The organism is Methanocalculus alkaliphilus, from assembly GCF_024170505.1.
Classification (GTDB): Archaea; Halobacteriota; Methanomicrobia; order Methanomicrobiales; family Methanocorpusculaceae; genus Methanocalculus; species Methanocalculus alkaliphilus.
Genome location: NZ_JALJYG010000015.1, coordinates 1 through 47,779, shown reverse-complemented (window position 1 = coordinate 47,779; position 47,779 = coordinate 1). Strand labels below are relative to the sequence as shown.

At 55.9% G+C, this 47,779-nt stretch carries 42 protein-coding genes and 1 tRNA gene; 30 read left to right on the top strand and 13 right to left on the bottom strand.

Annotated elements, in window-relative coordinates; translation table 11 throughout:
* Positions 1–538 precede the first annotated feature (538 nt).
* The 14 genes from fdhF (at position 539) to J2T58_RS09570 (ending at position 15,469) form a co-directional block, all read left to right on the top strand.
* Positions 539–2,611, top strand: coding sequence for a formate dehydrogenase subunit alpha (gene fdhF, locus J2T58_RS09635; RefSeq protein WP_253489348.1), 2,073 nt, complete (start codon positions 539–541; stop codon positions 2,609–2,611).
* Positions 2,612–2,616: 5 nt separating this feature from the next.
* Entirely contained in the window at positions 2,617–3,771 is a 1,155-nt protein-coding gene (locus J2T58_RS09630; protein ID WP_253489346.1) for a Coenzyme F420 hydrogenase/dehydrogenase, beta subunit C-terminal domain, read from the top strand.
* 441 nt (positions 3,772–4,212) lie between these two features.
* On the top strand, positions 4,213–5,337 hold the full coding sequence (locus J2T58_RS09625) for a hypothetical protein (protein WP_253489344.1): 1,125 nt from the start codon (positions 4,213–4,215) through the stop codon (positions 5,335–5,337).
* Positions 5,338–5,373: 36 nt separating this feature from the next.
* Positions 5,374–5,646 (top strand): DUF4405 domain-containing protein, encoded by a 273-nt coding sequence (locus J2T58_RS09620; RefSeq protein WP_253489343.1) that lies wholly within the window; start codon positions 5,374–5,376, stop codon positions 5,644–5,646.
* Positions 5,639–5,926 (top strand): hypothetical protein, encoded by a 288-nt coding sequence (locus J2T58_RS09615; RefSeq protein WP_253489341.1) that lies wholly within the window; start codon positions 5,639–5,641, stop codon positions 5,924–5,926. Before J2T58_RS09620 ends, J2T58_RS09615 begins: the two co-directional genes overlap by 8 nt.
* A gap of 161 nt (positions 5,927–6,087) precedes the next feature.
* Complete coding sequence (locus J2T58_RS09610) at positions 6,088–6,753, top strand: SdpI family protein (protein WP_253489339.1); 666 nt, start codon at positions 6,088–6,090, stop codon at positions 6,751–6,753.
* Positions 6,746–7,990, top strand: a complete 1,245-nt coding sequence (locus tag J2T58_RS09605) for a RecQ family ATP-dependent DNA helicase (protein WP_253489336.1) — start codon at positions 6,746–6,748, stop codon at positions 7,988–7,990. The genes J2T58_RS09610 and J2T58_RS09605 overlap by 8 nt, the downstream gene beginning before the upstream one ends.
* 112 nt (positions 7,991–8,102) lie before the next feature.
* Complete coding sequence (locus J2T58_RS09600; RefSeq protein WP_253489334.1) at positions 8,103–9,461, top strand: TrpB-like pyridoxal phosphate-dependent enzyme; 1,359 nt, start codon at positions 8,103–8,105, stop codon at positions 9,459–9,461.
* Entirely contained in the window at positions 9,461–10,567 is a 1,107-nt protein-coding gene (locus tag J2T58_RS09595) for an ATP-NAD kinase family protein (protein WP_253489333.1), read from the top strand. The genes J2T58_RS09600 and J2T58_RS09595 overlap by 1 nt, the downstream gene beginning before the upstream one ends.
* Positions 10,568–10,638: 71 nt before the next feature.
* Positions 10,639–12,171, top strand: coding sequence for a class I adenylate-forming enzyme family protein (locus J2T58_RS09590; protein WP_253489332.1), 1,533 nt, complete (start codon positions 10,639–10,641; stop codon positions 12,169–12,171).
* Complete coding sequence (locus J2T58_RS09585) at positions 12,168–12,692, top strand: hypothetical protein (protein WP_253489331.1); 525 nt, start codon at positions 12,168–12,170, stop codon at positions 12,690–12,692. Before J2T58_RS09590 ends, J2T58_RS09585 begins: the two co-directional genes overlap by 4 nt.
* 3 nt (positions 12,693–12,695) lie before the next feature.
* A complete protein-coding gene (locus tag J2T58_RS09580; RefSeq protein ID WP_253489330.1) occupies positions 12,696–14,096 on the top strand; it encodes an ABC transporter ATP-binding protein in 1,401 nt (466 codons plus the stop codon).
* Between the two features lie 2 nt (positions 14,097–14,098).
* On the top strand, positions 14,099–14,881 hold the full coding sequence (locus J2T58_RS09575; protein WP_253489329.1) for an energy-coupling factor transporter transmembrane component T family protein: 783 nt from the start codon (positions 14,099–14,101) through the stop codon (positions 14,879–14,881).
* A 6-nt stretch (positions 14,882–14,887) separates the two neighbouring features.
* Positions 14,888–15,469, top strand: coding sequence for an RAD55 family ATPase (locus tag J2T58_RS09570; RefSeq protein WP_253489327.1), 582 nt, complete (start codon positions 14,888–14,890; stop codon positions 15,467–15,469).
* Between the two features lie 282 nt (positions 15,470–15,751).
* On the opposite strand, the gene J2T58_RS09565 is transcribed toward J2T58_RS09570, so the two are convergent.
* The 5 genes from J2T58_RS09565 to J2T58_RS09545 all read right to left on the bottom strand — a co-directional run bounded on the left by J2T58_RS09565 (position 15,752) and on the right by J2T58_RS09545 (position 21,585).
* Positions 15,752–16,636 carry a methionine synthase gene (locus J2T58_RS09565; RefSeq protein WP_253489325.1) on the bottom strand — a complete coding sequence of 295 codons (885 nt, stop codon included), beginning with the start codon at positions 16,634–16,636 and terminating at the stop codon, positions 15,752–15,754.
* A gap of 30 nt (positions 16,637–16,666) precedes the next feature.
* Positions 16,667–17,959, bottom strand: coding sequence for an aspartate--tRNA(Asn) ligase (aspS, locus tag J2T58_RS09560; protein WP_253489322.1), 1,293 nt, complete (start codon positions 17,957–17,959; stop codon positions 16,667–16,669).
* Positions 17,960–18,029: 70 nt separating this feature from the next.
* The gene (locus tag J2T58_RS09555) at positions 18,030–18,683 is read right to left on the bottom strand and encodes a response regulator (protein ID WP_253489319.1); all 654 of its coding nucleotides are present in this window, start codon (positions 18,681–18,683) and stop codon (positions 18,030–18,032) included.
* Between the two features lie 42 nt (positions 18,684–18,725).
* Complete coding sequence (locus tag J2T58_RS09550; protein WP_253489316.1) at positions 18,726–20,414, bottom strand: adenosylcobalamin-dependent ribonucleoside-diphosphate reductase; 1,689 nt, start codon at positions 20,412–20,414, stop codon at positions 18,726–18,728.
* Positions 20,415–20,418: 4 nt separating this feature from the next.
* Complete coding sequence (locus tag J2T58_RS09545) at positions 20,419–21,585, bottom strand: hypothetical protein (RefSeq protein WP_253489313.1); 1,167 nt, start codon at positions 21,583–21,585, stop codon at positions 20,419–20,421.
* Positions 21,586–21,644: 59 nt separating this feature from the next.
* Between J2T58_RS09545 and J2T58_RS09540 the strand changes: the two genes are divergently transcribed.
* Genes J2T58_RS09540 through J2T58_RS09530 form a run of 3 tightly spaced genes read left to right on the top strand, consistent with a single transcriptional unit; the run spans position 21,645 to position 23,716 of the window.
* Complete coding sequence (locus J2T58_RS09540) at positions 21,645–22,511, top strand: MBL fold metallo-hydrolase (RefSeq protein ID WP_253489309.1); 867 nt, start codon at positions 21,645–21,647, stop codon at positions 22,509–22,511.
* Between the two features lie 25 nt (positions 22,512–22,536).
* Positions 22,537–23,082, top strand: coding sequence for a pyruvoyl-dependent arginine decarboxylase (locus J2T58_RS09535; RefSeq protein WP_253489350.1), 546 nt, complete (start codon positions 22,537–22,539; stop codon positions 23,080–23,082).
* Between the two features lie 31 nt (positions 23,083–23,113).
* A complete protein-coding gene (locus tag J2T58_RS09530) occupies positions 23,114–23,716 on the top strand; it encodes a DUF2179 domain-containing protein (RefSeq protein ID WP_253489306.1) in 603 nt (200 codons plus the stop codon).
* A gap of 4 nt (positions 23,717–23,720) precedes the next feature.
* On the opposite strand, the gene J2T58_RS09525 is transcribed toward J2T58_RS09530, so the two are convergent.
* A complete protein-coding gene (locus tag J2T58_RS09525) occupies positions 23,721–24,896 on the bottom strand; it encodes a HEAT repeat domain-containing protein (protein ID WP_253489304.1) in 1,176 nt (391 codons plus the stop codon).
* 74 nt (positions 24,897–24,970) lie between these two features.
* Positions 24,971–25,876: a 2-phospho-L-lactate transferase gene (cofD, locus tag J2T58_RS09520; protein ID WP_253489302.1), complete on the bottom strand. Its 906-nt coding sequence runs from the start codon at positions 25,874–25,876 to the stop codon at positions 24,971–24,973.
* A gap of 104 nt (positions 25,877–25,980) precedes the next feature.
* Between cofD and J2T58_RS09515 the strand changes: the two genes are divergently transcribed.
* From J2T58_RS09515 to J2T58_RS09490, 6 genes are read left to right on the top strand one after another with little or no spacing between them, the layout of a single operon-like run.
* On the top strand, positions 25,981–28,311 hold the full coding sequence (locus J2T58_RS09515; RefSeq protein ID WP_253489300.1) for a PAS domain S-box protein: 2,331 nt from the start codon (positions 25,981–25,983) through the stop codon (positions 28,309–28,311).
* Between the two features lie 8 nt (positions 28,312–28,319).
* Positions 28,320–29,570, top strand: a complete 1,251-nt coding sequence (locus tag J2T58_RS09510) for an HD domain-containing protein (RefSeq protein ID WP_253489298.1) — start codon at positions 28,320–28,322, stop codon at positions 29,568–29,570.
* A complete protein-coding gene (locus J2T58_RS09505) occupies positions 29,571–30,122 on the top strand; it encodes a UbiX family flavin prenyltransferase (protein ID WP_253489296.1) in 552 nt (183 codons plus the stop codon).
* Positions 30,115–31,359: a UbiD family decarboxylase gene (locus J2T58_RS09500; protein WP_253489295.1), complete on the top strand. Its 1,245-nt coding sequence runs from the start codon at positions 30,115–30,117 to the stop codon at positions 31,357–31,359. Before J2T58_RS09505 ends, J2T58_RS09500 begins: the two co-directional genes overlap by 8 nt.
* On the top strand, positions 31,359–32,540 hold the full coding sequence (locus J2T58_RS09495; RefSeq protein ID WP_253489292.1) for an aconitase X: 1,182 nt from the start codon (positions 31,359–31,361) through the stop codon (positions 32,538–32,540). Before J2T58_RS09500 ends, J2T58_RS09495 begins: the two co-directional genes overlap by 1 nt.
* 43 nt (positions 32,541–32,583) lie before the next feature.
* On the top strand, positions 32,584–33,384 hold the full coding sequence (locus tag J2T58_RS09490) for a class I SAM-dependent methyltransferase (protein WP_253489289.1): 801 nt from the start codon (positions 32,584–32,586) through the stop codon (positions 33,382–33,384).
* 36 nt (positions 33,385–33,420) lie between these two features.
* On the opposite strand, the gene J2T58_RS09485 is transcribed toward J2T58_RS09490, so the two are convergent.
* The 6 genes from J2T58_RS09485 to J2T58_RS09460 all read right to left on the bottom strand — a co-directional run bounded on the left by J2T58_RS09485 (position 33,421) and on the right by J2T58_RS09460 (position 38,677).
* Positions 33,421–33,981, bottom strand: coding sequence for a DUF6691 family protein (locus J2T58_RS09485; protein ID WP_253489286.1), 561 nt, complete (start codon positions 33,979–33,981; stop codon positions 33,421–33,423).
* A 12-nt stretch (positions 33,982–33,993) separates the two neighbouring features.
* Positions 33,994–34,518 carry a YeeE/YedE thiosulfate transporter family protein gene (locus J2T58_RS09480; protein WP_253489282.1) on the bottom strand — a complete coding sequence of 175 codons (525 nt, stop codon included), beginning with the start codon at positions 34,516–34,518 and terminating at the stop codon, positions 33,994–33,996.
* A 13-nt stretch (positions 34,519–34,531) separates the two neighbouring features.
* Complete coding sequence (locus tag J2T58_RS09475; RefSeq protein WP_253489278.1) at positions 34,532–35,899, bottom strand: MBL fold metallo-hydrolase; 1,368 nt, start codon at positions 35,897–35,899, stop codon at positions 34,532–34,534.
* Between the two features lie 14 nt (positions 35,900–35,913).
* Complete coding sequence (locus J2T58_RS09470) at positions 35,914–37,692, bottom strand: SLC13 family permease (RefSeq protein WP_253489275.1); 1,779 nt, start codon at positions 37,690–37,692, stop codon at positions 35,914–35,916.
* Between the two features lie 64 nt (positions 37,693–37,756).
* Entirely contained in the window at positions 37,757–38,248 is a 492-nt protein-coding gene (locus J2T58_RS09465; RefSeq protein WP_253489272.1) for a metal-dependent transcriptional regulator, read from the bottom strand.
* Between the two features lie 276 nt (positions 38,249–38,524).
* Positions 38,525–38,677 (bottom strand): hypothetical protein, encoded by a 153-nt coding sequence (locus J2T58_RS09460; RefSeq protein ID WP_253489269.1) that lies wholly within the window; start codon positions 38,675–38,677, stop codon positions 38,525–38,527.
* Positions 38,678–38,825: 148 nt separating this feature from the next.
* Here J2T58_RS09460 and J2T58_RS09455 point away from each other — a divergent pair, with 148 nt between their 5' ends.
* The 7 genes from J2T58_RS09455 (at position 38,826) to J2T58_RS09425 (ending at position 47,362) form a co-directional block, all read left to right on the top strand.
* Positions 38,826–40,190, top strand: coding sequence for a HEAT repeat domain-containing protein (locus tag J2T58_RS09455; RefSeq protein WP_253489266.1), 1,365 nt, complete (start codon positions 38,826–38,828; stop codon positions 40,188–40,190).
* A 34-nt stretch (positions 40,191–40,224) separates the two neighbouring features.
* Positions 40,225–40,938 (top strand): DUF432 domain-containing protein, encoded by a 714-nt coding sequence (locus tag J2T58_RS09450; protein ID WP_253489263.1) that lies wholly within the window; start codon positions 40,225–40,227, stop codon positions 40,936–40,938.
* Entirely contained in the window at positions 40,939–41,892 is a 954-nt protein-coding gene (locus J2T58_RS09445) for a mechanosensitive ion channel family protein (protein ID WP_253489260.1), read from the top strand.
* Positions 41,882–42,385, top strand: coding sequence for a HEAT repeat domain-containing protein (locus J2T58_RS09440; RefSeq protein ID WP_253489256.1), 504 nt, complete (start codon positions 41,882–41,884; stop codon positions 42,383–42,385). The genes J2T58_RS09445 and J2T58_RS09440 overlap by 11 nt, the downstream gene beginning before the upstream one ends.
* Positions 42,386–42,390: 5 nt before the next feature.
* A complete protein-coding gene (locus J2T58_RS09435; protein ID WP_253489253.1) occupies positions 42,391–46,284 on the top strand; it encodes a DNA-directed DNA polymerase II large subunit in 3,894 nt (1,297 codons plus the stop codon).
* Between the two features lie 48 nt (positions 46,285–46,332).
* A tRNA-Leu gene (locus J2T58_RS09430) sits at positions 46,333–46,415 on the top strand.
* 200 nt (positions 46,416–46,615) lie between these two features.
* On the top strand, positions 46,616–47,362 hold the full coding sequence (locus J2T58_RS09425) for a hypothetical protein (protein WP_253489250.1): 747 nt from the start codon (positions 46,616–46,618) through the stop codon (positions 47,360–47,362).
* Positions 47,363–47,779 lie beyond the last annotated feature (417 nt).

Sequence of the window (47,779 nt, the reverse complement as noted above, 5' to 3'; positions counted from 1 at the left end):
ATGGGAGATCCAGTCTAATGCTATCGCCGACTACCTAAAGGATCCAAAGTATGCGCTCTAAATTTTTTTCGGAGGGTTATGCGTAAGTCCTATCAAATATAATTTTAATTTCACTCTCAAATTCTACCCTTCTCCTCCTCCGCCCCTTTTCTCCTCCTGGAAGATACCGGACCTCTCCTGATCAGCCCGGTATTCCGGAAATGCAGGACCTCTGATATTTGTATATTAATTGTAATATGGCGCGCATTGTACCGCTCCTTTATATCCTTGTGAACATGCACCTAATATACCTTATCAAAACCTATAAAACAGCTTGGAATACTCATGTCTCAAAGGAATACCCTTCTCTTCGGTCTGATGATCGCTTCTGGTCCTTGAGCGGCTATATGTTCGTTATATATAAAACAAAAAACATCAATGTGATAATCGGGTTAATGTAACGGGTTATTACCGAAAAGAGCTCCATTAATCAACTAAAATTCAAATCAACATATTTAAGCCATGAATATTGCACCACTTATTTGTCCGAGGTTTAACCATGGCAATGAAATATGTACAAACCACCTGCCCGTACTGCGGGACAGGCTGCAGCATGAACCTGGTCGTCAACGACGGCAAGGTCGTGGGCGTCGCCCCGTACCAGCGCTCCCCCGTCAACGAGGGGAAGCTCTGTCCAAAGGGCGTCTATGCGCACGAGTTCATCAACAGTGAAGACCGGCTGACCACCCCGCTCATCAAGAAGGACGGGAAGTTCGTCGAAGCCAGCTGGGACGAGGCATACGAGCTCATCGCCAGCAAGCTGAAATCGTACCAGCCGAGCGAGGTTGGCGTCCTTGCCTCTGCCCGTGTCAGCAACGAGGACAACTACGCGATCATGAAGTTCGCCCGTGGTGCCCTGAAGACGACGCACATCGACCACTGTGCCCGTCTCTGCCACTCCTCCTCCGTTGCCGGCCTTGCAACAACGTTTGGCTCCGGTGCAATGACCAACTCGATCGCCGACATCGCCGAATCGAAGTGCATCTTCATCATCGGGAGCAACACCTATGAGCAGCACCCGCTCATCGGCCGGAGTGTCGCCCGTGCCCGGAAGAACGGCGGTAAGGTGATCTACGCCGACCCCCGTCTCACCCCGACCGGCAAGCAGGCTGACATGTATATGCAGTTTCGGAGCGGGACCGATGTCGCCATCTTCAACGCGATGATGCAGGAGATCATCAAAAACGGCTGGGAGAACAAGGAGTTCATCGAGAAGCGGTGTGTCGAGTATGATGCCCTGAAAGGCGAAGTCATGAAGCCCGAATACTCGCTTGAGAACGTCGAGACCATCTCCGGCATCCCCGCCGCCCAGCTGAAGCAGGCCGCCGAATGGTATGCCACAAGCGGCGCCTCCTCGGTTATCTTCTCAATGGGTATCACACAGCACACCACCGGTGTTGACAACGTCAAATCCATTGCAAACCTTGCCATGCTGACCGGCAACATCGGCCGTCCCGGCACCGGTGTGAACCCGCTCCGTGGCCAGAACAATGTCCAGGGCGCCTGTGACATGGGCTGTCTCCCTGTCGTCTTCACCGGCTACCAGAAGGTCATCGATGAAGCTGCCCACAAGAAGTTCTCCGATGCCTGGGGCTTTTCGGACGGTATCTGCAAACCCGAGAACGGCTATGAGGTCACCATCATGCTCAAGACGCTCAATGAGAAGCCTGGTGAACTCAAGGGCATGTACATCATGGGCGAGAACCCGATGCTCTCTGATGCCAACCTCTCCCATGTGAAGGATGCGCTTGAGAAGCTTGAGTTCCTCGTCGTCCAGGATATCTTCATGACCGAGACCGCCGAGATGGCCGATGTCGTCCTCCCCGCCACCTGCTTTGCCGAGAAGGATGGTGTCCAGGTCTCGACCGAGCGTCGTGTCCAGCGTCTCAGAAAGGCACAGGAAGCCCCCGGCCAGGCAAAACTCGACTGGCAGATCATCGCCGAGGTTGCCGCAAAGATGGGCTATGCCGAGCAGTTCGCCTGGCAGTCTGCTGAAGATATCTTCAACGAGATCACCAGCCTGACCCCGTCCTATGCCGGTATGTCCTATGAGCGTCTCAACAAACCCGAAGCGCTTCAGTGGCCCTGCCCTGCAGCCGACCACCCGGGTACCCCGATCCTGCATACCACGGCATTTGCCCCGGTCATGCCCGACGGCAAGGGTCTGATGACGGCGATCACGTTCAAGCCGCCGGCAGAGGTTCCTGACGCCGAGTATCCGTTCATCCTGACGACCGGCCGAAGCTTATTCCACTGGCACACCGGTGGTATGACCCGGCGTTCCGCATCACTTGACAGCGAACAGCCCACCGGGTGGATCGAGATCAATGTCGATGATGCCAAAGCACTCGGTATCGCCGACAACGAGATGATCATCGCAAAGACCCGGCGTGGCCAGATCAATGTGCCTGCCCGTGTGACAAAGGATATCATGAAAGGCGTGATGTTCATGCCGTTCCACTTTGCCGAATGTGCAGCCAACGTCCTGACAAACGACGCCCTCGATCCAATATCGAAGATTCCGGAGTTCAAGGCCTGTGCTGTTGCCGTTGAGAAGATCAAGGAGGCCTGATTACGATGGTTGCAAAAGGCGATATGATATATGCATGGGCATCTGACGCAGCATGCCTTGAGAAAGGCGAGTGCGGAGGGGCAGTTACTGCTCTCCTGAAATATGCCCTTGACAGCAGGATGGTTGATGGTGTCCTTGCAGTAAAGAAGGGAGCCGATATTTATGACGCCAGTGTCGAGATCGTCACCGATCCGGCTGATGTTGAGAAAGGAGCAGGCTCACTCCACTGTGGAACCCTCCTCCTCTCAAAGATCCTCACAAAATATGCGGAGGGAGCAAACAACAAAAAGCTCGCCCTCCCGGTGAAGGGCTGTGATATGATGGGTCTCCTCGAGCTTGCACGGAGAAACCAGGTCAACCTTGACAACCTTGTTCTGATCGGCCTTAATTGTGGAGGATCAATCGCTCCTGTGAGTGCTCGGAAGATGATCAAGGAGAAGTTTAACCTTGATCCCTCTGATGTTGTGAAAGAGGAGATCGACAAGGGTCAGTTCATCGTCATCACAAAGGATGGCGCCCACAAGGGCATCTCCATCGATGAGCTTGAAGAGGAAGGCTATGGCCGGAGGAGCAACTGCCGCCGGTGCCAGTACAAAGTTCCCCGCCAGGCAGATCTCGCCTGTGGAAACTGGGGTGTCGTCGGTGACAAGGCCGGTAAGGCAACCTTCGTTGAGGTCTGTTCTGAGAAGGGGGCCGATCTCGTCAGCAAGGCAGAGGCTGCAGGAGCTGTCGCCACATCGGCAGCTGATCCAAAGGGTATCGCAATTCGTGGCAAAGTCGAGAATGCCATGCTGAAGCTTGGTGAGAAGTGGAGGCAGCATGACTTTGCCGCCCTCTCCGAGAACCTCTGGGATGATATCCAGAAAGAGACCTCCCGGTGTATCAAGTGCTACTCATGCATCGAGAGCTGCCCGGTCTGTCTCCCCAAGGAAGAGGAGCTGAAGAGAGCGACAACGATGGTCCCGACAGGCCAGATCCCGCCAAACCCGATGTTCCATATGCGGCGGCTCGCCCACATCTCCGACTCCTGTATCAACTGCGGCCAGTGTGAAGAGCTCTGCCCGATGGATATCCCGCTTGCTCTCTACTCTCATGCCGTGAGGGCAGAGGCGGATGCGACATATCTCCCGAAGCTTGGTGATGCCCCATATAAAAACTAGAAAGCCTGTGCGGAGTACTATGACACGGAATTGGGGGGATGCGTGTTCCTTCCCAATCGCTTCTTTTTCTGATATCTTCTTCATATAATTGGAATTGATCTTCAATTCGATGGGGAATTCATGGTTATATTCTTCTTTCCAGGGTTCCATCGGTTACTCCTGGTTAAATTCCGCGATAGCTGATTCTGATGAATCATTTGATGAAACAATGCAATATTTTCTTGCAAAACCGAATTATTTGAGATTTTGACCTTTTTCCGAATCTTGTTTGGAGACGCTTCATACCTTCCGAATTACCAAATACATCAGGTACCCCCTGGTCTGGAAGGGTGGATACAAAGGGCGATTCCTGCCCGATTGTCTCGTTTAACATGACAGGAATGAAGGATTATGATAAGGAAATTATGTGTACTATTTGTATGTGCTCTCTGTCTCTGCGGCTTGGCATCTGCCCACCCGCATGATGATGGTGATGCTCCGGATGTGAATCTGCCTCCGATTGTACTTGCTGAGGATGGCAGAATGGTATCGATCACCCTTGATGATATGGCCCTCTATTTTGCAGAACTTGAGGGCCGTGACAACCCGCATATCGGTTGCTGCATGGTGGTAACCTACCGGGCTTTTGCTGCGGGGATATCTGAAATCTGGGGAGATGGGATCCCGGAGCGATCAGATATTGAGTATACATCTGCTCTCGTCTCCAGGGGTTCGGTTCGGTCGGCAAAGTATCTCACCGGCAATTTCGAGGATATGAATCCGGCTTATCGCGGGAAGGCCTGGTTCACCGGAGCTGATGGATCATTGATCTCCGATCCAAAGCAGAACGATCTCCAGTGGGGATCACGGGAACGAACAATTGATTCATATCGGTTTACCATGACCCGGATCTCGACAGGTGAATCAGTAACGCTCACTTTTGCGGATCATGTCTTTCCGGAGGGATATTTTGACACCAGGCGAAAGGTGGAGGTAGAGGAGACAGCATCCCCCGAGGAGATTCTCCGGTTTGCCGAAGAGTATGCTCTTGTGGGGGAGCGCTACAGGGAGCGATCAGATGCATGGCTCTTCAATGAGATCTCAAACACTCACCCGGTTGTTGTGGAGCTTGAGATCATCGACCGGAGTACCGGCAAAGTTGTTGCCGATTTCCATTATGATCACTGGCATGGAGGGCTCCCGCATATCCATGAAGGCGAGGATATCGAGCTGATGGCACGGTATATCGATGAAAGCGGATCAGTTATTCCGCTCTACCATGGAACCCGGAACCCCGGTGCAGCCTATGCGATGTCCGCACGGATTGCAGACGGGGCTCCGGCAGGATTTGCCCGGGTCTCGGATCACGGGGACCATGTCCACATTTATGGGGATCATGAAGGGGATACCTATGTCGTCTTCCAGTTGATTGAGCGTGACACAGGTGCTGTTATCTGGGAGTCCGGCCCTATTGAGGTTGAGGTTGAAGAGGGGCACCTGAATATGAAGATGTTCGCTGTAATCGGGGGAGGATTGGTTCTCCTGGTTGGTGCAGGTATTGTTCTGATGAAACGCAGGAAGGAGTAACTCCCTTCCTCCTGCCTTGAATCTCTTGTGAGTAGCATGGAACGGAGATCTCTTCTCTATGCCGTCAATATGGGGATGCTCATCTCATTCATCCTCTGTGCTCTGACAGGAATATTAAAATGGCCGGGGCTCATCCCGAAGCTTGGGCTGACATACCAGTCCCTGCCGTTTCCGGAAATTACGCTTATCCATGACTGGAGCGGGCTTGTACTCTGTATTCTGGCTGCCATTCATATTCGCATACACTGGAACTGGATGATTATCATGACAAAAAGAATGTTTCTTGAACGGAGGCGATCTGATGAATAGTACTATCCTGACCGCAGTCCGGCTGATGCTTCTGGCTGGTCTCTTCTGTGGCGTCTCCGGATGCGTTGATGAATCCTCAGGAGGGGACCGGCATCTCGTTCCACCGCAAGAGGGTGACTCGATTCAGCAAAGTGAGATGACCCCCGATGAAGCAGCTGCCGCCCTTGCCGGTGCCTGCCCGTTTGGGAAGACCTGTAGTGGTGGTGTCGGGGATTGTGCTTTGTTTACCGATCTGAATGACGATGGGTGTTGTGATCTCGGTCTTCGGGATGATCCATAGTCGATACTGTCTGGGGGTATCTCTATCTCATTGTTTCCGCTGCCGGGAACAAAGATTCTGCCCTTCTTTCTGATATGCATGGGATTTACCCGGGTTTTTACTATGAATTACCTGAGTATGGTAGATCCCGGGTACCCCGGAACAGCATCCCTTTTGAAGGTATGCGATCAATAGAATGCATCACAATGGAGACGCATCGGATCGCCACACTCATACTCATCACCGGATCACTCCTTACTGCTGTACTCATCTACTCTGCTGCCCCGGAGATGATCCCGACACACTGGAATCTCTCGGGCGAGCCCGATGCATGGTCAGATCAAGTGTTTGGCCTTGCAATCATCCCCGCAATCATCATTGCTGCCGCCCTCCTCTTCGGAATGCTGCTCAGACGCTACGGCTCCGGAGATATACGGACACGGAGATCAGCGGGGTGGTTCATCTTCCTGGTGCTTGGTCTCCTGTATGCAATCCAGCTATACCAGGCCCTCACCATACTCGGCCATCCGGTTGATCCCCTTCTCTTCTTCCCGGTCCTCTTTGCTCTCCTCTCCCTTGGCATTTCGATCCTCCTCCCCCGGATCTCCAGCCCGAATCCTGTCTTTGGGATCAGAACACCCTGGACGATGAAGAGCCCAATCGTCTGGGAGAGGACGCATCAGGCGGGTGCACGGACCTTCCGGATCGCGGCCGGGCTGACACTTCTTGGTGCCTTCTTTCCCGATCACCTCTTCCTCTTCATCATCGCCCCGGTCCTTTTGGCCACGGCATGGCTCGTCGTCGTCAGCTACCGTGAATATCAGCGGCTGGAGATGATCCATGAGTGATGAGACGACAACCCAGAAGACCCTTGAAGCCTTCTTCGGCCTCACCTCCTTTCGTCCGAACCAGGAGGCGATCATCGCAGACATCCTCTCCGGCCGTGATGTCCTGGCGATCATGGCGACCGGCGGTGGTAAATCCCTCTGCTACCAGCTCCCTGCCGTAAAGCTCGGCGGACTCTCGGTCGTCGTCTCTCCGTTGATTGCCCTGATGAAGGATCAGGTGGACAGCCTGCTGGATCAGGGGATCGAGGCCGCCCTCATCACCTCCAGCCAGACCTATGACCAGAGGAAGGCGGTGGAGGCGGCTATCCGGAATGGAAACGTCAGGATCCTCTATGTCTCTCCCGAACGGATGGCGCTTCCCCCATTCCAGCAGCTTCTCAGAGAGGCCGGACCGAAACTCTTTGCCATCGACGAGGCGCATTGCATCTCCCACTGGGGTCACCAGTTTCGCGAAGACTACCGTTCACTCTCACTGATCCGGGATACCTTTCCGGAGGTTCCGATCATCGCCCTCACTGCGACCGCGACGGAGGAGGTGCGGGATGATATCATCAGGGAACTGAGGCTCCGTTCACCATCCCGGTATATCGGAAGTTTTGACCGGGAGAATATCAGGTATACCGTCAGGGAGGTGGCAACAGAGAAGGAGAGGTTCCGCCGTCTCGTCCAGTTCATCTCAAATAACCATCCCGGCTCCGGGATCGTCTATTGCCGCTCCCGGAAATCTGTCGAAGAGACTGCGGAAAACCTCAGGGAACGCGGGATTCCTGCTCTTCCCTACCATGCCGGACTCTCGGCAAATGAGCGGATCCGTGTACAGAATGCTTTCCTCAGAGGGGAGATCCGAGTCATCTCTGCCACCGTCGCCTTCGGGATGGGAATCGACAAGCCGGATGTCCGGTTCGTTGCCCATTACCATCCCCCAAAGGATATCGAATCATTTTATCAGGAGAGCGGAAGGGCAGGGAGGGATGGAAAGCCCTCCGAATCTCTTCTATTATACTCGCGAAGTGACTTCATTATCGCTGAAAAACTTATCACACAGGAGTATCATGGGAGAGAGAACTACCCGGTCCGGCTCGCCAACCTCTCCCGGATGGCTGCATGGTGCTCACGGGATGGCTGTCGGAGGCGTTCCCTGCTCGCCCATTTCGGTGAGAAGTACCCCGCATCCCGCTGTGGGACCTGCGACGGCTGTGATGCCCTGAAACGGGAGAAAAAAGCAGGGAAACGGTAGTACCATATTTCCATCAGATCTGATCGCCGGGTTGAAGGATACATTTATCATTTAGATGTACATATATATTCATTATACCACAACTTTGTATTTGAATGGAGGTTTTTGTAAGATGCAGACCAAAATATATCTTGATGAGGAGAGCATCCCCAGAACCTGGTATAATATCCAGGCTGATCTCCCGACCCCGCTTGATCCTCCGCTCCACCCGGCGACCGGCAAGCCTGTTATCCCTGATGATCTCGCCCCGATCTTTCCAAAGGAACTCATCCTCCAGGAGATGACCCAGCAGCGGGAAATCCCGGTCCCTGATGAGGTCCGGGAGATCCTCAAACTCTGGAGGCCCGCCCCGCTCTATCGTGCACATCGGCTTGAGAAGTACCTCAAGACCCCGGCGAAGATCTACTATAAGTACGAAGGGGTCAGCCCGGCAGGGAGCCATAAGCCAAATACCGCCATTCCCCAGGCATACTACAATATGAAGGAGGGGATTGAGCGGATCGCGACAGAGACCGGGGCCGGCCAGTGGGGGTCTGCTCTCGCCTTTGCAACGAACATCTTTGATCTGGAGTGCACCATCTACATGGTCAGATCCAGCTATGCCCACAAACCATACCGGAAATCCATGATGCATGTCTGGGGTGCAGAATGTATCCCGAGCCCGAGCACCAAAACCGCAGCGGGGCGGGCGGTCCTTGAAAAAGATCCCGAGACGACCGGGAGCCTGGGCATTGCCATCTCCGAAGCCGTCGAGGATGCCGCGACCAATGCAAACACCCATTACGCCCTTGGCTCGGTCTTAAACCATGTCTGCCTCCACCAGACGGTGATCGGCCTTGAGGCACGGGAGCAGCTTGCGACGGTTGATTCTTACCCGGATGTCGTCATCGGTAGTGTCGGCGGCGGATCGAACTTCGCAGGGATTGCGTTTCCATTTGCAGGAGATATCCTGACCGGGAAGGCGAAAGGGACGGAGATCATCGGCGTCGAGCCTGCCGCCTGCCCGACGATGACCAAAGGGCTGTACGAATATGATTATGGCGATGTTGCCGGCCTGACACCGATGATGAAGATGTACACCCTCGGCCATGAGTTCGTCCCGCCATCACTCCATTCCGGAGGGCTGCGGTACCATGGCGACTCCCCGATCGTCTCCCGCCTCGTCCATGACGGGATCGTCACTCCGAGGGCGTACTTCCAGAATGAGGTCTTCGCCGCAGCTGAGATCTTCGCCCGGGCCGAGGGGATCATCGTCGCACCCGAGGCTGCCCATGCGGTCAAAGGGGCGATTGATGTTGCGCTTGAATGCAGGAAGACCGGTGAAGAGAAGACGATCCTCTTCTGCAACTCCGGCCATGGCCACTTTGACATGACGGCATATGATGCCTACCATGCAGGCGAGATCATCGATTATGAATGCCCCGACGACCTGATCAAAGAGTCCCTCTCCCATCTCCCGAAGGTCCGGTGATGCAGAGGATCGGACTTGTCATCAATCCCATTGCCGGCCTTGGGGGGACCGTCGGGCTGAAGGGGACAGACGGCCTCTCTGAAGAGGCATTGAAGCGGGGGGCTGAGCCCCGCTCACTCCTTCGTGCGGAAGAGACCCTCTCCCTTCTTGTAAATGAACCGATAGAGTTTCTGACCGCATCAGGCCCGATGGGAGAGGATGCCCTCCGGAATGCCGGGATCTCCCGGTATACGGTCCTCTATGAATGCAATACCACAACGACTGCCAAGGATACCGTGGCGGCATGCAGGGCATACGCAGATGCGGGAGCCGGCCTGATCCTCTTCGTCGGTGGTGACGGCACCGCACGGGATGTCCTTGCCGCAGTCGGCACCAGCACCCCTCTCCTTGGTATCCCGGCCGGGGTCAAGATGTACTCCGCGGTCTTTGCAACCGATCCGCAGGCCGCCGCCCCCCTCATCCGGGATATCGGCTCGCTCCCGCTCCGCGATGCCGAGGTCCTTGATGTCGATGAGGAGGCGTACCGTTCCGGCCGGCTCAGCACCCGCCTCTATGGTATTGCCCGGATTCCCTACCGGAGCGGCTTTGTCCAGCATGCGAAAGAGACATATGGAACGCAGGGAGATGAAGAGCGGCAGAGGAGAGAGATCGCCCGTTTCATGGCAGCTGTCCTCTCGTCGGGCCGGCCCTTCATTCTTGGTGCGGGATCGACGACAGAAGCGATAGCAGAGGAGATGGGGCTCCCAAAGACCCTCCTGGGCATTGATGCCTATGCCGGCGGTACCCGCTTCGCAGGTGACCTTGACGCCCGTTCCCTCCTTTCATTCCTTGAGATCCACCCGGATGCACGCCTCATCATCAGCCCGATCGGATCCCAGGGGTTCATCCTCGGCCGTGGGACGCAGGTGATCACACCCGCAGCCATCTCCCGGATAGGACCGGAGAATATCATCGTCGTTGCCACACCGGAAAAACTCCGTGGGACACCTCTTCTCCATATTGATACCGGTGATCGTCTTTGTGATGCGGCCTTTCCTGAGACGATCCGCGTCATCTGCGGATATGGTCTCGCAGAACGAAGAACCATTGCCAGATCCGGCATATAATCGGTCACTTTAAATGGCTATTGTACAAATATATACATCAAAGAACAAATATTGTATCTCTGGAGCAACAGATGCCAAACGTCACATCATTTCTTGATATCGGTGCAGCACGATCAAGCGGCCCAGCCTTGATTCTTCCATCAACGGGTGAATCCTACACGATGCAGGATCTCCTTGATGCAACCTGCACTCTCGGGTCGCTCCTCCTCTCCCATGGCGTTTCAAAAGGGGAGCGGATCACCATCTGCCTTGAGAGCTCTGCGGGCTATCTCATCGCATACTTTGCCGCGTGGCGGATCGGTGCTGTTGCCGTTCCGGCAAACCGGGTCGCAACGAGGGATGAACTTGCCTACGCTGTATCTGATTCCGGGAGCAAGGTGATCATCACCGATCCTGAGGGCTCGGAGATGGCATCGTCCATCCCGGATGTCACCGTCATCGTCGCAGGGGGCGATGCTCCGGAAGGAACTGTCCCCTGGAGACTTCTCCCCGATGATCGGATCTGGATTGAACCTGCGAACTGCCAGGGATCAGATCTCTGTCACATTCAGTACACCTCAGGAACAACCGGACGGCCGAAGGGTGCGATGCTCACCCAGGGGGGATGGATGGCGGCACTCGATGCCGAGGCCGAGGTCCTTGGCCTCCGTCCGGATGATATCTATCTTGGCATCTACCCGATGGGCCATGTCGGCATCTCCTGGGGGATCGCCGCCCTGAAGGCCGGTGCACGCTTCGTTGTGATGGAACGCTTTGATCCGGAGGCATATCTCCGGCTGACTGAGGAGTACCGGGTGACGGTCCTTGCCGGGATGCCTCCGGTGATCCATACCCTCCTCACCTCCCCGCCGGGAACCGAAGACCTGCTTGCATCTGTCCGGGAGATCATCTCAGGTGGCGGTCCGCTCCATCCTGATATCTGGAAACCCTTTCATGAGCGGTTTTCCATCCCGATCATCAACGCCTACGGCCTCTCCGAGACGATCGTCGTCGGCACAGGAACCGCCATCCGTGCAGACGACTATCCGCTCGCAGACCGGTTCCTCTCGGTCGGCCATCCTGCCGGTTATTCAGAGGTCCGGATCGTCGATACCGGGGATCCATCAGTGGTCCTCCCGGAAGGTATGGAGGGGGAGATCGCCCTTCGCGGCCCCTCCGTCGCCCTCGGCTATTATGGGATGCCGGAGGAGACGGCGGCTGCCTTCCTCCCGTCCGGCTGGTTCCTCACCGGCGATATCGGGTACCTGGATGAGAACGGAATGCTCTCGATCACCGACCGGAAGAAGGATATGATCATCATGTCCGGCTGGAAGATCTACCCCACAGAGGTGGAAAATGTCCTCCTCCGCCACCCCGATATCGCAGATGCGGCAATATTCGGTGTTCCCGATCCACGGCGGGGCGAGATCCCGGTTGCGGCGGTCATTCTGAAACGCCCCCTCCGGATCGAGGAGATCATCACCTACTGCCGCCGGCATCTGGCAGGGTACAAGGTTCCCCGTGAGGTGGAGATCGTTGATCACCTTCCACGGGTCAATGGCTGGAAGCTGATGAGAAAGAGCCTCAGGGAAAACTATTCACAGAAAATAAGGCAGACACCATGAAATCCAGAGATATAGCAATCGTCGGCATCCTGCTTGCAGCCGGGGCCATCGTCCGGTTTATGTCCCTCGTCATTCCGGGACCAATCGTCGCCAACCTTGTCATAGCGTTTTATTCGCTCGCGATCCTCCTTGTTGTACCGAAGGTGAATGAGGCCCTCGGAATCGGGGCGATCGCCGGCCTGGTATCTGCCCTGATCAGCCATTCGATCTTCCCACCGGCAAACCTCATCTCCGAGCCCGTCGGTGCCGTCGTCTGCATCCTCGTCTTCATGCTGGTGAAGGACCGGATCAGGGTGGGGGCACCCGGCATCTCAACCGCCATTGCGACGCTTGCATCGGGATTTACCTTCGTGGGGGTTGTTGTCCTCCTCCTCCTGGCAGCACCGGGAATGCTTGCAAAGGCAGTAACCCTGACCGGCTTTGTCATGGCAATCGTCCCGATTGTTCTCATCACCGCTGTCGTCAATGGAATCATCGTCCAGATGCTCTACCCGTCTGCCTCACGAATCCTGGAGAGATGAACGATGCCTATTGATATTCAGAATCTCAGTTACACATACCTCAGAGGGGACAGACCGGTTCTCAGGGAGATCTCCCTCTCCCTCTCCCCGGGATCGATGCTGATCATCACCGGCCCATCAGGGTCAGGAAAGACCACCCTCTGCCGGGCGATGGCAGGGATCCTCTCCCATCTCTACTCAGGGAGGCTTGAGGGTTCCATTGCCGTGAAAGGAAAGGATATTATGGCGTATGACGGCGTCGAAGAGCTCTATTATGATGTATCGATGGTCTTTGATGACGCCGATGCCCAGCTGATCTTCACAACGGTCGGTGAGGAGATCTCAACCAGTCTCCGGAACCGGGGCTTCTCCCGGGGTCAGACGGAAGAGGAGCTGGACCGGATCCTCGGTCTTCTTGAGATCCGGGACCTTGTTGATCGACCCCCCTATACCCTCTCTGGTGGCCAGAAGCAGAAGGCGGCACTTGCAGCGACACTGGCACTTGGAACCGATATCCTGATCCTCGATGAGGCGACATCAGAGCTTGATGAAGCCGCCAGGGGTGTCGTCTTCTCCCTCCTCCGCCGGCTTGCTGATGAAGGGAAGACGATCATCCTTGTTGAGCATATGATCGATGAAGCCGCGTCATATGCCGATGCCTGTATCCTCCTTGAGGATGGGCGGATCACCGCATCGGGATCGGCACAAGAGGTCTCACGCCGGATACAGGAGTCACTCCGGCCGGCCCGGAGACGCACATCAGTGGCGAACGGGGATCGCCTCATCGAGATGGAGAATCTTGTTCATTGCTACGGAGATCTCCGGGCTGTTGATGGTGTGAATCTGACACTCAGCCGTGGTGAGATCATCGCGATCATCGGGGAGAACGGCTCCGGCAAGACGACACTTGTGAAGCATATGAATGGCCTTCTCCGCCCGACCGAAGGATCGCTCCTCGTCTCCGGGACGAGGTGCCATGACCAGTCGGTCTCTCTCCTCTCCCGGCATACCGGACTCGTCTTCCAGAATCCGGATACGATGCTCTTTGAGGATACTGTTCAAAAGGAGGTCGCCTTCGGCCTGAAGAATATCGGAAAGGATACCGGATGTATCGAAACGGTACTCGCCGAGGTCGGCCTTGCAGGAAAAGGGGAGGTCAATCCACGCCATCTCAGCAGGGGCGAACGGCAGCGGCTCGCCCTCGCCTGCGTCATCGCGATGGGCCAGGATGTCTTCGTCCTGGATGAACCGACAACCGGGCTTGATCCTGCAGAATCGCTCCAGATTATGGATATCCTGGGGCGTCTTGCAGACGCCGGCCATGGGATCGTGATGATCACCCATAATCCCGGACTCGCGACAACCTATGCGGACCGGGTCATCAGGATGAACAGCGGGCGGATCGTATCGATCGAGGAGGCATGACGATGCAGGAGATTATGCAGTATATCCCGGGAGCCGGCATCTTCCACCGGATTCATCCCCTGACAAAGCTTGTATTCACGGTTATCCTCGTTGCGCTTGCCGTCATGACCGGAGATCTTCTCATCCTCTCCGGTCTTCTCATTGCGGTCTATCTTGCTGCATGGGCAGGGGGGCTCTCCCGCGGGCTCACCGAACAGATCCCGCTCCTCCTCATCCTTGGTGGGATGCTTGTCCTCTTCACCGTCCTGACGATGCAGGGGGGCGAGGTGATCCTGACGCTCATCCCGGCTGCCGTTCCACTCATCGGTGGTGCCCTTCCGGTGACGAGCGGGGCACTCCTCTTTGGGACGATCCTTGCACTCCGGTTCTCTGTGATGCTCTTTGCATTCCAGCTTCTGGTCATCTCGACCAGGCCGGGGGAGCTGGTCATGACACTTCGCCAGCTTCGGATGCCGATTGATTATACACTGATGTTCCTCATCGCGCTCCGCTTCATTCCAACGCTCCAGAGGGAGGGGATCCGGATAAGCGAGGCACAGCTTGCACGCGGGTACTCCCCCGGAGACGGGTTCATCGGGAAGGTCCGGGGTCTCCGGCCGGTCATCCTCCCCCTCATCTTTAACTCTCTTGGAAAGGCTGATACCCTAGGAATGACGATCGATATGCGTGGGTACAGACGCGGGAAGGCTGAACCGGATCCGATCACCTTTGGCCGTCTCGACGGGGCTGTTATCACTGCGGTGTCGCTTCTTGCCGTTATGGTGGTTGCCATACCCCTGATGTAGGATACGATGATGGAAGAGCATGGGATGAGAACAAGCGGGGTACCGGGGCTTGATCCGGTCCTCGGTGGCGGATACCGGGCAGGTGCCCGGATCATCGTCTATGGATCCGCCCTCTCCGGGATTGAGATACTTGCGGCCCGGTTTGCAGCAGCGGCAGACGGGGTGTATCTGACCCTTGATGAGGAGCCCGTCGGCCCGGCACTTGTGGCTGCAGGCCTCTCGGTCGAGGATATCGCCCATGATATCAGGGGTTCTGCCGCAGTCCTTGACTCGCTCTCCTCGGTGATCCTTGACCGGGGCATCTCCCAGGCGATCCGTCTCCTCACCATCGCCACAGAATCGTTCCGGTCGGAAGGGGGATGCCTCCTCTGTACGCTGTACGAAGGCCTGCATACCCCGTATGAAGAGATCCTGATCTTCAGGCAGGCAGATATCGTCATCTATCTCAGAACAGAGGTCCACCAGTCCCAGATCGAACGCCGGCTCCAGGTGATGAAGTACCGGGGGATGCGGATCCCTGATCGGACCGTCCCCTTCATCCTCACCGGGGATGGGATCGAGCTCTCGACGACGTCAAGGGTGGTGTGAGGAGATGGATCTCACAACACTGCCTCGTAGAAAGAGGTTATTTCAGGGAGATGACTGAGCTCACCGGCCAACTCACTCTGGAGAATCGCAGTCTTTAATCGCAGAAAGTGGGACGTAACTATCTCTTCGACGATTTGCCCAGATTCTGCTATCTTCCTCAAGCCTGCGTATTTTCCGGTCGCTGACTCCCTCTCCCGGAAGATCCGTATATGTATAATCTGCCTTCTCCATTTCTACAAGCTCTTTCGATCTGTTCTGTTATCGCACTGTGTATCCCGCATTCTATTCATACTCCCTTCTCACCAGCCTGACCGCCTCGCACATCCGGGAGAGCTTTGCAGCCGCCCCCTCCGGCGTATGCATCCGCAATCCGCAGTCCGGGTCGATCAATATCCTGTCATGCGAGAAGGTATCGATGCAGGTCTCGATCCGCTCCCTGATCAGGTCGACACTCTCCACCTCGTGATCTGATGATGCAACGCACCCACACCCGATCATCTTCCCTCTGAGATCCTTTTCATCGAATATCTCAAGGTTCTCCGGCTGGGTTGCGGCCTCAATATCAAGGACTGCGACAGGGAGGCGGAGGAGGGTATCGATGATCCCGGCAAGCGGTCCGCAGACATGCACGCAGACAGGGAGATCCACTGATCGGGCGATGATCCCGATCGCTTCCGCCCCGGTCGCAATATCCGCAGCACCGGTTGAGAGGATCGGCTCATCGATCTGGATCATGCAGACTCCTTCCTTTGCAAGCGCCTGAGCCTCCACAGCAAGTGCAGCGGCGATATCAAGGACGACCTCATCCCTGTTTCTGTACTCGGGGGTTTTTATCCGGAGTGCATGGGCGATGGAGGAAGGGCCGGTGAGGATTCCTTTGACCTTCCCTGTCTGGGAGAGGGCGTACCTGGTATCCCCGACGGTGATCCCGGATGCGGCAGGGAGGATACGGGAGATGACGGTATCATCCCGGACACCCGGCAGCTTGCCTGTGAATGCCTGGATCATCCCTTCACGGACCTGTCCATCCGAGATGATATCGACACCCGCACGGATCTGCTCTGCAACAGCGAACCGGACCGCATGCCGGTAGGGATCGATGATCGCTCCAAGCCCGGTTCCTTTCACCGCAGGGAAGCTCCCGACGACCGTCGTCGGGAGGATCATACCGGGATCGAATCGAGGCGAAGACATGGTTTACGGGGTGACGCGGTGGCGGTCACGCGGGAAGAGGACCGCTTCACGGATGTTCTGGAGTCCGCACATCGTCATAACGAGCCGCTCGGCTCCAAGACCCCAGCCTGCATGGGGCGGCATCCCGTACCGGAATGGTTTGAGATAGAACTCAAATCCTTCCGGTGAGAGGCCTTTGCTCCTGATCTGCTCGACGAGCTGGTCATGGATGTGGCATCGCTCGGCTCCTGAGGAGAGTTCCATCCTTGGATGCATCAGGTCAAAGGCGTTGCAGATGGAGGGATCGCTCTCATTTGGCATCGCATAGTAGGGGCGGATGGCGGTCGGCCACTCGGTGATGAAGTAATGGGCTCCCATCTCCTCACCGATGATCCGCTCACTTGCCGTCCCGAGATCATCGCCATAGGTGATCGGATCCTCGCTCTTCTTTGCCGCGATCTCGATCGCCTCGGCATAGGGGAGTCGTGGGAGCGTTGCGTCGGGGATGGCAAGGTCGGTGATCCCAAGGTGGGCGAGCTGGTCGGTGCAGTCATCGGCGACTGCCTGGTAGACCGTTCTCATCAGCCGTTCGAGGAGCTGCATCACATCTTCATGGTCGGCAAAGGAGACCTCGACATCGATCGATGTCGCCTCGTTGAGATGCCGGACGGTATTATGCTCTTCGGCACGGAAGATCGGGCCGATCTCAAAGACCTTCTCACAACCGCCCGCCATCATCATCTGCTTGTAGAGCTGCGGGCTCTGGCCGAGAAACGCCTCCTTCTCAAAGTATGCAATCGGGAAGAGCTCTGTCCCGCCCTCGGTTGCGGCAGCGACCACCTTCGGGGTGGTGATGTTGATGAATCCCTCATCGAAGAGGAAGGAGTGTGTTGCCTCCATCACCCTGGATCGAATCTGGAAGATTGATGCGATTCTTGGTCGCCTGACATCGAGGAACCTTCCATCAAGGCGGGTATCGATCTCGGCAGGCACCTTCTCTGCAACATCAAGCGGGAGGGGTGAGGCTGCCTTTGCCAGGATCTCAAAACTTTCCGGGACGAGCTCCCGTCCGCCAGGAGCCTTATCGGTCGCTTTGATCACCCCTGTCACCCGGACAACCGACTCACGGGAGACTTCTTTAATGGCAAGCAGAACCGCTTCAGGAACTTTCTTCTTCGGGATCGTCACCTGCAAAATACCGGTTCTGTCCCGGATGAGGAAGAACGCGAGTCCGCCGAGATCCCGCTCTTCATGTACCCAGCCGGCTATCGTTGCCTTCTCCAGATCCGAAGTGACCTCTTGTATTGGTATGCGCATAAAATCGAGTATGTGTATCTCTTACAAGGCAAAGAGATTAACCCGTCCGGGAGGTAATGAACATGAAAATTTACTCATCTTCCACAAGAATCCCGTGCTCACGGCACCAGCGCTCTTCTTCGGCGATGAGGCTCTCCATATCCTTCGTCTCTTCCCCAAAGGCACATGTTGACCGTCCTGGTGAGAGGCACTGGCAGATGATACCATCATAGACCTGCGGCAGAACCCTGAGCCTGCGGTGGTGAATAGCGATCTGGCGGCGCTCCTCAGGGGTGAGTGATCCACCCATCTTCTCGGCAATCTCCATATCCTGCCTGAGATCGTCGAACACCTTGTTTAATAACGTGATGAACTGCCCCATCCGGACAGGTTTTTTGACCCATCCGACGATCTCAGGCCCATACCGGATCATCTCGATCGGAAGGAAGACCTTTCCGGTGAGGATCAGTATCGGAATATCCTCATATGCGGGGATGTTCCGGATTGCCCTGAGTGTGGCCCACCCGTCCATCGGCTCCATCATGATATCCAGGACAATGAGATCCGGGATTGTATCGGAGAGGATCTCCATGCATTCCTCCCCACCGCCAGCTGTTATGACATGATATCCATACTGGCTGAGGACATCGGGGATCATCAACCTGAGGGCCGGGTTATCGTCGACGAAGAGGATCAGTCTCTCGATCCCACCGTCCTTCTCGTCGGGCTCAGGGTCACCACGCATATTTGTATTATTATACTAACTGATATTAAAAGGTTGCAATTATTATTGAAGATCCTTATATAAACAGGCAGGACAACCATGGGGTATGTATACTGCGTCCCGCCTGCTTCCGATCCGATAGCATGTCACCCCTTTAAGATGCAGGTTCCATGCAGAGATGATTAGCCGGGCTATCTCATCTTTTGGAGTCCCGGCCCGGAGATTGATGGTCCGTGCAATGGCAGCATCGGTATGCTGCTGAAAGACGGCCTGCATCATAAGCTGGTCATCGGGATGGATATCCCTGGCTGAACGGTAAAGCCTGCGAAACGTTTCAGGGAGCCATTCGATATCCTGGAGCGTCCCTGTCACAATGATATGGTCGATCACCTCCCGCCTCTTCTCCTCTCCCAACCCGATGCGTGTGATCTCCTCATCAAGTGCGCGGGAGAAGATCGGGTGGATCATCTCAAATGCCTTCCCTGCGATATGGTGTCGGATACAGGCAAAGGAGTAGACCGGCTCGATCCCTGGCGAGACTTCTGCAATGAGAGAGATGGTTCCGGTCGGTGCAATGGCGGTGAGGGCTGCGTTTCGGATCGGCTCCTTCCATATACTTCCTTCCCATGCCGGAAATGCCCCTTTCTCTCTTCCAAGTCGTTTTGATTCATCAATTACAGTTGCCGTGATGAACGCCATCACCTCGTGGCCAAAGGTTCGTGCCTCTTCTGTATCGTACGGTACTCCAGATAGGAGAAGTGCGTCATGGAGCCCCATCACCCCCAGTCCGATCTTCCGTGTCTTTCTTGTCGCCTCCGAAATCTCAGGGAGCGGATGGGTCGTCTGGTCGATGGCATTATCAAGGAAACGGACCGCAAGACGGATGATATCTTCGAGTTTTTCCCAGACAACCGATTTACTCTCAATAAAGCGTGGCAGATTGATGCTTCCGAGGATACAGGATTCATAGGGGAGGAGAGGCTCCTCACCACAGGGGTTGGTTGCCTTGATCGATCCAAGCGCAGGTGTCGGATTTGCTGCATTGATGGCATCAGCAAAGAGGACTCCCGGCTCTCCGTTACGATGAATCCCATCGATAATAGATGAAAAAGCCTCCCGGATGCTGATCGCCTCTCCGGAGACCGGGTGGGTAGTGAGGATCTCGTCCCCGGATCCCTCTGTGAGCGCCTTCATATACCGGTCAGGGATCATCACAGAGATATTGAAGTTCTCAAGCACCCCCTCTTCCTTCTTCGCTGTGATGAAGGAGAGGATATCCGGGTGGGTGATATCGAGGATACCCATGTTTGCCCCCCTCCTCCTCCCCCCTTCCCGGATGATCCGGGTGGCGGTGTCGAAGATCTCCATGATCCGAACGGGCCCGGGTGATGCCCCCTCCAGATCTCCAATGGGGGCTCCCGAGGGAGGAATCTCTGAAAATGAATATCCTGTACCGCCATCGTTCACCTGGATGATCGCCCCCTCCCGCAATGCCCTGAAGATTTCAGGGATGGTATCTCCGACCGGAATAACGAAACATGCAGATAGCTGGGGATTTCTGGTCCCTGCGTTCATCAGGGCAGGAGAGTTCGGGAGGAAGAGCTGTCCTTGCAGCATCCGGAGAAACTGATCGCGCTCAACCTCATCACTTCCAATGGCAGATGCGACACGGGAGCAGATATCAGGGAAGCCCTCCTCTCCCGGCTGGAGATACCTGCTCCTCAGGATATGATCCCGGATCCTCCCATTCACGCTGCTATCCCCCTACTCCTGAGATGATCCTCTGTATTTGTGGTATGAGAAATTCGATGAAGGAGTCGATGAGGGCTCCAATCTTTTCAAATGAGATGAGATCAGGATAGATCCCTCCGGTATCCTCAGGTACCGGGAGGGGGTTTGGGGTATGGGGCGGTTCCGGTTCGATTGTAGGAACCGGAGTAGGTGATACGGTCATGGTGGGTGTCGGCACCGGCACCTCTCTTGGATCTGCGATGGTCGCGGGGTGGATAAAGATCGCCCCCTCACGTGCATACCCGTTTGGGCCACACTGTCTGATCTCAAGGAGCGGGAAGCCTGCCACCTCGGGAACCTCTCCGGTGACGGCAACCCTGAGGCCGACATTCTCCCTCTGCGGATAGGAGAGCTCAAAGCCGGGTATTGTGTAGTACGGGCTCCTCCGTGTGGATGATGGCATCTCTCCACCATCCCGGAAAAGGGTCACCTCCCATTGCGGATCAAGGAGAGCTGATCTGAGACGGAGGGAATCTGTCCATGGAAATGATGTTGTCTGGAGGCGATCGAAGGAGAGATGGGTTCTGAGCGTGACCGTTTCCCCGGGTGTCATCTCCCCTGCCGGAGTGGTTAACCGGGATGATGGGGTGAATGCGGAGAGATCCGGTGGCGGTGGTGCAATGATGACCGGATCCGGTCTGTCGCCGGGGGGAATGCTCCCTGATGGGATGACGAGCTGTGAGACTTCGTATTCATTCTCTCCGCGGAGCTGATGGGATCCATCAAGCTGCCGCACCCTGATGAGTGAGAGGGGCGTATCCGAACCTGTGTCAGGGACCGTTCCCCTGAGGCTGATAGAGAGGCTGATATCCTCAGCTACCGGGTATGAGAGTTCCCATCCTGTTATCACCTCACGTGCTCTCCCTGACTGCCTGAGCGTGCTCTCCGCCTCCCCTCTTATCAGGACGACGCTCCATTTCGGATTCGCGAGATCGGTTCGGAGCTCAAGGATATCTCCGGAAGGGAAGGAGAGGAGCTCCAGTCCGGGAAAGCCGAGGGTGACAATAATAGTCTCTTCATCTCCCGGGCTGAGATACCCATCCACAATTCCATCTGAATCCAGGACGACAAACCCTGCTGCAGAAGGAATGAGAAGGATGAGAATTGCAAGAGGGATAATTCCCCGCATCATACATGATCATCATCGCAGGAGATGAAAGATGCTTTCGTCTGAGGGTTCGATTATTCTCTATGCAACTCACTGTCCTTGTTGAGAATACAACCCTCATCGACAGATACTACCGGGGTGAGCCCGGCCTCTCCTTCATACTCCGGGATGGCGATACCAGAATCCTCTTTGACTGCGGATATTCCGATCTCCTCATCGCAAATGCGGATGCAATGAAGGTCGATCTCCTCTCCATTGATACCATCGTCCTCTCCCATGGCCATATCGATCATACCGGGGGGCTCCTTGGGCTCATGCACTACTACCATGAGATGGCGGATAGGGGTGCCCCGGAGACGGGGCCTTCGATCATCACGCATCCCGGGACGTTTCGGCGGAAGGTTGCCGAAGGGGAAGGGGATGTCGGCTGTCCGGTGACAAGGGATCAGCTTGCCGCAATCGGGGATCTGCATCTCTCTGATCGCCCTCTCAGGATCAGTGATCGTCTCTGGTTCCTTGGCGAAATACCACGGACCGACCCCTCCCGAACCCAGAAGAGTACCGCGTATGTTGAAGGACCCGACGGATGGGTTTTGGATCCGGTGATCGAGGACTCCGCCCTCGTCTATTGCGGGGATGAGGGGCTTGTCATCATCTGTGGCTGTACTCATGCGGGGATAGAGCATACCGTCACATATGCGCGTGAGATCTGCGGATATGACCGTGTCAGAGCCATCATCGGTGGCCTTCATCTCTATTCAGCATCTCCTGAACGGATAGCCGGAGTTGCGCAATGGTGCGCGGGGGAGGGGGTCGGGGAGATCTACCCCTGCCACTGCACCGGTCTTCCGGCAGCGATCGCCTTCTCCAGGCATCTCAGGGTGACCTCGATCGGGGTTGGCAGCCACCTCTCCTGGGATGAGGATCCGGTATCTCTTGACAAAGTTTAAACTCCGGAGGGGACGAATGATGCATATGGTTGTTCCCCAGAAGGTCTTCTTCACAAAGGGTGTCGGTGTCCATAAGGACAAACTCGCCTCTTTTGAGCTTGCCCTCAGAAAGGCAGGTATCGAGAAGTATAATCTCGTCTATGTATCCAGCATCTTTCCACCCAACGCAACGATTGTATCCCGTGAGGAAGGGTTGAAGGATCTTCATGCAGGCGAGATCGTCTATTGTGTCATGGCACGGAGCGAGACGAAGGAACCAAACAGGCTCTCCTCAGCCGCCATCGGGCTTGCACTTCCAAAGGATGCCAATGAGTACGGCTATCTCTCCGAGCATCACGCCTATGGTGAGACCGCACTCGTCTCCGGTGAGTATGCAGAGGATCTCGCCGCGACGATGCTTGCAACGACTCTTGGTATCGAGTTTGATCCCGATAAGGCATGGCAGGAGAGGGAGCAGATCTATAAGGCGAGTGGCAAGATCATCAAGACGACACATATCTGCCAGTCTGCTGAGGGCGACGCTGAGGGTCGGTGGGTCACAACCATCGCTGCAGCTGTCTTTATCCTTTAAATAAGCCTTTTTTTAAAGGGGTGGAGATGAGATGGAGATCGTTGGTATTCCTCTGACTGATCTCTATACATGGGTATTTATTCCTCTCTTCATCGTCATTGCACGTATCCTCGATGTGAGCATCGGGACGATTCGGATCATCTTCGTCTCACGTGGATACCGGTTCCTTGCCCCGGCACTTGGCTTCTTCGAGGTGATCATCTGGCTGCTCGCCATCGGCGAGATCATGAAGAACCTGAATAATCCGGCGGCATATATTGCATATGGGCTCGGTTTTGCTTTAGGGAACTATCTGGGGATTCTCCTTGAGGATCGCCTCTCAATAGGCCAGGTGATTGTCCGTGTGATCACCAGACGGGATGCTTCCGTCCTTGTCGAGATGCTGAAACAGGGGAATTATGGTGTCACCGCCATCGATGCCGAAGGGGCGACCGGCCAGGTGAAGCTTATCTTCCTTGTGATCAACCGGTCCCGTCTGCCGGAGGTAATCGAGCTGATTAAACACTTCAATCCGAATGCTTTTTACTCGGTAGAGGATGTCCGCTCGGTGAAGGAGGGGGTATTCCCGATGGAACGGCCGGGCTTCCTCAGCTCCCGGATCAATGCGATGAAGGTCCGGCGAAAGCAAAAATAGGATATTATCTTCTGAGGTGCTCAAGTGCCAGAAACGCTTCCCTCCGGACGGCGGGATCACTGTCCCGGAGGAGATCGGTGAGCGGCTCATGGGCTTCATGGCTGCCAATCTCACCGAGGACGACGGCAGCCTGCCTTCTGACGGCGGGCTCCTCATTGCGGAGATAGGTGACCATGGTTGGAACCGCCGGCTCACCAATCCCTGCCAGGATCTCCATTGCTCCCTCCCGGATTCGGTTCTCGCTGCTCTCAAAGGCTGCGGTGACCTCCGGAAGTGCCGCCTTCCCAAAACCCGTGAGGGCGATGATCGCCCCGTCCCGGACCTCCGGATCAGGATCCGCAAGAGCTCCGATGAGGTGTGAAACGGTATTGAGATCCCGGATCCTGCCAAGAATCCGAATCCCGGTCATTCTCATTATTGGATCCTCATGTTGAAGGAGTGGGACGATCTTCCCGCGTGCAGTGTCGCCAATCTCGGCCATCACCTCTTCGATCCGTAGTCTGATCTCCGGATCTGCCCCCTGGAGTGCCTGGATGAGGGGCGGGACAGCGGCTGCTCCAAGCTGTGTACATGCCTGAACAGCCGCATTTCTGACCCGCTCCTCCTGATCCCCAAAAAGAAGAAGGAGTGTTGGTATTGCCCGATCATCAGGGAGATATCCATATGCCCGTGCAGCCGCTGCACGGACCCGGGGGTCCTCATCGCTGAGCGCTTTATTCAGTGGTTCTATCCGTCTCTCTCCACCCATCAGGCCAATCGTCTCGATTACACCTGATCTGATCTCCGGGGACGGACTGTTGAGTGCAGATACGAGTGAGGGGAATGCGGTATCGCCGATGAGATGGAGGGCCCTGATCAACTCCCTCCGGACATCGCTCCTCCCCCCTTCAAATGTCTGGATCATCGGAGCAACTGCCGGTTCCCTGATACGAATAAGCCCCGCAGCCGCCCCCCGCCTGACCCGCCAGCTCTCATCATGGAGGGCTGTGATCAGGAGAGGGACCGCTGCTTTGCCGATCTCTCCTATTGCCGAGACGGCGTGTAGCCGGACCTCCGGATCGGGGCTCCCGAGTGTCTCGTCAAGCGACAGTCGTGGAAGATGTGCCTCTTCCTCTCCCTCTTCCTCAATCTTCTGTTTTTCTGCTCCAAGACGGGATCTGAGATTTCTGAAAAAACCCATAGACTTCCTCTGTATGTTGGTATCGGTGGAAGGATTGTATATATTTACCCTTTTTTATCTACTGGGATCCTTCATCATCGGCGCCCCTGGATGATCGAGAGGAGATCCCAGGCGAGGGACTCGCTCTGCTTTACTCCGGTCATCATCGTATCGAGCCTGAGGCTCCCCGGAACCTCGATGGGATCGCGAATATCCTGGACGAAGAGATCGACGACATCCCCGTATGCATCGCGTGTCCCTTGTGAATCCGGAGGATATCCCCACGCTTCCATCAGCGCTGCTGCCGGCCCCGAGATTGGCCTGCTCCCGATAAACGGGCTGATGGCGATGACGAAAGTCTCCCGCAGGGTCTCCTGCATCCGTTCACACTCCAGGATGGGGCCGATGCTTGTGACGGGATTGGAGGGGCCGATGATCACTGCATCACTCTTTCTGATGCTCTCGATGGCGGCATCCGTGGCGATTGGGGGTGTCTCTGCCTCCCTGATGATCCCCGAGATGGCGACATTTCCCCGGTGCTTCACCCAGTACTCCTGGAAATGCATCGGTCCGTCTGCGGTTTGCACATGCGTTGCTACGGGTGTGTCGCACATCGGGAGGACCTCCGCCTCGACACCGAGAGCCGATCCGATGGCCCGTGTCGCTTCGGTCAGGGTCTCCCCTCGCCTGAGAAGCTCTCCACGTGCAATATGGATCCCCCGATCCCGGTCCCCGATGGAGATCGATTCCGGCATCCCGATCCGCTCCAGGTACCTGTTCGTCTCAAAGCTGTCCCCCCGGATGCCCCACCATGTCTCGGTATTGAGGATTCCGGCAAAGAGGTACAGTACCGTATCGATATCCGGGGAGAGATGGTTTCCTGAGATCCAGAGGTCTTCAGCGGTATTGACGATGACGGTGATCTCACTGTCATGGAGCACCTGGCGGATTCCGCGGAGCAGCTTGGGTGTCCCTGTTCCACCTGAGAGGAGGGTGATCATGGTGATAACATCGTGGCTCAGGATAGATGAGTCTTATTATACGGATCGAATGGGTAGATTTATCGTTTCGTCTCACCTGCCTATCAATAGTTCACAATACTGATATGCAGAACAATCAGGAGTCACAACTGGCCTTCTTTGCGGAGAGGACAGAGGATCTGGTGTACCGGATTCGCCTCTTCCCTGACGGAACTCCGGAACTATTGTATATCTCCGGATCCGTCCGGCATATCCTTGGATATGATCCCGCTGAATGTTACCAGAACCCGTCATTTCTCCAGATCATTTTCCCTCCTGAAGAGCACGGACTCCTTCGGGGGATCGATGGCAGCGAAAGGGAATGCGCCTGGTCATTCAGGCTCTTCCACAGGGATGGCAGCATCCGGTTCATCGAGACGAAGAATGTCATCCAGCCCGATCCCGTTACCGGATGTATCTTCATTGAAGGGATCGGCCGCGACAGGACAGAGGAGAGGCAGAGGGAATCTGATCTCCGCTCCCGTGACAGGATTCTTGATGCAACCTCCTATGTGGCATCTGAGCTGCTGACCGGAAAGGGATGGGAGGATCGGATCGCCGGTGTTATCCGGCGTCTCGGCATGGCTTCGGACGCCTCCCGTGTCTATATCTATCAGCTGAATGCCGGGTCGCCGGGTCTCTCTGCTCATCTCATCGCTGGGTGGACCGCTGAAGGCATTGAGGCGGGTACGCCTCCATATCTCAGCGAGAGAGATTTTGAGGGATCTGCCGAAGCGATCTTCTCCGGGATGACGATCGGGGGGCCGGTCGGGAGTATCGGCCCCCTCGGCATGACGGCGCTCCGGGCGTCCCCGGATCTCCGCTCGATACTGATCGTCCCGATCATAGTGCAGGGGACGGTCCCGGCGGTTATCGGGTTTGATGAGTGCCGGTATGATCGGATCTGGAGTGATTCTGAGGTTCTGGCACTTGAGACGGCAGCACGGATCATCGGGGCTGCCATGGAAGGCGAAGCAGACCGCCTTGCTCTTGCCGCAAGTGAGACCCGGTTTCAGCGCCTCTTCGAAGAGGCACCAATCGGGATGGTCATCGCAGATCATAATCTCCGGATCACCGATCTCAATCCTGCATTTCTGGAGATGACCGGCTATACGGCATCGGATCTGATCGGCCGGACCTACCGGGATATCACTCATCCTGATGATCTCACCGATAACGAGGCAGGTGTTCAGGAGCTCACCAGGGGAGCTCTGGATCATTACAGAATCCGGAAACGGTATATTCGCAAGGACGGGGGTGAGATCTGGGCACAGACGGATGTCGCACCCTTCAGGGCGGCCGGGGGTATTGGATACATAGCGATGATCGAGGATATCTCCCTCCGGGTGGATGCAGAACGGAGGCTTTCTGAGAGCGAAGAGATGCACCGGTCCTTCCTGCAGCACTTTCAGGGTATTGTCTACAGGAGTGGTGAGGAAGAACCCGTCTTTCTCCATGGCGCTGTCAGGGAGATCACCGGATATACCCCTGAGGAGATCCGAGCCGGAGATCCCCTCTGGGAGTCCCTCATTCATCCCGATGACCTCGGCGAGATCCGGCCACGGTACGCAGCATTATATGCAACGCCCGGCGATCGGTTCGATGCGGACTACCGGATCATCACCCGGGATGGCAGGACCCGGTGGGTGCATGAGATGCTCCAGCACCGGATCGGGGCAGATGGCCGTTCGATGATCGAGGCAGCAATCTATGACATCACCGACCGCCACCGGATGGAGGAGGAGATAACAAGGTCCAATGAGAAGCTCAATCTCCTGCAGAGTGTCACCCGGCATGATATCCTTAACCAGGTGATGATGATAGCCGCATACACCTCCCTCCTCTCCGAGAGGATCACTGATCCGGAGTGTTCAGGGTATTGTGCGGAGATGGAGCGTGCCATCGACCGGATCCGGGATATCGCCGGATTTACATATGATTATCAGAGCGTCGGGCTGAGCGGTCCGGCGTGGCAGGATCTCGATGCGGTTGTGAGGCGTGCGTATGCGATCAGGGATCCGAGGGGGATTGCCCTTGAGATAGATACAGGTGATTATGCGATCTATGCCGATCCCCTCCTTGAGAAGGTCTTCTACAACCTCATCGATAATAGCAGAAAGCATGGTGGAGAGGGGATCTCCAGGATCAGGATACGATGCACCGAGGATGATGATCATCTGGATATCATCTGCGAAGATGATGGCGCAGGCTTTGATCCTGCCCTCGTCCCTTCCCTCTTCCTCAATGAAACGAGGAGGGGATCCGGTCTTGGTCTTCTGCTAATCCGCGAGATCCTCTCCTTCACCGGGATATCCATTGAGGCTCTCGCCTCGCAGACGGGTGGTGCAGGGTTCCGTATCCGGGTTCCCGGTGGCCGGTGGCGGAAGGAGATATATATCAGTCCTCCTGCATCATAGATCTGATCATGCATAGGATCGGGGCGAGGACCTTTCCCGGCAGAATGATCAAGGATCCCGTTCATGGGGATATTGAGGTCGATGCCGGTATGGAGCGTCTCCTGGATACCCCTCCTCTCCAGAGGCTGCGGATGATCCGGCAGCTTGGGTTTTCGTTCCTTGTGTATCCGGGTGCGAATCATACCAGGTTTGAACATGCGCTCGGGACGATGCACCTGGCTACCCATCTCTGCCGCCACCTCTCCCTTGAAGCCGGGGAGACGGATCTCCTCAGGGCGGCCGCCCTCCTCCATGATATCGGCCATGGCCCATTCTCCCATGCATCCGAGCCGGTGATGGAGGTCTTCTGTGGTCATGGACATGACCGTGTCCGTGATCTCCTTGATGATCCGGCAACCGCCTCCGCACTTGCAGGGATGAACCTCGATCCCGATGAGGTTGCGGCGGTGATTGCAGGGAAACACCGGCTTGCCGGGGTGATTCATGGCGAACTGGATGTGGATCGGATGGATTACCTCCATCGGGATGCCCATTATACCGGGGTGCCCTATGGTGCGGTTGATGCCAACCGGATCATCAGGAGCACCCTTCTCTCTGAGGAGGGGCTTGTCCTTGACGAGTCAGGGGTTCAGGCGGCAGAATCGCTCCTTGTTGCGAGGACCCTGATGCGGCCTGCCGTCTATTACCATCATGTCTCGCGGATCGCAGAGCGGATGTTTCTGATCGGTGCGATGGCCCATTGTGAGGAGGGTGGAGACCAGAAAGAGCTGGTCAGGATGGATGATCCCGCCTGTATTATGGCGTTACGGGAGTCGGAGAGCGGGATGGCCCGTTCAATCATACACCGCCTTCTCACGCGGGATCTCTATAAAAGGGCGGTCTATGTCGGTGTCGGATCGCTGAACCGTGCCCGTATCCCGCAACCGGACCTTCGTGACTCCTTCCGGCTTGCCGGGGAGATCGCCGATGCAGCCGGGGTTGATCCCGGATCGGTAGCCGTTGATATCCCGCCGTTTCCCCATGATCTCATGATCGGGGTCTCGGTGAAGAATCGCCATGATATCGTCTCTCTTGATGAGATCTCTCCATTAATCCGGGGAATGAATGAGATACGACGATCCCAGTGGCGGCTTGGGATCTACGCTCCGGCAGAGCACCGGGATCGGGTGGCTGCTGCAGCGGCCGAGGTTCTCAATCTCAGGCCGGTTACAAAACAAGATAAACTCCTAATAGATACAGATGAAGAGGAGGGAAGATAAGTGAAGGAACTGGTCGTCGGGGTGACCGGCGCAAGCGGCATGATCTATGCAGAACGGCTTCTTGCTGTTACGGCAGGACGGTGCCGGATACATCTGATCGTCTCTGAGACGGCAGGGATGATCGCAGAGCTTGAAGGGGTCTCATTCTCAGGATTCGATGTTATTCATGAGACGAACAGTGATCTTGCAGCCGGCATCGCAAGCGGATCGTTCCGGTTCGACGGGATGGTGATCGTCCCCTGTTCGATGAAGTCGCTTGCGGGAATTGCCCATGGGATATCGGATTCGCTGATTGCACGGGTTGCCGATGTCTGTCTCAAGGAGAGACGCCCCCTCGTCCTTGTCCCGAGGGAGACCCCGTATTCGAGGGTACACCTTCTCAATATGCTTGCTGCCCATGATGCAGGGGCGCTTATCCTCCCGGCATCCCCCCCCTTCTACCAGAAGCCGGAGGGGATCTCTGATCTGGCAGATATGATCGTCGCCCGGATCCTCGATCACCTGCATATAGAACATTCAATAGGAACCAGATGGAGTGGTTACCATGCGTGAGTATATCGATAGTCTCAGGGAGGCGGATCTCCTCGTCGAATATGAGGATGAGGTGGATATCGTCTTTGATGCACCGAAATTGGCATATGGAACCGATCGCCCCCTTTTCTTCCACAATCTCAGCGGGGGGCACCGTGGTGTCATGAACCTGACGGCGAGCAGGGAGACCCTCGCCCTCGCCCTTCGGAAGGATACCACCCGGATGGTTCCGGAACTTGCCGCATGCAGGTACGACGGTGTGATCATTGATGAGGGGAGTATTCAGACACATTCCCCGGATCTCAGCAAAGTTCCGGTTATGACCCACTTCCCACTGGATGCAGGCCCCTATATCACCGCAGGGATCGTCTTCTCCTCATATGGGGGTGTCGAGAATGCAGCGATACACCGTATGCTCGTCTCAGGAAGAGATCAGCTCATTGCCCGTATCGTCGAGGGGCGGCATACCTATCAGCTGATGAAGGCCGCCCATGCAGCCGGAGAGAAGCTCTCGATCGGAATTGCAATCGGTGTTCATCCGGCGGTTACCTTCGCATCATGCACCCGTGTTCCACAGGGGAGGGAACTGGCGTATGCAGCCGAGCTTCTCGGTGGGGAGATCGGTGTCCGGACCCTCGGAAACGGTGTCCGGGTTCCGGATGCGGAGATCGTCCTTGAAGGGTATCTTACGGCGCAGAATGCTCCGGAAGGACCATTTGTGGATATCACCGGGACCTATGATCCGATCCGATCCCAGCCGGTGATCGAGATCACCGGGATTGCGGCAAAGCCCGATCCAATCTATCATGGCATTCTTCCGGCAGGTGCCGAGCACCGTCTCCTGATGGGTGCACCCTATGAGCCAAGAATCTATCAGTCGGTTGCAGGGGTGACGAAGGTCCGTGATGTTCTCCTGACGCGGGGGGGTGCCGGGTATCTTCATGCCGTCGTCTCGATAGAGAAACAGACGGAGGGTGATGGCAAGAACGCCATCATGGCAGCCTTTGCCGCACATACCTCGCTCAAGCATGTCGTCATCGTCGATCCGGATATCGATATTCATAATCCCGAGGATGTCGAGTTTGCGATTGCAACCCGTCTCAGAGGAGATACCGATATCATGGTGGTGAGTGGTGTCCGTGGATCATCCCTTGATCCCTCCCGGATTGCTGATGGCATGAATGTGAAGGTCGGGGTGGATGCGACAATCCCCATGGGGAGAGAAGATGAGTTTATACGGGCAGGATGGGATGCGTAATGGAACTTGACAGATCAGATGAAGAGGTTCTCGCAGGGGAATTCGGAGAGACACGGCGGATATGTATGGAGATTCTTGTCGCCCTCGGCAAGGTATACGGGGCGGAGCGTCTGATTCCGGTATCCAGTGTCCAGGTTGCCGGGGCATCATACAAGACGATAGGCGATGCCGGGCTTGAGTGGCTCCAGAATCTGGATGCACGTGCCGTCGTTCCGGCATTTTTAAACCCTATCGGGATGCCGAGGGATGACTGGAAAAGAATGAAGATCGATGATGGGTTTGCAGAGAAGCAGCAGGAGATCCTTGCAGCATACCGGCGGCTGGGCATCTCACTCTCCTGTACCTGCACTCCGTATTATCATCAGCTCGTCCATTATGGCGATCACCTCGCATGGTCCGAGTCGTCGGCGGTCTCGTATGCCAACTCTGTCATCGGTGCACGGACGAACCGCGAAGGTGGCCCGTCTGCCCTTGCATCCGCGTTAATTGGAAAGACGCCGGAGTTTGGGCTGCATATCGTGAAGAACCGGGTCCCGGATCTCGTCATCGAGGTGGATGATCCCGGTGCAACAAAGCAGTGGGGTCCTGCCGAGTATGGGGCGCTTGGCTACCTTGCAGGAAAAGAGGCAGGAAACCGGATTCCCTGTTTCAGAGCCATTCGTCCAAACCGGGACCGGCTGAAATCACTCGGAGCGGCGATGGCGGCAAGCGGGGCGGTCGCCCTCTACCATGTTGAGGATATCACGCCCGAGGCACGGGTACCGTTCTTTAAAAAGTCATTTACACTCGATCAAAAGGAGACGATCACCATTCCCGTTGCGGAGGTCAATGCCCTCTTCAATGACATTGATGTGAATGCCGTCGCCGTCGGGTGTCCGCATCTCTCAGAGGATGAACTCCGGACTGTTGCCGGGCTTCTCACCGGAAAGAAGGTGAAGAAGGAGTTCTTCGTCTTTGCCTCAAAGGAGATGATCGATGAGCATCATGATCTCGTCGGGATCATCGAGAAGTCGGGTGCATCTGTCTACCCCGATACCTGTATGGTCGTCTCTCCTGCAACAGATACCCTCGGTTCCGTGATGACAAACTCCGGCAAGGCCTTCACTTATCTTCCGGCGATGTGCGGTGTTCTTCCGCGCCTTGGCACCATTGAAGAGTGCGTCAGGGTCGCGACCGAATAACCCCCATTTATTAACTCTCAGATCGATCTCTCTTGTTGATAGTATGGATCCAGGTGTATCAGGCGGTATGGGGGAACGATCGGGATCTCCGGAGAATTTTGCACGGGAACTGATCCTGAAACTTGCCCTGAAAGGAGATGAGCGGGTGCTTCATCTCGGATCAGGTGACGGGAAGCTGACCGCAGCCATTGCAGCATGCCTCCCACGGGGGAGTGTTCTTGGGATCGATCCCTCGGAGATGATGATACAGTCTGCACGGGATGCCTACCCCTCGAACCGATATAATAACATCAGCTTTCTGGGAGACGATATCGACAGGATCGATGGCGAAGGGGCATTCACCCGTATCGTCTCTCTGGATATGATGAACTGGATGTGTGATCCAGACAGATTCTATGCAGCGGCAGCACGTCTCCTTGCTCCGGGTGGCAGGCTCCTCCTCCAGATGGAGGGGTCGGGGCCGACAGAGGCGATCCTCTCCCGGATTGAGGCACTCATCAGAATACATCCATGGAATGAGTACTTCGACGGATATACCCTCCCCTACACCCTCCCCTCTCCTGAGGAGATGATGCAGAGCTGTGAAGATGCGGGGCTCTATACCCTCAGGCTGGATCACCTCTCACGATCTCTCATCTTCAATGAGGAAGATTCCCTCGCCCGGTGGATCGTTGTATTCTGGTACCATCTTATTGAGAGGGTTCCAAAAGATCAGCAAAGCCTCTTTACAAAGGCCATCACCAGTGAGTATACCCTCCTCTATCCCCCCTCACCCGCCGGCCGGATCTCAGTTCCTGTACACAGAATTGAGATCGAGGCACGAAAGGATCCCGGGGAGATATGATTTCTCTCCTCCTCTTTTAAAAAAAAATCAGGCTCTTCAGAGCCCCATGGCATGGAGAAGATAGAGGATCCCGGCGACCAGCACCGCCACGATCCCGACTGCCTGAACCTCTGATCGGATCCCGACGAGTTCCGGAATCGTCTCTGCGGGGAAGATCCCTTTATTCAGGATCGAGCGGTTGAGCCGGGGGTAGAGCCGGGCGAAGATACCTGCCCCGATAGCGATCCCGATCATCCCGATGGCGGCATCCATAGCCCCCGATCCGACCGCACCGGCTGCCGTGCCCGGGCAGTAGCCGAGGATGCCAAAACCTGCACCGAAGATGAGTCCGCCGATGATGGTGGATCCGACCGATCCCACCTTGTAATGGAGATTGACAAGGCCCATCCACTTCATGGCATAGACACCGATCATCCCGACGAGGACGGCAGAGAGCATCACCTTCACCACCGTGAAGTCGGTGAGGAGGAGCTGGCCGATGATCACCCCGTACTCGGTCACCCCTCCCTTCTGGAGGAGGAATCCAAAGACGATACCGGAGAGGAGGCCGAGGATCATCTGGGCTTTTGTATCGGATCTGAGAGTATCAAATGTCATCTCTGTCTCCCCTCAGATGAATGGAAACCCGTATATGAGTCCTGCAACCACGATACCCCCGACAAAGAAGCATATAGCCGCAATCCAGCTTGCCAGGGAGAGCTGCAGCGTTCCTGAGATCCCATGGCCTGATGTGCAGCCCCCTGCCCAGCGTGCTCCAAGCCCCATCAGGATTCCCCCGATGAGGGCGACACCTGCCCTGAGGAGGGGTTCGGTCCCGAAGCCTTCGGCAAAGACCGGGGGAACGATCAGGATCGAGAAGGTACCGGAGATATATGCCGAGATGAAGGCTCCGATCAGGACTCCAATGATCAGCATCCACTGCCAGTCAACCGTCGGGGTGAACTTCTGATAATATGGCATCGCTTCAGCCTTCTCCCGCGATACGGCGGTCTCAACCATCCCTGCGGTCTTGGCATAAGCTGTCGAACATCCCAGGGGCCGGTCCGAGAGGAGAAACGCCGTCCAGATCAAGACCCCGATCCCTGCACCGACAATATAGGGCGACCATGTCGCCGCTGTAAACCATTCGATCATTCCTATCCTCCGGTCATGGTGCAAATCCGGCCCGGCTGTATGCAGTATAGCCGCCGCCAAGGTTCATCACCCTCTCTATACCATGCATCTTCAGAATGGAAGCGGCGATGCTCGCCCGCTGCCCGCCACGGCACATCACAATATACTGCTTCTCAGGATTCAGTTCGGTATACCTTGTCCGAAGATCATGCCAGGGGATATGCACCGATCCTGCTGCATGACCGGCATCCCACTCTTCGGTGGATCGGACATCGATCAGCACCGCTTCATCGCCTCTGATGAACCGGTCTGCCTCCTCCGGGGAGATGACCGGCACCCGGCTGATCGGGAGTCCTGCAGTTCCCCAGACGAGCATTCCGCCTTTGAGGAATCCCGTCACCTGGTCGAATCCGACACGGTGGAGCTGGAGGGCCACCTCTTCTGCCTGTGCCTTCCCTTCGGCAACAAGGATGATCTCTTTCTCTGCCGGAAGGATCCACCCTGCCTGGGTGGCAAAGTTCCCTGCATGATCAATATGCCAGGAGCCGGGGATATGCAGCCCTGAGAATGCCGGGTAGCTCCTGACATCAAGCAGTGTTGCGCTGTTGGATCGGATCGTGTCAGAGAAGGCTTTCGGATCAACCGGTACTGTCGCCGGGAGATCCTTCATCAGTGCCGGTCCCTTCCGGTTGATCTCCGAGCATCGTGCAAAGTGATCAGGAGCCGCAGGCATATCGGATGTGAGTGCATTGATGAACTCCTCACGGCTCTTTATCAGGAGGGCATAGTTGTACTTCTTCTCGTATCCGATGGTGCTCGTCCGCTTGGCCGCCATCGCCCGTCCGCAGAGGGATCCCATCCCATGTGCCGGATAGACCTCGCATTCGTCGGGGAGGGTCATGATCTTGGTATGCAGGTTCTCATAGAGGGATGTGGCAAGCTCTTCAGCACGGCCGGGGAAGAGATCCGGCCTCCCGACATCACCGACGAAGAGGGTGTCGCCGGAGAAGAGTGCAACCGGTGTCTCCCCCCGGGCGGTATCTGTTGCGATGTAGCAGATATGCTCGGGTGTATGGCCGGCGGTATCGATGACTGAGAACCGGATATTCTCAAGAGCGATGATATCTCCTTCTTCTACTGCTGAATGCGGGAATGCACAGTTCCCTGATTTCGGGGCATAAATGGTTGCTCCTGTCCTGTCTGCGAGATCCAGGTGGCCGGAGATGAAGTCCGCATGCAGATGGGTCTCAAGGATATGGGTGATGACAACCCCCATCTCCTCTGCTGCCCTGATATATCGCTCGACATCCCGTGCAGGGTCGATTATCGCACAGGTCCTGTCCCCTGCGACGATATATGAACTGTGAGCTATTCCCGGTATGAAAAACTGCTGAATGATCATAGGCGATCAGTCGTCTATGCGATGAGGAAATAGATGAGTGTTACGGCGATGCCAATGAAGATGATCGTCATGACACTCCCTGCCTTGAGGTAATCCCGTGTGCTGTAGCCACCGGGAGCCATCAGGAGTGCATTCACCTGGTGGGTCGGGAGGATGAAGGAGTTGGAGGCACAGACCGCAACAAGGAGTGCCAATGCACGTGGATCAACCCCTGTCCCTGCTCCGGTGAGCATGACAAGCGGCACAAGGAGGACTGTTGCTGCGACATTTGAGATGATGAGAGAGAGGATGGTCGCGAGGATGGCAACCGCGATCATGATGACCAGCGGGTGGGTTCCGGCAAGCGTCCCGGTGAGGGATGTGGCGACGAGTGCCGCAGCCCCGGTCTTCTCCATCGCAATCCCAAGCGGGATCAGCCCGCCGATGAGGGCGATGGTCTTCCACTCCACTGCCCGGTACACCTCGTCGGGGGTGAGGATTCCAAAGAGGATCATCCCTGCCGCACCGGTGAGGAGTGCAAGTGAGAGCGGAACGCCGGTGACAGTGAGGAGGAGTGCGGCGGCAAAGATCAGGACTGCCCGGACCCCTTTGTCATGGTGTATCGTCTCAACCTCCGGATGGGTGAGGAGGAGGAGATCACGGTTGCCTGCAAGGACCCGTAATGCATCCCATGAGCCGAAGGCGACGATGGTGTCTCCTGCCGTGAGGGGGGTATCAGAGAAGTCTGCCCTCGTCTCGGTCTCCCCGCTCTGGTGGACGATGGGTTCGATCGAGAACCGTTGGCGAAACCCGATCTCCCTGATACTCTGGCCGACGATGGATGCCTTTGGCCGGACGATCAGTTCTGCAAATCCATAACCCTCGCCGTCCAGTGTCTCCCTGAGCCTGCTCGAAGTTCCCGGGGGATTACACCCTGAATCACTGACGAATCTCTCAAAGTCCTCTTTTGTGCCGAGGAAGGCGAGCTCCTGGCCCGGCTCCAGCCGTGTATGGCGGGATGGGGCGATGGTGATCTCCTTATAGGTCCGGACGGCCAGGAGATCAAGTCCGTACCTGAGCTTGAAGAAGGCTTCTTCCCGGGTCTTTCCAATGAACGGGGAGGTCGGTGAGATGGTGCAGGTCCATATCGGATGATCGATATCCCATATCTCGGCGACCGTCGGACCTCTCTTCTTCTCCTCCTTCTTTGGAAGGATCCGATCTCCGAAGAAGGCAAAGAGGGCAACCCCGGCGATGAGGAGGGCAAGGCCGACCGGCGTCACCGCAAAGAGTGAGAAGGGCTCTGCATCTGCCTGGATAAGAAGATCGTTTAAGACGATGAGCGGTCCGGATCCGATCATCGTCACACTTCCCCCGAGGATTGCGGCAAATCCCATCGGCATCATCAGCCGGGAGACCGGGATCGCCGTCTGCCTGCTGATCCTCCTCATCGCCGGGAGGAAGAGGGCAGCGGAACCGATATTCTGCATCACCGAGGAGAGGAGACCGACCGTCATCGAGACGGTGGCATTGACCCTCCTCTCTTCAGTACCTGCATACGTGACGATGGCCGCGGCAAGCCGGGATGTAATCCCGGTCCTCTCGATCCCATATCCGAGGATCATCACCGACACCATCGCGATGACGGCGTTTGACGCAAAACCTGAGAACGCCTCCATCGGTGTGACGAGCCCAAGCCATGCAAGAGAGAGGGCGGCAAGGACTGCCACAACATCGATACGTATCCGTTCGGTGATGAAGAGGATGACTGTTCCTGTGAGGACGAGGAGTACGAGGAGGATGCCGGTCTCCATTCTGCATCACATTCCTTGCTGGATACAGGGAGATGAGAGGGGAGAGTGGAAAAAGGTTGCCTCTTTACCGGGAGAGGCGGGCCGTCAGCAGGTGGCGGCTGAGTGTCCCGGCAGTATCCGGGTTTGACTCGATACAGTCGAGGAGGAGGCGGATCTGCTGTATCGTTTCAGGATGGAGTTCATGCTCCATAAAGCAGGCATCATCTTCGGCGATCCGCTCAGGAACTTTCAGAAGGAGGAGAAACTCTTTGAGGGTCTGGTGGCGGAGGTGAACGGATCGCCCGATCGTTTCACCTTCCGGTCGGAGGACGACACCTTCATATTTTCTATATTCGATGAGGCCAAAGCCGTGGAGCTTCCGGAACATCTCAACGACGGTGGATGGCTGCACCCCAAGTTCGAGGGCGACATCCTTCGTCCTGGCATACCCCTTCTCGGTGGCAACGCGGTAGATTGCTTCGAGATAGTCTTCTGCTTTCCGTGACAGGTTGCTGACGCATGTTCTTCGGTCTGTGCCTGATGAACAATGTTTTCCTCCATGGTGATGGCTGTGCATAGACGAAGATCCCTCTTTGAAGATTGGTTGGTTGTACTTATTTCTGTTTGGTCGGTATCAAGTGGTGCCGAATAATGTTCGTAAAAGAGGAAAAACCCAAACAATGGAAAAGAGGTAATCGGAGATCTCCTGTCAGGCTGGTGCGTCTATTGTATCGTGCGTATTGACAGGTTCTGGATGAGGTTTTGATTGATAACCAATGGCTGAGTGGTTATTGTCGCATTCTCCGCCTTCCGGTTCTCCGTGTTCCGGAATTTGGAGTTCCATCTCTTCTTCTTACTGGTTATCCCCTCCATATGCCTCTCTGACTCCGTCTCCGGAGAGGCGGATATCTGATCGTACTGCACCTCTGAGGAAGGAACGAACCGCCTCCCTCCGCTCTCCATCATCCTGGTGATGGAGGCTTCTGATCGAACTGTTTACACCCATATTAGTGAACCCTCCGTCTGGTGTGACTGCTCTTCTGCATGGTATCGCTTCCGTGTCGCGAGCAGGGTTCTGATCATTTCTGCATCCCGATCGGGGTGCTCCCCCTTCTCACCCGCTCGCTGATACTATCGTAGTCTCTTCGGGAGGTATGACTCCTCGCCAAAGAATGTGCGGAGATGGAACAGGTTACCGTGACTCATTCGGTTTTGTCTATGAAATCGAATGGATGCCGCAGACTCTGCCCGGCGCCCTGATAGGGAAGACTATTATTGTATCAGACGATATCATCGCTATGCATCCCCTGTACCGGAACCTTCCGGCAGTATTCATCTTCCTCGGTCTTCTCATCGCAACAGCAGCCGAGCTGGTCTATCATGCCGGGGCCGGTATCGTCACCGGATACACCCATATCTATTACCTGGTGATCATCCTCGCAGCATACTACTACAGGTTCTGGGGAGTTGCAGTCGGAGGATATCTTGGTTCTGTTCATATCATGGCAGATATTGCCCTCACCGGATCGGTGACCGGCGATGCGATGATTCGTGCAGCCTCCTTCATTGCAGCGGGTCTCCTCTCTGCGGCTCTGGCGTCCGGGCTCCGGGCTAATATTCCTGTGAGTGAGGTTATCCAGAATAGTATGTGCCGTGTTCGTGCACGGATGGTCTCTGAGAAGGATATCATCAGAATGCGCCAGGATTGTGATCTTCCTTCCCTCCTGGCAATTCTCACCTTTGGTGAGATGGATACCCGGTATGCAGCAATTGATGCCCTTGGGCGGCTCCGGGATCCACGTGCCATCGAACCACTCATCGAGAGCCTCAGGAGTGATGCCTATTCCGGCCTGCGATGGAAGGCGGCGGAGGCACTTGCCCGGATTGGATCTCCCGCCGTCGGTCCACTCCTCTCCCTCCTCTCAGATCCGGATGAAGATGTCAGGTGGAAGGTTGCAATTGCACTTGGTGAGATTCGTGACCCCCGGGCGATTGATCCCCTCCTCTCCCTCCTCTCTGATCCCGACTCGTATGTCCGGAGCAGGGCCGCGCTTGCACTGGCAACCATCGGAGAACCCGCGGTATCAGATCTGATCGCCTCCCTTAGTGACGAGGATCCGGTCATCAGGGCTTCGGCATCTTCCGCCCTTGGTATTCTGGGGAATCAGGACGCGATTCCGGCCCTCATCACTGCTCTTTCAGATCCCGATGACCGTGTCAGATCCGAGGTGATATCGGCCCTTTCACGAATCGGATCATCCGTTATCCCTCCTCTTATCGAGGCAATATGGGCCGCACCCCCGGATCTCCGCCCCGGTCTCCTCCTCCTTTCTGCTGATCCAGGAACGGTGAGTCCGCTGATCGAGATGATCGAGGAGGCCGATCCGGATCTGAGAAGGGAACTGGCAATGGCACTTCAGGAGTCAGGGGACTCTGGTCTCTCCGTCTTCATCGAGGAGCTGAAGAAAGAGGTCCCCTCCCCAGGCAGGCTTATTGCGGGTATTCCCGGAAAGAGGTAATCTTTATTGGTGTTCCCTCACCAGATCACATCAGATGTACGGTCGGTATGGGTACCAGTTCTGTGTTGAAAAAGGCGATTTAAAGGTCTGCTTCTCAAAGGATGAGGATTTTATCAGGTACTTCCGAAGCCTTGGTGATAAGACGGTGGAGCGGATCGTCGCATCAGAATCAGGAACGGTATATATCAACCCGGTTGAACCCCTGAACCTCCCTGATGAGGTGACCCGCTTCCTTGAGATCCGGTTTGAGCCTATCCTTATCGAACCGGAGGCTGTCCGGCAGATCTATCTGACATTTCCGATCGAGATCGGGGTGTTCCTTGGAAAATCAGATGCTATCCAGTTGATTGATGTATTCTCCCGGATGCCCCAGAAGTACTCCCTCTATGGACCAACCGATACCGGGGTGATCACCCGGTACTACTGGAGCGCCGTCTATCTCCATCGTCCATCACCGGATCCCTGGTATGAAGGCGTCCTTGAACTCACCATGCATAATACAACCAAAGGATGGATCGAGGTCTCCCGTGTGGTCTTTGAGAACTATGGGATGAAGATCTACTTTGACCAGGAACTCGTCTCAATGAAAGCACATATGCAGATAATCAAGCATACGATAGCCGAGACCTCATTTATCGATAAGCCGATGAGGGAGGGGATGCAGAAGTCAATTGAACTGTACTATTCAAGGAAGATCCCTGGTGTTGAGCGTGCGATAAGCTATACCATGGAGGAGGGGATGAGTTAGATGGATATCTCTGATCCGGAGACGATCTTTCGGTCTGAAGGGACAATTCTGCACCTTCTGACAACCCCCGTCATTGGAGAGACGACACCGCTCGATCTCGTCTGGGTTCTCATCATCTTTATATTTGCACTCACCCTGATCCGTGTCGTCAGGATCCAGCTGAAGCGGAGCTTCGGGGACAGGGTTCCAAAGTCGGATCTCGACTTTATGACGACGATCGTGACATACCTTCTGTATCTGGCGACCTTCCTTGTCATACTGCCATACCTGCACTTTGATCTCTCGGGTCTCTTCGTCGCCGGAGGAATCATCGCACTTGCCCTGGCGTTTGCGACCCAGAATATCGTCTCAAACCTGGTATCCGGACTATTTCTTATGTTCGAGCGGCCGATCAAGATCGGTGATAATATCTCGATCGGCTCCATGACGGCGACCGTCCAGAATATTCAGATTATGTCGACGATCGTCCGGACATTTGATGGCATCTATGTCCGGATCCCTAATTCCAGGCTCTTCACCAGTGATATCACAAATCTTGTCATCCATCCTGCCCGCCGGTTCGAATATACCATCGGCATACGATATCGGGATGATGCGGGAAAAGCGATCTCGATCATCAGGGATATGATCGATAAACAGCCGTATGCCTTAAAAAGTCCGGGTCCGTCTGTCTATGTTGACAAACTTGACAGCTCAAGCGTCAATATCGTCGTCAAGATCTGGGCTCCCTCCCTCTACTGGTGGGGGCTCCGGACCGAACTTCTCTGGAGACTCAAGGTTGAACTTGAGAAGAACGGCATCCAGATACCATTCCCCCAGCAGGAGGTCTGGTTTAATAATATCCTGAAGGCTGATATGAAGAGTGTTAAGGAACCACCCCCAATCCGGGAGATTCCCTTTCAGCCGATAGAAAAAGAGGAAAAGACAAAACCAGGTGAGACACATGGCTGGTAAAGAAGAGATATATGCATTATTCAGAGCGGTCGGAGAACCGGATCTCGAGGCACGAAGAGAGGCGGAGCTGGCGCTTGCCGCGATCGGCCCGTCAGCCATCCCCGAAATTATCGCAGCGTTGGAGGAGTCACAGGCGACGATGCGGTGGTACCTTGCCCGCGCCATCGCCAGGATGGGCGTTGCTTCTGTTGATCCGGTGATCGAGGCGATTCGTTTGAGCGGGGATCCGGATCTCCGCCGGTACCTGACCGGATCCCTTGCATCGCTTGGTGAGGCGGGGATCCCGCATCTCATCAGGCATCTTGCCGATGATGATGTCAATGTCCGTGGAGCCATCGCACTTGCACTCTGCCGTATTGGTGAGCCGGCAATTCCTGCCCTCTCGGAAGCGGCCGACGGGGATGATCCCTTCCTCCGTACCTGTGCCGAACTCGTCCTCTTCAGGATGGGTGAAGAGGGGATCATAGCACTCTTTCCTGATGAAGAGGGGTAAACGCGATGAGCCTCCCTGCGATGTCTCCTGCGATGGAGGCATATCTCTCCTCGATGAACCGCTCCCTCGAAGAAGCCCTCGCTATTGCGCGGGAGGCACGATCGCGGGGGATCGATCCCTCAACAACTCCTGAGATCCCGATTGCCAATGATCTCGCTGATCGTGTCGAGGCACTCCTGCATATCCCCGGTGTTGCTGCCCGTATTCGTGAGCTTGAGGCAGAGATGTCGCGTGAGGAGGCGGCACTCCGAATCGGTGATGATTTTGTGGCACGCCGGTTTGGGGAGACGTCGCGAGAGGAGGTGGTTGATCATGCGATCCGCTGCTCAATGGCGCTGCTGACCGAAGGAGTCGTCGCTGCACCGACCGAGGGGATCGCGAAGGTGACGTTTGGGAAGAATGATGATGGCTCCGAGTATCTCAGGATCTATTATGCAGGTCCCATCCGGTCCGCTGGCGGGACAGCCCAGGCGCTCTCGGTCCTCGTCGGAGACTATGTCCGCCGTGCGCTTGGGATCAACCGGTATATTCCACGGCAGATAGAGATCGAACGCTACATCGAGGAGATCCGCCAGTATAATAATATCCTGAGCCTTCAGTACGCTCCAACAGAGGCAGAGCTCCGCCTGATCATCGAGAACTGCCCGGTCTGTATCGACGGTGAGCCGACCGAGCGGGATGAGGTCTCAGGATACCGCAATCTCGAACGGGTGGAGACGAATGCGGTCCGGGGGGGGATGGCACTCGTCATCGCCGAGGGACTCGCACTGAAGGCGCCAAAGATCCAGAAGAATGTTGCGAAGATGAAGATGTCGGGATGGGAGTGGCTTGATACCCTCGTCGCCGGTACCTCGTCATCAGGGGGGGAAGAGGAGACCGGTGTCCACCCGAAGGATAAATATCTCAAGGATGCTATCGCCGGCCGGCCGGTCTTTGCCTATCCGATGCGAAAAGGTGGGTTCCGGCTCCGGCTCGGCCGTGGAAGGAACAGTGGTTTTGCCGCGGGCGGTCTGAACCCGGCAACGATGTTCATCCTCGGTGAATATCTTTCGCCGGGAACGCAGATGAAGGTTGAACGGCCGGGCAAGGCGGCCGGTGTGGTTCCGGTTGATACCATTGAGGGTCCCACCGTCCTTCTTACCTCAGGTGAGGTGAGACGGATAGACCGGGAGGAGGATGCAGTGGCACTCATCTCTGATATTGAGGCGATCCTTGATGTCGGTGAGATGCTTATCAGCTTCGGAGAGTTCCTCGAGAATAACCATCCCCTTGTTCCACCGTCGTACTGCGAGGAGTGGTGGCTTCAGGAGCGGGGTCCCCGCCACCCTGAAGATGAGATGGAGGCGATACGGTTTGCGATGGATGGTGCGTATCTCCACCCTGATTACACCTGGTTCTTTGATGATCTCACAATGGAGGAGTTTCGATTCCTTGCGGATCTGGTTTCTGCAGGGGGGAGGGTGGAATCTGATCAGCTCAGAATCCAGAATAATGCCGAGATCAAACATCTGTTTGAGGAGATCCTGATTCCCCACACCATGGAGGGTGGTGATATCGTCATCCGGACCTATTACTCCCTTCTTGCCTGCCTCGGCCTCTCACTGGATCTCTCCCGGCGTGATGGCTGGAAGACGCTTCCTGCTTCAGGAGACGGCCTTGATGCCGCCCGGCATCTCAGCGGTTTTATGATCCGCTCAAAGGCGGGGACACGGATCGGTGGCCGGATGGGCCGTCCCGGCAAGTCTGCTCCACGGAAGATGAAGTCGGCACCCCATGCCCTCTTCCCGGTGGGGGATGGCGGTGGTGCGAGGCGATCATTTCAGGGAGCCGGTGCAAAGAAGAGTGGCGGGACCGTTCCGGATGGGGATCTCCTGATGCAGATCGAGACGACAGGGACGGTCAGTATCCCTCTTGGGGAGAGGAAATGTCCCCGTTGTGGGGTGACGACCTACTGGAACCGGTGCGGGTGCGGTGAACATACCGAACCGGTCTTCCGGTGTCTCCATTGTAACAAGGAGGTCACGGAGGATCGGTGCCCCCGCTGTGATGCCCCGACCACCTGCCAGCATGAGGTCGATCTCAATATTAAGAAAGAGTATGATGATGCCCTTGCCCGCCTTGGCATTCTTCCCGACGCCCTGAAGCTTTTAAAGGGGCTCAAGGAGCTGAAGTCCCGGGACCGGGCAGTGGAGCCGATTGAGAAGGGTATCCTCCGTGCGGTCCGGGATCTCTTCGCCTTTAAGGATGGAACGGTGAGATACGATATGATCGATCTCCCCCTCACGCATTTCCGGCCACGAGAGATCGGTGTCTCCCCTGAACGCCTCCGTGAACTTGGGTATCATACGGATATGGAAGGCCGGGATCTGGTGGATCTGGATCAGACGGTTGAACTGAGGCCCCAGGATATCCTCGTCTCCCGGGACTGCGGGGAGTACCTGGTATCTGTGGCAGGGTTTGTCGATGATCTCCTGGAGAAGGTCTACGGGCTTCCCCGGTACTATAATGCCCAGACGCCTGCGGATCTCGTCGGCCAGCTCCTGATCGGGCTTGCTCCGCATACAAGCGCGGGGGTGCTGGCACGGCTTATCGGGTATTCAGAGGCCCTCGTCGGATACGCTCACCCCTTCTTCCATGCAGCAAAGAGGAGGAACTGCTTCCATGGCGATACCGAGATCGAGGTCCGGGGTCCTGATGGCTGGAAGAGACTCCCGATCCGTGATTTTGTTGTCGGGAACTTTGATCTCTCCTCCCCGGGCATCGACCGTATCGGGACATTCTATTCAGATCCTGCAATACCCCATATGACGGTTGCGATCGATACGAACGGGACACCGAAGATGCGGCGGATCACCTCGGTCTCGGTCCACCGTGCCCCCGATCACCTCATCCTCTTTGAGACCGAACGGGGCAAACGGCTCGCCGTCACCCCGGATCACGCGATGCTGATCTGGGATTGCACGTACCTCCGGAAGATCCGGGCTGTTGAGGTGAAGCCGGGAGACCGGGTCGCGGTAATGGAAGGGGGGATGGTGCTTGCAGATACGATCCGGATCGCAGAGCCGACTCCGTGCCTTGATGATCGTGTCTACTGCCTGACGGTTGCCGGGGATCATACCCTCCATGCGAACGGGATCTTCACCGGCCAGTGCGATGGTGATGAGGATTGTGTGATGCTCCTCCTTGACGGCCTGATTAATTTCTCCCGCTCCTTCCTCCCGGAGACCCGTGGGGGATCGATGGATGCCCCCCTGGTCCTGACGAGCCGGATCGATCCGGCTGAGGTGGATAAGGAGACCCTGAATGTCGATCTGGTGAGCAGGTATCCGCTCTCGGTCTATGAAGGGTGCCTCCGGTATGCCGCTCCGAAGGATCTCGAGAAGGAGGTGGATCATGTGGAGCTCCGGATCGGGACGCCTGCCCAGTATGAGGGCTTCTCGTTTACGCATGATACCACGGATATCTCTGCGGGTCCTCAGACGACGATGTACACCCGGCTCGGGTCGATGGTGGATAAGCTCGATGCCGAACTCCTCCTTGCCCGGAAGATCCGGGCGGTGGATGAGGACGACCTCGCTGAGCGGGTGCTGACGACCCATTTCATTCGTGATATGATCGGCAACCTCAATGCTTTCTCAAAACAGGGGTTCCGGTGTCCACGCTGCGCTGCCAAGTTCCGGAGGATGCCGCTTGCCGGGAAGTGCCGGTGTGGCGGGAGGATCATCGCGACCGTGACCGAGGGGGCGGTGAAGAAGTACCTTGCTGCTTCCCAGTCCATCTGTGAGCAGTTCGCCATCTCTGAGTACACAAAACAGCGGATCCGGGTGATCGACGCCTCGATCAATTCCACCTTCGGGGAGGAGGAGAAGGTCCAGCTCGGTCTTGCAGATTTTATGTAGATCGAGGAATGCTTTTTTGCAGTGAAGAGCGAATATACTATCTTCAGGGCGAGTGTTACCGAGAGGCCAAAGGTGCCCGACTCAAGATCGGTTCCCGTAGGGGTTCGCAGGTTCGAATCCTGCCACTCGCATGCGATCATCCTGGAAAGGGCAGGAGGCATATTTACTCATTATTCCTTCGAATTGCAACAGCAGAGATGATTTCTGATTTCATGGGATGTTGCCGCCAATCGAGCTAGGGGAATAGATCCCGACTCCCACAGCTCTGCCATCGGATCGTTCATCTCCTCTTTTAAAAAAGATTATCATCTCTGGAGTGTGAGAGGTTGATATGAGACGATTATCGATCATCATCTGTCTCTTTCTTCTCCTCACAACCGTGGCTCCTGCTATTGCCGCAGAGCAGGGGGGCGAGTCTGGTCAGGCGTCGGTTGCACGAGGTCCCCCGTCTGAACCGGGGAACAAGTCCGGGGGTCCTCCGGTAACAACCCCCGCACCCCCGGTGATGGCAGCCCCTCCGGATGCATCGCAGGGTGAACGAGTCCGTGAAACTGTTCGGGAAGAGAGAATCAACAACTCTGTTGATCCCGCAGGGTTGAGAACCCTTATCCGCACCCGGCAGGAGATGCAGGCAGAAGAGGTGAAGACGCTCCCCCAGCAGGCACGGGCACGGTATATCCATGAGAATCAGGTCAGAAACGCTGTCTTCTTCCTTCTGGCTGCTGAAAATATGACCGGTATCGGTCCGCATGTTGCTCAAACCGCCCGAGAGTACAATGCCTCGGTCAATGCCCAGTGGAAGGATGAGATGACAATAGAAAGGCGATCCGGCATCATGCGTACACTCTTTGGAGGGGATCTGGAGGCAGCAGACCGGATCAGAATACAGGCAGAAGAGAATGAGCGGCGGATAGAGGAGATTCGTGAGCTCATCCAGAACAGCTCTTCAACGGACCCGGAACTCTCAGAGATCCTTCTTGAACAGCTCGGCCCGATGGAGGAGGAGCAACGCCGCCTTCAAGAACGGGCGATGATGGAAGAGCAGAAGAAGGGCTTCTTCAGCTGGATCCTCGGCTGAACAGTACGCATTAAAGTGATGTGGCTTCGAGGGGAGATGGTGAGAGCTCAGGGATCAGCACCCTCTTTCCGACCCCCCGCCTGCCGGTGAGGACAAGGAACGAAGGGCTCTGTGCAGAGAGATGCTCCATCAGCCCGAGCTCTTCTCTCCTTTCATAGAATTCAATAATGATTATGATTGTAATTATTATAGATATAATTATTGTTGGGGGCTTGCCGAGGAGCGACGTGTAGTATGCTATAACAAAAAGCCAGAAAAACTTTCAGTATACTATAGGTTTTATCTCCTCCCGGCGCCCCCCCGAAGCGATAGTATAAACAATATAGGACTTACGCATAACCCTCCGAAAAAAATTTAGAGCGCATACTTTGGATCCTTTAGGTAGTCGGCGATAGCATTAGACTGGATCTCCCATTT

Coding starts and splice junctions, on each gene's coding strand:
- fdhF (WP_253489348.1), top strand. CDS start 539: ATGGCAATGAAATATGTACAAACCACCTGCCCGTACTGCGGGACAGGC.
- J2T58_RS09630 (WP_253489346.1), top strand. CDS start 2,617: ATGGTTGCAAAAGGCGATATGATATATGCATGGGCATCTGACGCAGCA.
- J2T58_RS09620 (WP_253489343.1), top strand. CDS start 5,374: ATGGAACGGAGATCTCTTCTCTATGCCGTCAATATGGGGATGCTCATC.
- J2T58_RS09615 (WP_253489341.1), top strand. CDS start 5,639: ATGAATAGTACTATCCTGACCGCAGTCCGGCTGATGCTTCTGGCTGGT.
- J2T58_RS09610 (WP_253489339.1), top strand. CDS start 6,088: ATGCGATCAATAGAATGCATCACAATGGAGACGCATCGGATCGCCACA.
- J2T58_RS09605 (WP_253489336.1), top strand. CDS start 6,746: ATGAGTGATGAGACGACAACCCAGAAGACCCTTGAAGCCTTCTTCGGC.
- J2T58_RS09600 (WP_253489334.1), top strand. CDS start 8,103: ATGCAGACCAAAATATATCTTGATGAGGAGAGCATCCCCAGAACCTGG.
- J2T58_RS09595 (WP_253489333.1), top strand. CDS start 9,461: ATGCAGAGGATCGGACTTGTCATCAATCCCATTGCCGGCCTTGGGGGG.
- J2T58_RS09590 (WP_253489332.1), top strand. CDS start 10,639: ATGCCAAACGTCACATCATTTCTTGATATCGGTGCAGCACGATCAAGC.
- J2T58_RS09585 (WP_253489331.1), top strand. CDS start 12,168: ATGAAATCCAGAGATATAGCAATCGTCGGCATCCTGCTTGCAGCCGGG.
- J2T58_RS09580 (WP_253489330.1), top strand. CDS start 12,696: ATGCCTATTGATATTCAGAATCTCAGTTACACATACCTCAGAGGGGAC.
- J2T58_RS09575 (WP_253489329.1), top strand. CDS start 14,099: ATGCAGGAGATTATGCAGTATATCCCGGGAGCCGGCATCTTCCACCGG.
- J2T58_RS09570 (WP_253489327.1), top strand. CDS start 14,888: ATGATGGAAGAGCATGGGATGAGAACAAGCGGGGTACCGGGGCTTGAT.
- J2T58_RS09565 (WP_253489325.1), bottom strand. CDS start 16,636: ATGATCCTCCCGACGACGGTCGTCGGGAGCTTCCCTGCGGTGAAAGGA.
- aspS (WP_253489322.1), bottom strand. CDS start 17,959: ATGCGCATACCAATACAAGAGGTCACTTCGGATCTGGAGAAGGCAACG.
- J2T58_RS09555 (WP_253489319.1), bottom strand. CDS start 18,683: ATGCGTGGTGACCCTGAGCCCGACGAGAAGGACGGTGGGATCGAGAGA.
- J2T58_RS09545 (WP_253489313.1), bottom strand. CDS start 21,585: ATGATGCGGGGAATTATCCCTCTTGCAATTCTCATCCTTCTCATTCCT.
- J2T58_RS09540 (WP_253489309.1), top strand. CDS start 21,645: ATGCAACTCACTGTCCTTGTTGAGAATACAACCCTCATCGACAGATAC.
- J2T58_RS09535 (WP_253489350.1), top strand. CDS start 22,537: ATGGTTGTTCCCCAGAAGGTCTTCTTCACAAAGGGTGTCGGTGTCCAT.
- J2T58_RS09530 (WP_253489306.1), top strand. CDS start 23,114: ATGGAGATCGTTGGTATTCCTCTGACTGATCTCTATACATGGGTATTT.
- J2T58_RS09525 (WP_253489304.1), bottom strand. CDS start 24,896: ATGGGTTTTTTCAGAAATCTCAGATCCCGTCTTGGAGCAGAAAAACAG.
- cofD (WP_253489302.1), bottom strand. CDS start 25,876: ATGATCACCCTCCTCTCAGGTGGAACAGGGACACCCAAGCTGCTCCGC.
- J2T58_RS09515 (WP_253489300.1), top strand. CDS start 25,981: ATGCAGAACAATCAGGAGTCACAACTGGCCTTCTTTGCGGAGAGGACA.
- J2T58_RS09510 (WP_253489298.1), top strand. CDS start 28,320: ATGCATAGGATCGGGGCGAGGACCTTTCCCGGCAGAATGATCAAGGAT.
- J2T58_RS09500 (WP_253489295.1), top strand. CDS start 30,115: ATGCGTGAGTATATCGATAGTCTCAGGGAGGCGGATCTCCTCGTCGAA.
- J2T58_RS09495 (WP_253489292.1), top strand. CDS start 31,359: ATGGAACTTGACAGATCAGATGAAGAGGTTCTCGCAGGGGAATTCGGA.
- J2T58_RS09490 (WP_253489289.1), top strand. CDS start 32,584: ATGGATCCAGGTGTATCAGGCGGTATGGGGGAACGATCGGGATCTCCG.
- J2T58_RS09485 (WP_253489286.1), bottom strand. CDS start 33,981: ATGACATTTGATACTCTCAGATCCGATACAAAAGCCCAGATGATCCTC.
- J2T58_RS09480 (WP_253489282.1), bottom strand. CDS start 34,518: ATGATCGAATGGTTTACAGCGGCGACATGGTCGCCCTATATTGTCGGT.
- J2T58_RS09475 (WP_253489278.1), bottom strand. CDS start 35,899: ATGATCATTCAGCAGTTTTTCATACCGGGAATAGCTCACAGTTCATAT.
- J2T58_RS09470 (WP_253489275.1), bottom strand. CDS start 37,692: ATGGAGACCGGCATCCTCCTCGTACTCCTCGTCCTCACAGGAACAGTC.
- J2T58_RS09465 (WP_253489272.1), bottom strand. CDS start 38,248: ATGCACAGCCATCACCATGGAGGAAAACATTGTTCATCAGGCACAGAC.
- J2T58_RS09460 (WP_253489269.1), bottom strand. CDS start 38,677: ATGGGTGTAAACAGTTCGATCAGAAGCCTCCATCACCAGGATGATGGA.
- J2T58_RS09455 (WP_253489266.1), top strand. CDS start 38,826: ATGACTCCTCGCCAAAGAATGTGCGGAGATGGAACAGGTTACCGTGAC.
- J2T58_RS09450 (WP_253489263.1), top strand. CDS start 40,225: ATGTACGGTCGGTATGGGTACCAGTTCTGTGTTGAAAAAGGCGATTTA.
- J2T58_RS09445 (WP_253489260.1), top strand. CDS start 40,939: ATGGATATCTCTGATCCGGAGACGATCTTTCGGTCTGAAGGGACAATT.
- J2T58_RS09440 (WP_253489256.1), top strand. CDS start 41,882: ATGGCTGGTAAAGAAGAGATATATGCATTATTCAGAGCGGTCGGAGAA.
- J2T58_RS09435 (WP_253489253.1), top strand. CDS start 42,391: ATGAGCCTCCCTGCGATGTCTCCTGCGATGGAGGCATATCTCTCCTCG.
- J2T58_RS09425 (WP_253489250.1), top strand. CDS start 46,616: ATGAGACGATTATCGATCATCATCTGTCTCTTTCTTCTCCTCACAACC.